The 52743-nt window shown below is 71.9% G+C and carries 47 protein-coding genes and 1 riboswitch; of the genes, 15 read left to right on the forward strand and 32 right to left on the reverse strand.

The annotated features are described in order from the left end of the window. Positions 1-155: 155 nt before the first annotated feature. Positions 156-605, reverse strand: coding sequence for a helix-turn-helix domain-containing protein (locus ABZ354_RS26360; RefSeq protein ID WP_358660798.1), 450 nt, complete (start codon positions 603-605; stop codon positions 156-158). Between the two features lie 87 nt (positions 606-692). Between ABZ354_RS26360 and ABZ354_RS26365 the strand changes: the two genes are divergently transcribed. Together ABZ354_RS26365 and ABZ354_RS26370 are read left to right on the forward strand one after the other, a co-directional pair. After that, complete coding sequence (locus tag ABZ354_RS26365) at positions 693-1547, forward strand: SDR family oxidoreductase (RefSeq protein ID WP_358660799.1); 855 nt, start codon at positions 693-695, stop codon at positions 1545-1547. A gap of 200 nt (positions 1548-1747) precedes the next feature. After that, positions 1748-4786 (forward strand): BTAD domain-containing putative transcriptional regulator, encoded by a 3039-nt coding sequence (locus ABZ354_RS26370; RefSeq protein ID WP_358660801.1) that lies wholly within the window; start codon positions 1748-1750, stop codon positions 4784-4786. Positions 4787-4853: 67 nt separating this feature from the next. On the opposite strand, the gene ABZ354_RS26375 is transcribed toward ABZ354_RS26370, so the two are convergent. Continuing rightward, complete coding sequence (locus ABZ354_RS26375) at positions 4854-5438, reverse strand: M23 family metallopeptidase (protein ID WP_358660803.1); 585 nt, start codon at positions 5436-5438, stop codon at positions 4854-4856. Between the two features lie 279 nt (positions 5439-5717). On the opposite strand from ABZ354_RS26375, the gene rarD reads away from it, so the two are divergent. Further along, entirely contained in the window at positions 5718-6719 is a 1002-nt protein-coding gene (gene rarD / locus ABZ354_RS26380) for an EamA family transporter RarD (RefSeq protein ID WP_358660805.1), read from the forward strand. Positions 6720-6909: 190 nt separating this feature from the next. On the opposite strand, the gene ABZ354_RS26385 is transcribed toward rarD, so the two are convergent. Next, positions 6910-7161 (reverse strand): hypothetical protein, encoded by a 252-nt coding sequence (locus tag ABZ354_RS26385; RefSeq protein ID WP_358660807.1) that lies wholly within the window; start codon positions 7159-7161, stop codon positions 6910-6912. Continuing rightward, a complete protein-coding gene (locus tag ABZ354_RS26390) occupies positions 7158-7286 on the reverse strand; it encodes a hypothetical protein (RefSeq protein ID WP_358660809.1) in 129 nt (42 codons plus the stop codon). The genes ABZ354_RS26385 and ABZ354_RS26390 overlap by 4 nt, the downstream gene beginning before the upstream one ends. A gap of 311 nt (positions 7287-7597) precedes the next feature. On the opposite strand from ABZ354_RS26390, the gene ABZ354_RS26395 reads away from it, so the two are divergent. Both ABZ354_RS26395 and ABZ354_RS26400 read left to right on the forward strand, forming a co-directional pair. Next, entirely contained in the window at positions 7598-7834 is a 237-nt protein-coding gene (locus tag ABZ354_RS26395) for a GntR family transcriptional regulator (protein ID WP_358660811.1), read from the forward strand. Positions 7835-8001: 167 nt separating this feature from the next. Next, complete coding sequence (locus tag ABZ354_RS26400) at positions 8002-8964, forward strand: M28 family metallopeptidase (RefSeq protein WP_358660813.1); 963 nt, start codon at positions 8002-8004, stop codon at positions 8962-8964. A 123-nt stretch (positions 8965-9087) separates the two neighbouring features. Here the strand turns inward: ABZ354_RS26400 and ABZ354_RS26405 are convergent, their stop codons facing one another. Together ABZ354_RS26405 and ABZ354_RS26410 are read right to left on the reverse strand one after the other, a co-directional pair. Then, on the reverse strand, positions 9088-9420 hold the full coding sequence (locus ABZ354_RS26405; RefSeq protein ID WP_358660815.1) for a glycosyltransferase: 333 nt from the start codon (positions 9418-9420) through the stop codon (positions 9088-9090). Positions 9421-9532: 112 nt separating this feature from the next. Further along, positions 9533-11209, reverse strand: a complete 1677-nt coding sequence (locus ABZ354_RS26410; RefSeq protein ID WP_358660817.1) for a tetratricopeptide repeat protein — start codon at positions 11207-11209, stop codon at positions 9533-9535. Positions 11210-11452: 243 nt separating this feature from the next. Between ABZ354_RS26410 and ABZ354_RS26415 the strand changes: the two genes are divergently transcribed. Continuing rightward, positions 11453-12043, forward strand: coding sequence for an NAD(P)H-dependent oxidoreductase (locus ABZ354_RS26415; protein WP_358660819.1), 591 nt, complete (start codon positions 11453-11455; stop codon positions 12041-12043). 102 nt (positions 12044-12145) lie between these two features. On the opposite strand, the gene ABZ354_RS26420 is transcribed toward ABZ354_RS26415, so the two are convergent. Then, positions 12146-13402 (reverse strand): DUF2092 domain-containing protein, encoded by a 1257-nt coding sequence (locus ABZ354_RS26420; RefSeq protein WP_358660821.1) that lies wholly within the window; start codon positions 13400-13402, stop codon positions 12146-12148. 390 nt (positions 13403-13792) lie between these two features. Beyond that, positions 13793-14803, reverse strand: a complete 1011-nt coding sequence (locus ABZ354_RS26425) for a polyprenyl synthetase family protein (RefSeq protein WP_358660823.1) — start codon at positions 14801-14803, stop codon at positions 13793-13795. Between the two features lie 633 nt (positions 14804-15436). Next, positions 15437-15600: riboswitch (cyclic di-AMP (ydaO/yuaA leader) on the forward strand. Positions 15601-15604: 4 nt separating this feature from the next. Between ABZ354_RS26425 and ABZ354_RS26430 the strand changes: the two genes are divergently transcribed. Further along, a complete protein-coding gene (locus tag ABZ354_RS26430; protein ID WP_358660824.1) occupies positions 15605-16066 on the forward strand; it encodes a transglycosylase SLT domain-containing protein in 462 nt (153 codons plus the stop codon). Between the two features lie 61 nt (positions 16067-16127). Here the strand turns inward: ABZ354_RS26430 and ABZ354_RS26435 are convergent, their stop codons facing one another. Further along, entirely contained in the window at positions 16128-17018 is an 891-nt protein-coding gene (locus tag ABZ354_RS26435; protein ID WP_358660826.1) for an HAD family hydrolase, read from the reverse strand. 655 nt (positions 17019-17673) lie between these two features. Here ABZ354_RS26435 and fahA point away from each other — a divergent pair. Together fahA and ABZ354_RS26445 are read left to right on the forward strand one after the other, a co-directional pair. Further along, entirely contained in the window at positions 17674-18918 is a 1245-nt protein-coding gene (fahA, locus tag ABZ354_RS26440) for a fumarylacetoacetase (protein WP_358660828.1), read from the forward strand. A gap of 279 nt (positions 18919-19197) precedes the next feature. Then, complete coding sequence (locus ABZ354_RS26445; protein ID WP_358660830.1) at positions 19198-20136, forward strand: M56 family metallopeptidase; 939 nt, start codon at positions 19198-19200, stop codon at positions 20134-20136. Between the two features lie 30 nt (positions 20137-20166). On the opposite strand, the gene recQ is transcribed toward ABZ354_RS26445, so the two are convergent. The 15 genes from recQ to ABZ354_RS26520 all read right to left on the reverse strand — a co-directional run bounded on the left by recQ (position 20167) and on the right by ABZ354_RS26520 (position 38427). After that, a complete protein-coding gene (recQ, locus tag ABZ354_RS26450; RefSeq protein ID WP_358660832.1) occupies positions 20167-22197 on the reverse strand; it encodes a DNA helicase RecQ in 2031 nt (676 codons plus the stop codon). 187 nt (positions 22198-22384) lie between these two features. After that, positions 22385-24034 (reverse strand): NADH-quinone oxidoreductase subunit NuoN, encoded by a 1650-nt coding sequence (nuoN, locus tag ABZ354_RS26455; protein ID WP_358660834.1) that lies wholly within the window; start codon positions 24032-24034, stop codon positions 22385-22387. Continuing rightward, the gene (locus ABZ354_RS26460; RefSeq protein WP_358660836.1) at positions 24031-25602 is read right to left on the reverse strand and encodes an NADH-quinone oxidoreductase subunit M; all 1572 of its coding nucleotides are present in this window, start codon (positions 25600-25602) and stop codon (positions 24031-24033) included. The genes nuoN and ABZ354_RS26460 overlap by 4 nt, the downstream gene beginning before the upstream one ends. Before the next feature lie 5 nt (positions 25603-25607). Continuing rightward, a complete protein-coding gene (nuoL, locus tag ABZ354_RS26465; protein ID WP_358660838.1) occupies positions 25608-27572 on the reverse strand; it encodes an NADH-quinone oxidoreductase subunit L in 1965 nt (654 codons plus the stop codon). A gap of 13 nt (positions 27573-27585) precedes the next feature. After that, the gene (gene nuoK / locus ABZ354_RS26470; protein ID WP_018568277.1) at positions 27586-27885 is read right to left on the reverse strand and encodes an NADH-quinone oxidoreductase subunit NuoK; all 300 of its coding nucleotides are present in this window, start codon (positions 27883-27885) and stop codon (positions 27586-27588) included. Continuing rightward, entirely contained in the window at positions 27882-28724 is an 843-nt protein-coding gene (locus ABZ354_RS26475) for an NADH-quinone oxidoreductase subunit J (protein ID WP_358660840.1), read from the reverse strand. The genes nuoK and ABZ354_RS26475 overlap by 4 nt, the downstream gene beginning before the upstream one ends. Beyond that, positions 28721-29362, reverse strand: a complete 642-nt coding sequence (nuoI, locus tag ABZ354_RS26480) for an NADH-quinone oxidoreductase subunit NuoI (protein ID WP_358660842.1) — start codon at positions 29360-29362, stop codon at positions 28721-28723. Before nuoI ends, ABZ354_RS26475 begins: the two co-directional genes overlap by 4 nt. After that, positions 29355-30731, reverse strand: a complete 1377-nt coding sequence (nuoH, locus tag ABZ354_RS26485) for an NADH-quinone oxidoreductase subunit NuoH (protein ID WP_358660844.1) — start codon at positions 30729-30731, stop codon at positions 29355-29357. Before nuoH ends, nuoI begins: the two co-directional genes overlap by 8 nt. Continuing rightward, positions 30728-33232, reverse strand: coding sequence for an NADH-quinone oxidoreductase subunit G (locus ABZ354_RS26490; RefSeq protein ID WP_358660846.1), 2505 nt, complete (start codon positions 33230-33232; stop codon positions 30728-30730). Before ABZ354_RS26490 ends, nuoH begins: the two co-directional genes overlap by 4 nt. Continuing rightward, the gene (gene nuoF / locus ABZ354_RS26495) at positions 33229-34578 is read right to left on the reverse strand and encodes an NADH-quinone oxidoreductase subunit NuoF (RefSeq protein ID WP_358660847.1); all 1350 of its coding nucleotides are present in this window, start codon (positions 34576-34578) and stop codon (positions 33229-33231) included. The genes ABZ354_RS26490 and nuoF overlap by 4 nt, the downstream gene beginning before the upstream one ends. Beyond that, positions 34575-35447, reverse strand: coding sequence for an NADH-quinone oxidoreductase subunit NuoE (nuoE, locus tag ABZ354_RS26500; RefSeq protein ID WP_358660849.1), 873 nt, complete (start codon positions 35445-35447; stop codon positions 34575-34577). The genes nuoF and nuoE overlap by 4 nt, the downstream gene beginning before the upstream one ends. Next, the gene (locus tag ABZ354_RS26505) at positions 35444-36766 is read right to left on the reverse strand and encodes an NADH-quinone oxidoreductase subunit D (RefSeq protein ID WP_358660851.1); all 1323 of its coding nucleotides are present in this window, start codon (positions 36764-36766) and stop codon (positions 35444-35446) included. Before ABZ354_RS26505 ends, nuoE begins: the two co-directional genes overlap by 4 nt. After that, positions 36763-37503: an NADH-quinone oxidoreductase subunit C gene (locus ABZ354_RS26510; RefSeq protein ID WP_358660853.1), complete on the reverse strand. Its 741-nt coding sequence runs from the start codon at positions 37501-37503 to the stop codon at positions 36763-36765. The genes ABZ354_RS26505 and ABZ354_RS26510 overlap by 4 nt, the downstream gene beginning before the upstream one ends. Then, entirely contained in the window at positions 37500-38054 is a 555-nt protein-coding gene (locus ABZ354_RS26515; protein ID WP_129307482.1) for an NADH-quinone oxidoreductase subunit B, read from the reverse strand. Before ABZ354_RS26515 ends, ABZ354_RS26510 begins: the two co-directional genes overlap by 4 nt. Positions 38055-38067: 13 nt before the next feature. After that, positions 38068-38427: an NADH-quinone oxidoreductase subunit A gene (locus ABZ354_RS26520; RefSeq protein WP_030379754.1), complete on the reverse strand. Its 360-nt coding sequence runs from the start codon at positions 38425-38427 to the stop codon at positions 38068-38070. 754 nt (positions 38428-39181) lie between these two features. Between ABZ354_RS26520 and ABZ354_RS26525 the strand changes: the two genes are divergently transcribed. Further along, the gene (locus tag ABZ354_RS26525) at positions 39182-39997 is read left to right on the forward strand and encodes a C40 family peptidase (RefSeq protein WP_358660856.1); all 816 of its coding nucleotides are present in this window, start codon (positions 39182-39184) and stop codon (positions 39995-39997) included. A gap of 88 nt (positions 39998-40085) precedes the next feature. On the opposite strand, the gene ABZ354_RS26530 is transcribed toward ABZ354_RS26525, so the two are convergent. After that, entirely contained in the window at positions 40086-41369 is a 1284-nt protein-coding gene (locus ABZ354_RS26530) for a geranylgeranyl reductase family protein (protein ID WP_358660858.1), read from the reverse strand. Positions 41370-41467: 98 nt separating this feature from the next. On the opposite strand from ABZ354_RS26530, the gene ABZ354_RS26535 reads away from it, so the two are divergent. Then, a complete protein-coding gene (locus tag ABZ354_RS26535; protein ID WP_358660860.1) occupies positions 41468-41974 on the forward strand; it encodes a GNAT family N-acetyltransferase in 507 nt (168 codons plus the stop codon). A 93-nt stretch (positions 41975-42067) separates the two neighbouring features. Next, positions 42068-42406 carry a PASTA domain-containing protein gene (locus ABZ354_RS26540; protein WP_358660862.1) on the forward strand — a complete coding sequence of 113 codons (339 nt, stop codon included), beginning with the start codon at positions 42068-42070 and terminating at the stop codon, positions 42404-42406. A gap of 173 nt (positions 42407-42579) precedes the next feature. Here the strand turns inward: ABZ354_RS26540 and ABZ354_RS26545 are convergent, their stop codons facing one another. The 6 genes from ABZ354_RS26545 to ABZ354_RS26570 form a co-directional block, all read right to left on the reverse strand. Next, a complete protein-coding gene (locus ABZ354_RS26545) occupies positions 42580-43275 on the reverse strand; it encodes a demethylmenaquinone methyltransferase (RefSeq protein WP_358660864.1) in 696 nt (231 codons plus the stop codon). Positions 43276-43342: 67 nt separating this feature from the next. Then, entirely contained in the window at positions 43343-43999 is a 657-nt protein-coding gene (locus ABZ354_RS26550; protein WP_358660866.1) for a hypothetical protein, read from the reverse strand. A gap of 7 nt (positions 44000-44006) precedes the next feature. After that, entirely contained in the window at positions 44007-45206 is a 1200-nt protein-coding gene (mqnC, locus tag ABZ354_RS26555; RefSeq protein WP_358660868.1) for a cyclic dehypoxanthinyl futalosine synthase, read from the reverse strand. Between the two features lie 118 nt (positions 45207-45324). Then, the gene (locus ABZ354_RS26560) at positions 45325-46284 is read right to left on the reverse strand and encodes a prepilin peptidase (RefSeq protein ID WP_358660870.1); all 960 of its coding nucleotides are present in this window, start codon (positions 46282-46284) and stop codon (positions 45325-45327) included. Positions 46285-46429: 145 nt separating this feature from the next. After that, positions 46430-48181: a serine/threonine-protein kinase gene (locus tag ABZ354_RS26565; RefSeq protein ID WP_358660879.1), complete on the reverse strand. Its 1752-nt coding sequence runs from the start codon at positions 48179-48181 to the stop codon at positions 46430-46432. A gap of 168 nt (positions 48182-48349) precedes the next feature. Beyond that, complete coding sequence (locus ABZ354_RS26570) at positions 48350-49198, reverse strand: menaquinone biosynthesis protein (RefSeq protein WP_358660872.1); 849 nt, start codon at positions 49196-49198, stop codon at positions 48350-48352. Between the two features lie 436 nt (positions 49199-49634). Here ABZ354_RS26570 and ABZ354_RS26575 point away from each other — a divergent pair, with 436 nt between their 5' ends. Next, positions 49635-49838: a cold-shock protein gene (locus ABZ354_RS26575; protein WP_004984723.1), complete on the forward strand. Its 204-nt coding sequence runs from the start codon at positions 49635-49637 to the stop codon at positions 49836-49838. A gap of 220 nt (positions 49839-50058) precedes the next feature. After that, positions 50059-50757, forward strand: a complete 699-nt coding sequence (locus ABZ354_RS26580; RefSeq protein WP_358660873.1) for a class I SAM-dependent methyltransferase — start codon at positions 50059-50061, stop codon at positions 50755-50757. A 51-nt stretch (positions 50758-50808) separates the two neighbouring features. On the opposite strand, the gene ABZ354_RS26585 is transcribed toward ABZ354_RS26580, so the two are convergent. After that, positions 50809-51339, reverse strand: a complete 531-nt coding sequence (locus ABZ354_RS26585; RefSeq protein ID WP_358660875.1) for a DUF6817 domain-containing protein — start codon at positions 51337-51339, stop codon at positions 50809-50811. A 297-nt stretch (positions 51340-51636) separates the two neighbouring features. Between ABZ354_RS26585 and ABZ354_RS26590 the strand changes: the two genes are divergently transcribed. Continuing rightward, positions 51637-52653, forward strand: coding sequence for a LysR family transcriptional regulator (locus tag ABZ354_RS26590; RefSeq protein ID WP_358660877.1), 1017 nt, complete (start codon positions 51637-51639; stop codon positions 52651-52653). Positions 52654-52743 lie beyond the last annotated feature (90 nt).

Consider the following 52743-nt stretch of genomic DNA (forward strand, 5'->3'; position numbering starts at 1 on the left):
GCTGATGGCCGACCAGCTCGACAAGGCCGTCGAGCAGCACGGCAAGGGCGACCTCCAAGCCCTCCTCACCGGCGGCGACACCTGGACCGTCGTCGGCTGAATCACCACCGCACGCACGCGGCACGCGCCCCGGCGCAGCCGCAGGCCCGGACGCCTCAGGGTGTCCGGGCCTCGTCGTATGCCCGGCGGGCCCGTTCCACGTCCGCCATGCGCCGCTCGGTCCACCCCGCCAGCGCCCGCACCTGCTCGGCGGCCTCCCGGCCGAGGCCGGTGAGGGAGTAGTCGACGCGGGGCGGGATGACGGGGTGGGCGTCGCGGTGGACCAGACCGTCGCGCTCCAGGGTCTGCAGGGTCTGCGTCAGCATCTTCTCGCTGACGCGGCCGATCGCGCGGCGCAGCTCACTGAAGCGGTGGGGGCGCTCCAGCAGCCGGATCAGGACGAGGACGCCCCAGCGACTGGTGACGTGCTCCAGCACCAGCCGGTGCGGGCACAGCTTCTCCCGCTCCTCGGCCCGTTTCCCAGTCTCGACTCGTTTCCCGGCCTCGACTGGTTTCCCGGCTCCGGCTCTTTTCGCCGGTTCGGCCCTACTCACGCTTACCGTCATGTCAGTACCTTACTTCAAAGTGGGTACTTTCTTTCAGTTAGCGCGGCTTCTAGGGTTAGTGCACACCCACCCCCGAGGAGTGCACAGATGAGCATCGTCGTCACCGGCGCCACCGGAAAGCTCGGCCGCCTGGTCGTGTCACAGCTGCTGGAGAAGGTCCCGGCCGGGCAGATCACGGCCGTCGTACGGGACCGGGCGAGGGCCGCCGGCCTCGCCGACCGCGGGGTGCGGCTCGCCGTCGCCGACTACAACGCGCCCGAGACCTTCGACGGCCTGTTCGCGCCGGGCGACAAGGTGCTGCTGATCTCCGGCAACGAGTTCGACAAGGACCGCGTCGGCCAGCACAAGGCCGTCCTCGACGCCGCGAAGGCCGCCGGCGTCGCCCTGTTCGCGTACACCAGCGCCCCCGGCAGCCTGACCGCCGCGCTGGCCGACGACCACCGGGGCACGGAGGAGGCGATCCTCGCCTCGGGCGTGCCGTACGTGCTGCTGCGCAACGGCTGGTACCACGAGAACTACACCGAGCAGCTCGCCCCCGTCCTGGAGCACGGCGTCGTGGCGGCGGCGGCCGGCGAGGGCCGCGTGTCCTCCGCCGCGCGCGCCGACTACGCGGCCGCCGCCGTCGCCGTACTGACCGGCGAGGGGCACGAGAGGCGGACGTACGAGCTGGGCGGCGACGAGGCGTGGAGCTTCGCCGAGTACGCGGCCGAGCTGAGCCGGCAGACCGGCAAGGAGATCGTCTACCGGCCCGTCTCCCCCGACGAGCTGACCGGGATCCTCACCGGCGCCGGGCTGCCGGAGCCGTTCGCGGCGGTCCTCGCGGGCGTGGACGCGTCCATCGCGAAGGGCGAGCTGGTGGTCGGCTCCGGCGACCTGTCCCGGCTGACGGGACGCCCCGCCACGCCGCTCGCGGAGTCGATCGCGGACGCGCTCGCCCGCTGACACCCGGAGCCCCGCCCCTCGCGGTGACAGGCCTGCGCGGGACTTCCCGCACGCCCACGCAACGTCCACGACGCCGTTACGGAGCGTGGCCCCGGGGTGCCGGTCCCGTACTGGATTGCTGAACTCCTGTTCGGCGACTGTGTGCGCGACTACGCTGTGCCGCAGTCACGGGCTGTCACGGGGCTGTCGGAGGCAGGCGGATGGGGGAGCCGATATTCGGCGTGCTGGGCCCGCTCCAGGTACGGGGGCGGGCCAGGGATGCGCCCGTGCCGCTGGGCGGCCCCAAGCCGCGCGCGGTACTCGCCACACTGCTGCTGCAGCCCGGGGCGTTCGTGTCGCTGGACGTGCTGACGGAGGTCCTGTGGCCGGGCGGCGCGCCACGCTCGGCGGTGGCCAACGTCCGCACCTACGTACGCGCGTTACGCCGGGCCCTGACGGCCGCGGGCGTCGCCACCGACGGGCTGCGCACCCTCCCGGCGGGCTACGCTCTGGACGTGGACCCCGGCGACCACGACATGCCGCTCTTCGAGGAGCTGCTGGACGGTGCCCGCGCGGCCCGCGACCGGGGCGACGACGACACCGCCCTGCGCGGCTACGACACGGCCCTCGCGCTGTGGCGGGGCGGCGTCCTCCAGGACCTGCCCTCCAGCGTGGTGTGGGATCCCGTACTCACCCGGATCGAGGAGCTGCGGTCCCTCGCCGTGGACGAGTGCCTCCAGGTGCGGCTGCGGCTGGGCGACTACCCGCCACTCATCGCCGACCTGCGGAAACGGCTCACCGAGGACCCGCTGCGCGAGGACCTGTGGCAGATGCTGGTGCGCGCGCTGCACGGCGCGGGGCGCGTCACGGAGGCGCGGGCCGCCTACGCGGAGGCAGAGCGGGTCCTCGCCGCCGAACTCGGCGTGGCACCCGGCGCCCCGCTGCGCGCCACCGGGGAGGAGATCAACGGGCACGGGCACGTGGCGCGGCGCCGCACGGTCCCCCCGGCGCCGGTGTGCCAACTGCCCATGGACGTGCCGGACTTCACGGGCCGCGACGCGGAGGTCGCCGCTCTGGAGGAGCTGCTGTCCGGTGCCGGGCGGCGGCCGGTCGTCGCCGTCGTGTCGGGGCAGCCGGGGTCGGGGAAGTCCACGCTGGTCGTCCATGTGGCGCACCGGGTGCGCCACATGTTCCCGGACGGGCAGCTCTTCGTGGATCTGGGCGGCATGTCCGACCGGCCCCGGGAGGCGGCCGACGTGCTCGCCGAGATGCTGCGCGGCCTCGGCGTCATCGACAACGCCATGCCGGCCGAGCCCGGCGAGCGGGCCGCGCTGCTGCGCTCCCGGCTGGCCCAGCGGCGCGTCCTGATCGTCCTGGACGACGCGGCGACCGGCGCCCAGGTACGCCCCCTGCTGCCGGGCACCGGGGGCTCCGCCGTGCTGGTGAGCTCGCGCCGCAGGATGCCGTCCCTGCCCGCGCAGCAGTGCCCGCTCGGTGTGATGCGGCGTGACGAGGCCCGCGCGCTGCTCGGCCGGATCGTGGGCGAGGACCGGCTGAGCGTGGCCGGTGCGGACGCCGACCGGGTGCTCACCGGCTGCGGCTCGCTGCCGCTGGCCGTCCGGATCGCCGGTGCCCGGCTGGCCAACCGGCCCGGCTGGACCGTCGGCGCGCTGGCCGACTTCCTGCACGACGAGCGGGGCCGGCTGGACCAGTTGCAGACGGGCGAGCTGGAGGTGCGGGCGAGCGCCGAGCTGAGCTACCGGCATCTGCCCGCGCAGGCGGCCACGGCCTTCCGCGCGTTCGGCCGTCTGCCGGACGAGGCGGTACCGGGCTGGCTCGTGACGGTCGCGATGGGCCGTCCGAAGGAGCCGGCTGCGGTGCCGGGTCATCCGGGCCGGTCGCACCATCCGGCCCGGATGACCCGCGCGACCCGGCCGGGCCAGTCGGACCGCTCCGACCAGCCCGACCAGCGCAACCGGCCGAACCACCTGAGCCGGCCGGACCATCCGGACCGGGTGCTGGAGACCCTCGTCGACGAGCACCTGGTGGAGGTGGTGGGCACCGATCCGCTCGGCCTCCAGCGCTACCGCATGCACGACCTGCTCCGCATCTACGCGCGGGAACTGGCCGAGGGGGACGCGCCGGACGTGTGGCGCGAGCGGGGCCTGGCGACCGTGGACGCGCTGATCGCGCTGGCCCGCTGCGCGAACGCGGCGATGCCCACGCGTTTCCTCGGGGTGCTCGGCGAGGCGGTGCCGCTGCCGGGCCCGGCAGCCGCCCTGGCCCGCGCCGTACGGGCGAAGCCCATCGAGTGGTTCGAGAGCGAACGCCGCGTCCTCGTCACCACGGTGGAGTCCGCGCTGCGCCTCGGCGAGCACGCACGCGCCGCCGACCTGGCCGTCGAACTGGCCGGTTTCTTCGACATGCGCGGCTACTACGGCGACTGGCTGCGCACCCACCGCCTCGTCCTCGACGCCGTACCCGCCCCCGCCGACGCGCGTTCCGCCGCCCTGCTGCGCAACCTCGGCCAACTGCACCTCTACCAGGACCGGTACGCCGACGCGCTCGCCGCGTTCACCCGGTCGCGGGAGGTGTTCGCCGCCCTCGGCCACCGCTCGGGCGAGGCCGTCGCAGGTCTCGGCACGGGCTCGGTGCACCGGGTGACGGGCGACCTCGACGCCGCCCTGCAGTCCTTCACCGAGGCCCTGCACGCCTCCCGCGCCGCGGGCGACCGGCACTGGGAGGCCGTCGCGGACAACGCGATCGCCTCGGTGTGGCTGGAGCGGGGCGCCCCCGACTCCGCCGCGCCCTGGCTCACGCACGCGCTCGCCCTGTCCCGCGACGTCGGCGACCGGCACCGCGAGGCGCAGGTCCGCCGCCGTATCGCCGTACTGCACGAGCTGCGCGGGGAACCGCAGGTGGCGCGGGCCGAGCTGGAGCGGGCGCTGGGCATCTTCGACGAGCTGACCGACACGCACTGCGCGGCGTACGTGCAGCAGAGCATCGGGGAGCTGTGCCTCCGGCAGGGCGACGCGGGCCAGGCGTCGGCCCTGCTGGTGGGCGCGCTGGCGGTGCAGCAGCAGCTCGGCGACCGGCGCGCGGAGGCGCGGGTGGCGTGCCTGCTGGGGGAACTGCACCACGCGACGGGCCGCAAACAGACCGCCCGCCGCTACTTCCACCGGTCCCTGTCGGCCTGGCGCCGCCTCGATGTACGCGACCAGGCGGAACTGGTGGACGCGAAGCTGCGGTCGCTGCGCTGACAGGTGTGCGCCGAACGGGCGGAGGAGGGGGGTCGCGGCGGGGCCGCCGCCTCCCCCGCCGCGGGGATCAGCAGTTGTTGCTGGTCTGGTACCGCGTGGTGTAGTCGGGGTACGAGACGCCCTGGACGACGGCGGTGACGACGCTGCCGTTGAGGATCTGCTCGTAGTGCAGGTGCGGCGAGAGGGTGTAGAGCGCGGAGGTCGCGCCGACGGTGCCGATGGTCTGGCCGCGCGAGACGCTGGCGCCGACACCCACGTCGCGGGTCTTCAGGTGCGCGTACCGGGTGCGCCAGCCGTCGCCGTGCCCGATGACGATGGTGTTGCCGTAGCCGGTGTTCGTCGCGTAGTACGACTCCAGGACGGTGCCGCCGGCGCTGGCGAGGACGCGACGGCCCAGGTCGTCCGGGGTGCCGTTGGCGTCGTAGTGGTTCCAGTCGATGGAGTGGGCGGGGTCGTGGCCCGACCAGTTGGCGCCGCGCCAGGTCTGGTTGCAGACGAAGGGCATGCGGAACGCCGGGCGGGCAGCCACGAGCTCGGTCCCGGCGGACGCCGGCTCCGACGCGGCGGTGGCGGCGGGGGCCGCGGCCACCAGCGCGGTCAGGCCGAACAGGGCCGCGAGTATGCGACGGCCGTGCCTCATACGTCTCTGCATGGTTCCTCCGTAGATCGCCGAGGGGACTGGTGGCGATTGAAGGAGGCCGGCATACAAAGCGGATACAAGCCGGTGCGCCGGGGGGAGCGGGCGGAGCCGCGCCCCCCGGCGGGGGCGGGTGCCGCGACCGCACGAGACCGTCATGACCGTATGCCGATACGGACATGACACACGAGGCGGGGCGGCGTTACCTTCGGGGGAATTGCACGCGTGTGCGGGCCGGGCGGCGAGGCGGGCGGGGAGCCGGACGACGGGCCAGGCGGGAAGAGGGAGGTGCCCGTGACCGGGAAGCCGAGGAGCGAGCGGCACACAGGACTGCTGAACGGCATCGCGGCCTACGGGATGTGGGGCCTCGTGCCCCTGTTCTGGCCCCTGCTGAAGCCGGCCGGCGCGGCGGAGATCCTCGCGCACCGCATGGTGTGGTCCCTGCTCGTCGTGGCCGTCGCGCTGCTGGTACTGCGCCGCCGCTGGTCGTGGGCCGGGGAGCTGGTGCGCCAACCGCGCCGCCTGGCCCTGATCACGCTCGCGGCGGCGGTCATCACGGTCAACTGGGGCCTGTACATCTGGTCGGTGAACACGGGCCACGTCGTGGAGGCCTCGCTGGGCTACTTCATCAACCCGCTGGTCACGATCGCGATGGGCGTGCTGCTGCTGAAGGAACGCCTGCGCCCCGCCCAGTGGGCGGCGGTCGGCATCGCCCTCGCCGCCGTCGCCGTCCTCACCGTCGGCTACGGCAGACCGCCGTGGATCTCCCTCGCGCTGGCCTCCTCGTTCGCGACGTACGGCCTGGTGAAGAAGAAGGTCAACCTCGGCGGCATCGAGTCCCTGACCGCCGAGACGGCCGTCCAGTTCCTGCCCGCGCTGGCCTACCTGCTCTGGCTGGGCGGGCGCGACGACCTGACCTTCGGCTCGGAGGGCCCGGGCAACGCGGCACTGCTCGCCGCGACGGGCCTCGTCACCGCCCTCCCCCTGATCTGCTTCGGCGCGGCGGCGATCCGCGTACCGCTGTCCACGCTGGGTCTCCTCCAGTACCTGGCCCCGGTGTTCCAGTTCCTGCTCGGCATCCTGTACTTCCACGAGGAGATGCCGCCGGAGCGCTGGGCGGGCTTCGCCCTGGTGTGGCTGGCCCTGTCCCTCCTGACGTACGACGCGCTGCGCACGGCGCGGAGGGGGGCGCGGGCGCGGGCGGCGCTGCGGCTGCAGCAGGCCGTGTCGTCGGCGACGAGTGCCCCGCCGGTGACGGCGAAGGCGGAGGCGGGTACGGAGGCGGTGGAGGCGTAGGGCGGGCGCACGGGCCCGCCGGGCGGCCTGGCCCGGCCGAGTGTGCCCGCGCACATGCGGAGGCGGTAGCCCCCACCGGGGCCGCGGGTCGTCCCCAGGACACCGGACCCTCCCGCCTCCCGCGGTGGGCCGGCCCACCGCGGGAGGCAGCGGCCGCGATCCGCGCGACAGACGCTGTCTGCGCGACCTCCTACAACAGCCGTCCGGCCACGTCCACGACCGCTTCCAGCGCATCCGCCAACTGCGGCACGAAAGCCGCCAGCTCCTCGTCCGTGGCGGGCTCTTCGGAGTCGAGTACGGCGCGGACGACGGCGCTCAGCGCGTGGGCGCTCAGCACGTCGCTCTTGTCCGCCACGGCTTCCAGCATCCCGCCCGGGGCCGTGCTGACGTACACGCTCTTGCCGCAGTCGTCAGGGCCCACGTACCGGAAGTCCCCGTTCACGCCGACATCTCCGCCTCGTAGTCATGGCCCAGCGTCGCCGGCACGGCCGCCCATTGCCGTTCCCGCTGCAACCGCCGCTCCAGCTCCCGCTCCCACTCGATCAGGTACGGACGCACCAGCACCACGGCGTGACCGTCCAACGGGTCCGGGCACCGCGGCTCCGTACGACGCCGTACGGACCGAGATACGGGCGCTGCCCGGCTCGGCTTGGGTGCGGCGCGGTGCGTGCCTGCACCGGGCCACAGCAGACCGCACAGCCATCGCAGGAACAGCGCGACTAAAGTTCGCATCAGGTCGACTCCCAACCAGTCGGCTAGGCCCGGTTCGGAGAGTTCGCCGCTCTCCGGGTCGGGCCGATTTCATTCACCACTCTAACCTACTGCGGTAACGCGGTTCTGCGGTAGCAGATTCACGCGATCTCACACACGCTGATCACATGAAGTTCGACAGATCCAAGCCGTTGTGGCCACAACTCGCCGACCGGCTGCGCGCCCGGCTCGACGCCGGGGAGTGGAAGCCGGGGCAACAGGTCACGGGCACCGTGGCCATCGCCGCGGAGTACGGCGTCAGTCAGGCGACAGCGGCCAAGGCGGTGGCCGCGCTGCGACGAGAGGGCCGCGTCCACACGGTCCTCGGGAGCGGGACGTTCGTCGGCCCCGACCCGGAAGGCTGACCCCGCCAAGCACACCGGCGCATCCGCGGGCGAACCTCCGCTATGCGGACAGCGGGTCCCCCTGTCCGGATACCACCCCTTGACGTGTACACGGTCGTACCTCGACCATCCAGGGCACCTGTTCACTCGGAATCCCCAGGATTCCCCATGAATTCGGAGCCCCCCACATGAAGCTCCCCGTTTCCGGACGCGCCATGGCGGCAGCCGTCGTCGCGGCCACCACCCTGCTGGCCGGCGGCACCATCGCCGACGCGGCGACCGTGCCCCAGGGCGCCTCCGCGCCCCGGGTGGCCGCGGCGCCGGACATATCCCTCGCCAACGTCAAGGCGCACCTGACGCAGCTGCAGTCCATAGCCTCCGCCAACGGCGGCAACCGCGCGCACGGCCGCCCCGGCTACAAGGCGTCCGTCGACTACATGAAGGCCAAGCTGGACGCGGCCGGATTCACCACGACCGTCCAGCAGTTCACGTACTCCGGTGTCACCGGCTACAACCTCATCGCCGACTGGCCCGGCGGCGACGCCAACCAGGTGATCATGGCCGGATCACACCTCGACAGTGTCACCGCGGGCCCCGGCATCAACGACAACGGCTCCGGCTCGGCGGCCGTCCTTGAGACCGCGCTGGCGGTGTCACGGGCCCAGTACAGGCCCACCAAGCACCTGCGGTTCGCCTGGTGGGGCGCCGAGGAGCTGGGCATGGTCGGCTCCCGCAACTACGTCAACAGCCTTTCCACCGGCAGCCGTCAGACGATCAAGGGCTACCTCAACTTCGACATGATCGGTTCGCCCAACCCCGGCTACTTCGTCTACGACGACGACCCCACCATCGAGCAGACGTTCAAGGACTACTTCGCCGGCCTGGGCGTGCCCACGGAGATCGAGACCGAGGGCGACGGCCGTTCCGACCACGCGGCGTTCAAGAACGCGGGCATTCCGGTGGGCGGGCTGTTCACGGGCGCGGAGACCCGGAAGACGTCCGCGCAGGCCCAGAAGTGGGGCGGTACGGCGGGCGTGGCCTTCGACCGCTGCTACCACTCCTCCTGCGACACCACGTCCAACATCAACGACACCGCCCTCGACCGGAACAGCGACGCCCTCGCCCACGCCGTGTGGACCCTGTCGTCCTGAGCCGTCCCGAGGCGTCCTGAGCCGTTCCGGTCCATCCTGATGGCGCGATGCCGCTGCCGCCGCCGAACCTCCGTCGGCGGCGGCAGCCGGCCCTTCAGCCGTCCCTCGTCCCCCGCCCGTCCGTCAGACGCGGACGAGCGCGTCGTACCGCATCCAGCCCTCGCCGTCGGCCGCCGCGGCGGTACTGACACGCGCGTACGTGATGTTGTGCGTCGCGTCGACCCACGAGGCGTACTCGCAGCCGGGGCCGGGCGAGCCGACTATGTCCCCGGCCTGCTTGATCTTCACGATCGCGCTGTCCGGACGCGGGCTCTCGTACACGCCGGCCGTGGGCCACAAGACCTTGTAGTCGCAGCTGGACTGCGTCGTCGCGACGGCGCTCTGCGCGGTCACGAGCACACCGGCGGCGGACAGTGCGGTGGCAAGGGCCGTGGCGGTGAGGAGTCTTGAACGCATGGGTGCTTGTTCTCCCGAGTTGATGGTCAGTCAGGGCGCACAGAATGACAGGTCGTCCGGTGGCCCCGCTCACCGGCCTGCCCGATCCCGCCGGCCCCGGCGGAACCCGCGCCTAACCCCGCTCGGACCGGGCCGCCCGTTCTGCCCGGTCCGCCAGACGGATCATGCGTGAGCGGACGGGCTCCAGCTGGTCGATCTCCTCGGCCGCCGGACCGCCCCCCGCCGCGAGACCGGTCCACAGGTCGATCAGCTCGCGGCCCAGCTCCAGGCCCTGCGCCGGGTCGCGTACGGCACGCCAGGCGGTCGCCGCGCTCTGCACATTGCCGTACGCGGCCTCCGCGTCGCCCCGGCGGCGGTGCACGCCCGCCAGGTCGAGGGACAGGCGCAGGGCCCGGTACGGCTCCCCGGCCAAGTACGCGATGTACGCCGTGAGTTCCTGCAGCCGCAGCACCTCGGGGTGTTCCCCGCCCAGCGTCCTGGACGCCTCGGCGACCGTCTCCTCGGCCAGCCGCGCCGCCTCCTCCGTACGACCGCCCCGTACGGCGTCGTTGATCCGTCCCATCGGCCCGGCGAGCAGCGCGGGCACGGTGTCGTCGCCCGGCGCGGTAAGCGGCTCGTCCCCGAGCACCGCCTCCGCCACCGCGTCGAAACCCCGGGGTGGGGTGGGCTGGGGACCGGGGCCGATGCGCGCCGCCAGCGCCAGGTCGGGGGTGGGGACGGGGCGGAAGACGGGCGCCGTGGGCGCGGGCCGCGTCGGCGCCGGCGGCCCCTGGGCCGCCTGGGCATGTTCCGGCGTACGGGTGGGGTCGGGCGTACGGATGGAGTCCCGCGTACGGGTGGGGTCGGGCGTGCGGGCGGGGTCCGGCGTACCGATGGGACCCGGCGTACGAGTGGGGTCCGGCGTACCGATGGGACCCGGCGTACGAGTGGGGTCCGGCGTACCGATGGGACCCGGCGTGCGGGTGGGGTCCGGTACGGGGTCCATCCGGGGCGGCGGGCCGAACACTCCCGTCGGGGCGGCGACCGTCCCCGGCGGCGTGCCTGTGGAGGCGTACACGTCCTGGTCCTGCCCGGCGGCGTCCGCCCGCTGATCGGCGGCCCACCGCGGCAGGGGCCGGAGGCGGAAGGTGGGGGCCGGATCCTGGTGGGGGCGGGGCGTCTCGGACTCCGGTTCGGCGGGTGAGCGGGCCGGGGGCGGCGGCGCGGCCGGCTGCCGGTGCCCCTCAGCCGACTCCGTCCCCGGCTCCGGCACCGCCCGCATCGGAAAGGTCGGCGCCGGCTCCCTCACCGCCTCCCCGACGGACCGCAGCGCGTGGGTGCGCCGGTCAGGAGCCGGGACGGGCGGCACCCCCGGCGCGTCACCCGGCACAGCCGACGGCGGCGCCGACGGCGGCGCCGACGGCGGCGCGGGCTGCGGCGCGGGCTGCGGCGCGGACGACTCCCCGGGCCGCGTCGGCGCCGGGTCCCCCGTCAGGTGGCTCGAACCGTCCAGATCGACGCGCAGCGGGATCACGTACCCCATGCGGTCGTCGTGGATCGTGGCGAGGACCGGGTGGCCGGAGGTCACGGCCATGACGTGGAGGTAATTCAGGACGGCCTGCTGAATCTCCTGGCCCTCGGCCGGAACGACCGGCATGCCGCCCACCGACGCACCGGGCGTGGTCTCACCCGCGAGCCCGCCCCCCGCCCGCACGGGAACCGGTACGCGTACGTCGATCGGGGTCCGGGGAGCCGCGGAGTCCGCGTCACGCTGGTGGTCCCGCTGCTTCTCACGGCTGAGTCGAGACATCGTCCCCTCATTCTGGTGCGCCGGGGAGTCGCCGGTCGTCCGTACACCTGTCCCCGAGTCTCTCCGCTCGCGCGCGCTTCCCGCGTCACCGAGGTGTCACAGGCTCGTCCCAAGCCCCGCCCCGCCGCACCCCGCCACGCCGGGCCGCCGGCACACCGGGGGCCGGCCCGGCCCGCCCGGGCCATTCGATGCGTGTGCATATAATGCATACGCATCTTGATTTCCGTTCCCCTGGGGGCTCCCATGACCCGCCGCTTCCTCTTCGTGCTGGGCAGCAGTCGCAGTGACGGCAACACCGAGCTGCTCGCGCGCGCCGCCGCCGAACAGCTGCCGGACGACGTCGAGCAGGAATGGATCGACCTCGGCGAGCATCCGCTGCCCGACTTCGAGGACCTGCGGCACGACAGCGACCACGTCCGGCCCACCGAGGGCAGTACCGCCCTGCTGCTCGACGCCACGCTCGCGGCGACGGACCTCGTCATCGTCTCGCCGCTGTACTGGTACGCCGTGTCCGCGCCCACCAAGCGCTACCTCGATCACTGGTCGGGCTGGCTGCGCACGCCGGGCGTCGCATTCAAGGCGACCATGACGGGCCGCACCCTGTGGGGCGTCACCGCGCAGGCGCACACGCAGCACGAGGTCGCCGGGCCGCTGATCGGCACCCTGAACAACTCGGCGGCGTACCTGGGCATGCGCTTCGGCGGTGTCCTGCTCGGCAACGGCAGCAAGCCGGGCGACGTCCTGCACGACACGGAGGCACTGGCGCGCGCGAAGACGTTCTTCGCGCAGGACCCGCCCTTCGCCCGCTTCCCCTACGAGAGCCCGCGGCAGTAGAACGGAGAAAACGGAAGGCGCCGCCCGCCGGGACGGTCGGTACGAGACCGTCCACGGCGGGCGGCGCCCGCGGGATTCCAGTCCGCGGAATTCCCGCGGGGCTCAGTGCTCCGAGTTCGCCGCCTTCACGAGCGCGTCCTTCGTGACCGTACCCACGTAGGCCTTGCCGTCGTCGGTGATCAGGGCGTTGACCAGGCGGGTCCTGAAGACCGTGCCCGAGCCGAACTCGCCCTTCACCTTGTCGCCGAGCGAGTCGAGGAAGCCGCCGAACGCGCCCCGCTCACCGGCGCCACCCGCCTCGGAACCGGTGGGCATGCCCTTGCCGCCGGTGTCGAGGACGACGACCGAGTTCCAGCCCTTGCCGATGACCTCCGGGCCGCCTTCATGCCCGTCACGCCCGCCGCGTTCCTTGTCTGACTGCCTGCCCGGCGCCCCGTGGCGCTTCGGCGCGTCCTTGGCGTCGTCCTCGGTGACCTTGGCACCCTTGGGAGGCGTGAAGTCGAAGGCGGACGCGGCCGGCCGGGCGAAGTCGACCTTGGTGAAGCCCGCGTCCACGACCGCAGCGCCGCCGGACGACGGGGTGAGGGTGAACTTCAGCGGCATGCCGGTCTTCGCGTCCACCGCGATGCTGATGGCACCGACCGTGGAACCGGACTGCTTCGGCTCGATCAGCAGCTTGTACGTGTCCCGCCCGGCGACCTGGGCGGTGCCGTCGACGGTCACGGACGTGGTGTCCCCGGCGGCCTTCAGGGCCTGCTCGGCGAACTCCTTCGGCGTGGCCGGGAACTCCCCCCGCCCCTCGTCCTTCCGCTCGCCGCGGTCGGTCTCCTCGGCGGTGGAGTGATAGGCCTCGCGGGACGCGCTGTCGTAGGCCCAGACGTCCTTGCCGTTGTGGATGACGCTGTACTCGGCGCCGTTCTCCCTGAGGGACACCTTGTGGCGGTCCGGGCCGTCGGCGGCGACGCGCAGTGTGTGCGTGCCGCTCGCCAGCTCGGTGAGCCGCGCGGTGGGGTCGGCGGACGAGCCGCTCTCGCCGCCCTGCCGGCCGGCGTCCCGCAGCAGGCTGGTCTCCAGCCCGCCGAGGTCGGGCAGGCCCAGGTCCGTGCTGATCTTCACGGTGCCGGACACCTGCTGCACGTCCGACTCGGCGATCTTCTCCACGAGCTGCTGCGCGGTGATCTTCGGAAGGTCGGGGTCACCGGAGTCGGCGAGCGCGGGCACGAGCCCGATGGTCGCGGCAGCCAGCCCCATCACCGCGACCGGGACGACGTACCGCGTGGCCTTGCGGCGGTCCGTGCCCCGGTCGTCGGCCTCGTCGGCCCCCGCGGCGTTGATGTCGTCGGATGCGTACGGTGCCATGTGTGCCTTACCTCCGTCGTCGGCGGCGGCTGTCCGTCTCGTGTCCGCGCGTTTCACGTACGCGTCGAGCACGTGTCGTGCGATCGACGGTACTCGCGTCGGTCCCATCCCGGGCCGCCATTCTCACCCGGTCGGTGAGTCGTGGTGTTGTCCGTGACTCCATCTGACCAAATCCACCGCCGAGTTGCGTCAGCCCAGGGACCCAACTCCGCGTACGCCTGGGGTATGACACGACGGGCCCGGGGCTCCCCCGACCAGTAGGGGTACGGGTCGGGGTCGGGGTCCTCGGCGGCGCGGACGGTGATTGGTCCACGGGCGACGGGTCCACAGGGCTGGGGCCGACGGGCTCGGTGGGTCGGCCCGCCCTGTGCGGGGCCGGGGCGGCGGCGGTCAGCCCGCCCGGTGCACCACCGCGTCGCACAGCTGCATCAGCGCCGTCTTCGCGTCGCACTCCCGCAGCGGGGCCAGCGCCGCGCGCGCCTCCTCCGTGTACCGGACGGTGTCGCGCCGGGCCTGCTCCAGCGCCGGGTGCGTACGCAACGCCCGCAGGGCCCGCTGGTGGCGCGTGTCGTCGCTCAGGTCGGAGGCCAGCAGCTCGCACAGCTCCAGGTCCTCGGCCAGGCCCAGCCGCTCCGCGCGCTCCCGCAGCCGGAGCACCGGAAGCGTCGCGATGCCCTCGCGCAGATCGGTGCCCGGGGTCTTGCCGGAGTCGGTCGACTCGGACGCGATGTCGAGCACGTCGTCGGCGAGCTGGAAGGCGACGCCGAGCCGCTCTCCGTACTGCGTGAGGACGTCCACGACCCGCTCGTCGGCGCCGGACATCATCGCGCCGAACCGGCACGAGACGGCCACCAGGGAGCCCGTCTTGCCTCCGAGCACGTCCAAGTAGTGCTCGACCGGGTCTCGACCGTCCTGCGGGCCGGCGGTCTCCAGGATCTGCCCGGTGACCAGCCGCTCGAACGCGAGGGCCTGCACGCGGACCGCCTCGGGCCCGAGGTCGGCGAGGATCTGTGAGGCGCGGGCGAACAGGAAGTCGCCGGTCAGGACGGCCACCGAGTTGCCCCAGCGGGTGTTCGCGCTGGGCACGCCGCGCCGCACGTCGGCCTCGTCCATGACGTCGTCGTGGTACAGCGTGGCGAGATGGGTCAGCTCGACGACGACGGCCGACGGCACGATGCCCGGCGCGTACGGGTCCCCGAACTGCGAAGACAGCATCACGAGCAGCGGACGGAAACGCTTGCCGCCCGCCCGCACCAGGTGCTGGGCGGCCTCGGTGATGAAGGGCACCTCACTCTTGGTTGCCTCGAGCAACCCTTCTTCGACAGCCGTCAAACCGGCCTGGACATCGGCTTCCAGAGCCTGGTCCCGCACGCTCAGCCCGAACGGCCCCACGACGGTCACGAAGGTCTCCTGTCTGCTGGTGCCTACTGGCGATTGCCTGTTTGTCGATAGGTCGGCGCCCTCACCCGCGTCAGCGTATCCGGTCACGTTTCGATCACGGCCAGCGCCCACCCGTCCAGGCCACCCGGCATCGGACCGCAGCTCGCTGATTTTCGATCATTCGACCGGCGACGACATGACCGACATGTGCGACTCAGAGTGAATCGGAAAAAACGCCATCAAGTAATGCGTATCAGTTCACATCGAACATCAGGGTCGCCAATGGGGCATACGACCAGCCGCCCCGGCGCGGATCGCCCCCCACCCGACCCCTCGGCACGACCTCCCGAACCCATGCCCGATTTGCCTTACTTGACATCGCAATTCCCCTTAGCTCCAAATGCCCCTCGCGCTGAACGACCGTGAGTTGAGTCACGCATCCCCCGCATGCGGCACCTCACTCCCCGAACCCCCACGTCCCGCCCCGCGCACCCGAGTTGAGCCTGGGCGGATACAAAGGATCAAGTGCCTCATACGCACCACACCAAGGTCAAACAGGACGTTATGTGATCCCGTCACTTGTTCCCGACATGTGCCCTCGCATACGTTCCGGGCCAGTCGGGCGGACGCCGAATCCTGCCACCGCCCGCACCCACCAACGACGAGCCACTCGCACGGCAGGAGCGGGGGACCCAGGTAAGTCGCCGGGCCGGTCACCAGACCGGAACGGCTCGGGGTGAAGCCGTGCCCGCCAGGGCCCGGCCGGGCACCTCCCGCCCGAACCCGACAGCTCACCCCGCAGGCGTAGGAGAGGAATTCGTCATGCCTGCATTCACCCTCGCCCGCAAGCTCGCCGTCGCCGGCACCGGTGCCGCCGTGCTCGCGTTCCCGCTGATCGGCGCGGGCACCGCGTCCGCAGCCACGCCCGCCGCCCCGCCCTCGGCGGCCAGCTCGGCGTCGTACCCGGACAACCTCGACGGCTGGATCCGCGAGTCCCTCGCCGTCATGGCGGAGAACGGCATCCCCGGCTCCTACGACGGCATCCAGCGCAACATCATGCGGGAGTCCTCCGGCAACCCGGACGCCATCAACAACTGGGACTCCAACGCCGCCGCCGGCACGCCCTCCAAGGGCCTGCTCCAGGTCATCGACCCGACCTTCCAGGAGTACCACGTGCCCGGCACGTCGTCCGATCCGTACGACCCGGTCGCGAACATCACCGCCGCCTGCAACTACGCCGCCCAGCGGTACGGGTCGATCGACAACGTCTTCGGCGCGTACTGAGGCCCGTCCGGCGCGGCCCGAGGCCCGTCCGGCGCGCACTGAGGCCCGTTCTCCGGGTGGCTCAGCGGGCCGGCCGGGGTCTCGGTACCCACCGCGGTTCCCACGCCGGCCGGGGCCCCGGTACCGCTCCGGCCGGCCCCGGGACCGCGGGGAACAGCCGCTCGAGGACGGCGGCCACGCCGTCGTCCTCGTTCGACAGGGTGACCTCGTCCGCGACCGCCCTCAGTTCGGGGTGCGCGTTGGCCATGGCGACGCCGTGCGCGGCCCAGTCGAACATCGGGATGTCGTTGGGCATGTCCCCGAAGGCGATCGTCCGCTCGGGACGCAGGCCCAGGTACTCGGCGGCCAGCGCCAGACCGGTCGCCTTGGTGATGCCGCACGGCTGGAGCTCCACGGTTCCCGGACCCGACACGGTCACTGTCGCCAGGGAGCCGATCACTCCGCGCGCCGCCGCCGCCAACTCGTCGTCGGACAGGCCCGGATGGCGCAGCAGCACCTTGCTGATCGGCGCCCCCCACAGGTCGGCGCGCCGCCGCACCCGCACCGCCGGCAGGGTCGGGTGCGGCATCAGGTAACCCGGCTCGATCAGCGTGAGCCCGTCCACGCCGTCCTGGTCGACGGCCACGAACACCTCGCCCACCTCGGCCTCGACCTTGCCGAGCGCCGTCACGGCCAGTTCCCGGTCCAGGGTGACCGACCACAGCAGGCGGTCCTCGGCGGCGTCGTAGACCTGCGCGCCCTGCCCGCACACCGCGAGCCCCGTACCGCCGAGGTCGACCAGCAGCGGCCGCACCCGGGGTGCCGGACGTCCGGTCACGACGAGGTGCCGGGCGCCGGCCTCCGCCGCCCGCGCGAGCGCGGCGTGGGAGCGGTCGGAGAGGGTGTCGTCACCACGCAGAAGCGTTCCGTCCAGGTCTGTGGCGATGAGTGAGTACGCGAGGGGTGCGGGCATGACCCGAGAATACGGACCCGGACGCCGTGGCCCCACCACGGATTCCCACCCGCCGTTTCCGGTCCTGTTTCTGACCCCGTTGTGACCCCGGCCAGCCGTTTCTGAGCGCCGCCGGTCACCGCGCCGCCCGTTTCGCGACGTGACCGGCCCGAATCGAGACCAGACCGCCCGGACCGGACCGCCCAGTTCCGACTGCCTGGCCCCGACCGCCCGGTGCCGACTGCCCGGTGTCGACCTCCCTGTGCCGACTGCCCGGTTGCGGGTGCCCGGCCCCGACCGCCCGGCCCCGACTACCCGGTTGGGGCTGCCCGGTTCTCACCTCTCACCATCCGGACTGACCGCCCGATACCGGGCTGACCGGTTCGGCGCGACCGGCTCGGGCCGACCGGCTCGGGCCGACCGGTTCTGGCCGACCGGTTCTGGCCGACCGGCTCGGGCTGACCGGTTCTGGGCGGGGACGGACCAGGCCGTGGCGGTCAAGGCCGTGGCGGGGAAGGCCGTGGCGGGGAAGGCCGTGGCGGGGTAGCCGGTGGCGCTGTCCACGCCGCCCCGTGGACCGGGGCCTCTGCCCCAGTGCGACAGACCGGCCGTAACGTGTGGCGCGGTCCCACGACACGTGGAGCACCTGGCGCACACGAAAGCGAGGCAGCACCCCATGCCCCCGTTCGATGTACCCGAGGGCGACCCCTTCGGCCCGCACAATCTTCCGTACGGCGTCTTCTCACTCTCCGGCTCCGGCTCCGGCTCCGAGGAGCGGACCGTGGGAGTCCGGCTCGGCGACCACGTCCTCGACGTGGGCGCGGCGGCGCGGGCGCTCGGTTCGCCGTACGCCTCCCTGCTCGCGCGGCCGACCCTGAACCCGCTGATGGCCGCCGGCCGCACCGCCTGGTCGGACGTACGGCGCGCGGTGACGGCGTGGGTGACGGTCCCCTCGTACCGTCAGGCCCTGGAGCCGCTGTTCCACCCGCTGTCCGACGTCACCCTGCACCTGCCTTTCGAGGTCGCGGACTACGTCGACTTCTACGCCTCCGAGAACCACGCCCGCAACGTCGGCCGGATCTTCCGCCCCGACGCCGAGGACTCCCTCACCCCGAACTGGAAGCACCTGCCCATCGGCTACCACGGCCGCTCCGGCACGGTCGTCGTGTCGGGCACGGACGTCGTACGGCCCTCGGGGCAGCGCAAGGCGCCCACCGATCCGGCGCCGGTCTTCGGGCCGTCCGTGCGCCTGGACATCGAGGCGGAGGTCGGCTTCGTGGTCGGCGTGCCGACCGAGCTGGGCAGCCCCGTCGCGCTCGGCGGCTTCCGCGACCACGTCTTCGGGCTGTGCCTGCTGAACGACTGGTCCGCGCGCGACCTCCAGGCCTGGGAGTACGTCCCGCTCGGCCCGTTCCTCGGCAAGTCCTTCGCCACCTCCGTCTCCGCGTGGATCACCCCGCTGGACGCCCTGGACGCGGCCCGTGTGGCGCCCCCGCCGCGCACCCACGAGCTGCTGCCCTACCTGGACGACGCCGACGACGAACCCGGCGGCTACGACCTGCGCATCTCCGTCGCGGTCAACGGTCACACCGTCTCCGAGCCGCCCTTCTCCACCATGTACTGGACGGCCGCGCAGCAGTTGGCCCACATGACCGTCAACGGCGCGTCCCTGCGCACCGGCGACCTGTACGGCTCGGGCACCGTCAGCGGCCCGGAGGCCGGTCAGCGCGGCTCGCTGCTGGAGCTGACGTGGAACGGCCGCGAGGCGCTGGAACTCCCCGACGGGAAGCGGACGTTCCTGGAGGACGGGGACGTCGTGACCATGACGGCGTGGGCGCCGGGACCGGACGGCGTCCGGGTCGGACTGGGCGAGGTCACCGGGCGTATCGCCGGGGGCGTCACGGGGCGCGACGTGCCGTAGTGAACAATCCGGGGCCCTTCCCGCGCGGATCGCCCCCGATACCTGTCTCGCACCGCCCGGCGCCGTCATACTGGCGTCGGGCGGTGCGCACGGGACGGACGGGACGCGACCCGAGGCCGCACCCTCGAAGGCGCACGTTCAGGGTCCGCGTACGAAGGGCGCACGGGCGACAGGCGCAGAGCCGAAGTCGCCCGTTCCGTTCGTACGTTCCGGCCCGCACGGTCCCGAGCCGCACGTCCCGAGCCGCACTTCTTCCGCACAGGAACCGGAGCCCGTGGCATGACCGTCTGCCTGCTCCTGCTGAGCGTCGTCGCCCTGACCGCCGCCGTGCCGGTCCCGCGCCTGCTGACCCGGGCCGCCTGGCCCGAGCGGGAGCCCGTGGTCGGGCTGTGGGTGTGGCAATGCCTGGTCGCCACCCTCCTGCTGTGCTGTCTGACGGCCCTGGCACTCGGCGCCGCCGCCGTCTTCGAAACCGTCCGGACCCAGCTCTTCGCCCCTGCCCCGCCCGCGGTGACCGCCGCGTACAGCCTGTCCGCCGCGCCGCCCTGGACCGTCGCCCTCGTCCTGCTGCTGGCGAGCGGTGCCGCGTGGACGACCGCGATGCTCGCCCGCGAACTGGCAGAGGCCCGCCGCTGCCGCGCGCAGGCCCGGGCGCGGCTGCGCGAGCGCGCCCCCGAGCTGCCCGCCGGGCTGCCCCCGGCCCGCGGCCCCGTGCTGGTCCTGGAGGACGAGTACCCCGACGCCTGGTGGATGCCGGGCAGCCGCCCCCAGCTGGTCGTCACGACCGGTGCCCTGCACCGGCTCACCGACCACCAGCTCGACGCCGTCCTGACACACGAACGCGGCCACGCCCGCGCCCGGCACGACTGGCTCCTGCACCTGTCGAGCGCGCTCGCCACCGGCTTCCCGCGCGTGCCGCTGTTCGCCCACTTCTGCGACCAGACCCACCGCCTCGTCGAACTGGCCGCCGACGACACCGCCTCCCGCCGCTGCGGCCACCTGACCACGGCCCTGGCCCTGATCGAGCTGAACCAGCACCGGGGCGTCCTGTCCTGCGCCTCCAGCAACCGCCTGCTCGGCGAGCGCGTCGACCGGCTGCTGGCACCCCCGCCCCGCCTGCACCGCCGTCACCGCGCCCTGACCACCGCCCTGGCGGCGCTCGTCCCGCTCGTCCCCCTCCTGATCACGTTCGCCCCCGGCCTGACGGCACTGTCGTAGCCGGCCCGGCCCCGGGTGCCTCCACGGCGCCTACGTCCAGTCGGGCTCGGGCTCCTCGTCGGGCCAGTGGTCGAAGTCCGCGTCGTCCGACGGTCCGCCCGCCGCCGCGGACGCACCCTCCGGGGAGACGCCGGAGCCCGCTCCCGATGCCGCCCCGGGCACGGACGTGGGCGTCGGCGCCTCCAGCTCCGCCAGCACCCCGATCACGCCCTCCCCGTACGTCGTCAGCTTCTTCTCACCGATGCCGCTGATGCCGCCGAGCTCCGCGACCGACGTCGGCCACAGCGTGGCGATCTCCCGGAGCGTGGCGTCGTGGAAGACGACGTACGCCGGGACGCCCTGCTCCCTGGCCTGTTCGGCGCGCCAGGCACGCAGCGCCTCGAACGCCGGGAGCAGCCCCTCGGGCAGTTCGGCGGCCGCCGCCTTGGGCTTGCGGTCGCCGCGGGACGTCGCACCGCGCGAACCGGCCGGCTTCTTCGGCTCCTTGCGCAGCGGCACCTCCCGCTCGCGCCGCAGGACGGCACCGCTGGCCTCGGTCAGCACCAGCGTGCCGTACTCCCCCTCGACCGCCAGCAGCCCCTGGGCGAGCAACTGCCGTACGACGCCCCGCCAGTCGGCCTCTGCCAGCTCCTCGCCGATGCCGAACACGGACAGCTGGTCGTGGTCGAACTGGATCACCTTGGCGGTGCGCCGCCCCAGCAGGATGTCGACGATCTGCGTGGCGCCGAACTTCTGCCCGCGCTCCCGCTTGAGCCGCACCACCGCCGACAGCACCTTCTGCGCGGCCACCGTGCCGTCCCATGTCTCGGGCGGCGTGAGGCAGGTGTCGCAGTTGCCGCAGCGCGGCGCGCCGGGGTCCTGGCCGAAGTAGGCGAGGAGCTGGCTGCGGCGGCACTGGACCGTCTCGCACAGCCCGAGCATCGCGTCCAGATGCTGCGCGGCCCGTCGGCGGAACGCCTCGTCGCCCTCGGAGGACTGGATCATCTTGCGCTGCTGGATGACGTCGTTGAGCCCGTACGCCATCCACGCCGTGGACGGCAGTCCGTCGCGGCCGGCGCGGCCCGTCTCCTGGTAGTAGCCCTCGACCGACTTGGGCAGGTCGAGGTGGGCGACGAAGCGCACGTCCGGCTTGTCGATGCCCATGCCGAAGGCGATGGTCGCCACCACCACGAGCCCGTCCTCCCGCAGGAAGCGCGACTGGTGCGCGGCGCGGGTGCGCGCGTCGAGCCCCGCGTGGTACGGCACCGCCTCGACGCCGTTGTGGGTGAGGAACTCGGCGGTCTTCTCCACCGAGTTGCGCGAGAGGCAGTAGACGATGCCCGCGTCGCCGGGGTGCTCCTCGCGCAGGAAGGCCAGCAGCTGCTTCTTGGGGTCGGCCTTGGGGACGATCCGGTACTGGATGTTGGGCCGGTCGAAGCTCGCCACGAAGTGGCGGGCCCGCGGCATTCCCAGCCGCTGGGTGATCTCCTCGTGCGTGGCGTGCGTGGCCGTCGCCGTCAGGGCGATGCGCGGCACGTCCGGCCAGCGCTCGCCGAGCAGCGACAGCGACAGGTAGTCGGGGCGGAAGTCGTGGCCCCACTGGGAGACGCAGTGCGCCTCGTCGATCGCGAAGACCGAGATCTTGCCCCGCGACAGCAGCTCCAGTGTCGCGTCGAGCCGTAGCCGCTCCGGCGCCAGGTAGATCACGTCGAGCTCGCCGGCGAGGAACTCGGCCTCCACCGTGCGGCGTTCGTCGAAGTCCTGCGTGGAGTTCATGAACCCGGCGCGCACGCCCAGCGCCCGCAGCGCGTCCACCTGGTCCTGCATCAGCGCGATGAGCGGGGAGACGACGACTCCGGTACCCGGTCTGACCAGGGCCGGAATCTGGTAGCACAGGGACTTGCCGCCGCCGGTCGGCATGAGCACGACGGCGTCGCCGCCCGCCACGACGTGCTCGATCACGGCCTCCTGCTCGCCGCGGAAGGCCTCGTACCCGAAGACCCGGTGCAGCGTGGCCAGCGCCTCGCTCGCGTCGTACATCCTCGACGTGTCCACGTCGGTCGTCACAACCGTCCCGCCCATTCCTTGCATCGCCCGTCCCCCGTACGTGGTCCCTCGACCACTGCCTCCACGATAGGGGCCGGCGCCGACAGCCCCCGAAGTTGTCCACAGGCCACACCCGGAAGGTGACCGTCCCCCGCCCCGCACGACGCGGACGGCCCGGCACCCCCCGAGGGGGTGCCGGGCCGTCCGTGCGGCGAGCGTCGTGTCAGCGCACGAACACTCCCGCCTGTCCCGCGAGATCCAGGAAGTACTGCGGAGCCACGCCCAGGACCAGCGTGACGGCCACGCCGACGCCGATCGCGGTCATCGTCAGCGGGGACGGCACCGCGACCGTCGGGCCCTCCGGCGACGGCTCGCTGAAGAACATCAGGACGATCACACGGATGTAGAAGAACGCCGCGACGGCCGACGAGATCACACCGACCACGACCAGCGGGGCCGCTCCGCCCTCCGCCGCCGCCTTGAACACGGCGAACTTGCCGGCGAATCCGGACGTCAGCGGGATACCGGCGAAGGCCAGCAGGAACACCGCGAACACGGCCGCCACCAGCGGAGACCGCCGCCCGAGCCCGGCCCACTTCGACAGGTGTGTGGCCTCGCCGCCCGCGTCCCGCACCAGCGTGACCACGGCGAACGCGCCGATCGTCACGAAGGAGTAGGCCGCCAGGTAGAAGAGGACCGAGGACACCCCGTCGGGCGTCGTCGCGATGACACCCGCGAGGATGAAGCCCGCGTGCGCGATCGACGAGTACGCCAGCAGGCGCTTGATGTCGGTCTGGGTGATCGCGACGATCGCGCCGCCCAGCATCGTGACGATCGCCACGCCCCACATCACCGGCCGCCAGTCCCAGCGCAGGCCCGGCAGCACCACGTACAGCACCCGCAGCAGGGCACCGAACGCCGCGACCTTGGTCGCCGCCGCCATGAAGCCCGTCACCGGGGTCGGCGCGCCCTGGTACACGTCCGGCGTCCACATGTGGAACGGCACGGCGCCCACCTTGAACAGCAGACCCATCACCAGCAGCGCCCCGCCGATCAGCAGCAGCGCGTCGTTGCCCATGGTGTCGGCGAGCGCCGGCGTGATCGCCTGCACGGAACCGTCCACGACCTGCGAGATCGTCGCGTACGACATCGAGCCCGCGTAGCCGTACAGCAACGCGATGCCGAACAGCGTGAACGCCGAGGCGAACGCGCCGAGCAGGAAGTACTTGACCGCGGCCTCCTGCGACATGAGCCGCTTGCGGCGGGCCAGCGCGCACATCAGGTACAGCGGCAGGGAGAACACTTCCAGCGCGATGAACAGCGTCAGCAGGTCGTTCGCCGCGGGGAAGACCAGCATGCCGGCGACGGCGAACAGCAGCAGCGGGAAGACCTCGGTCGTGGTGAACCCGGCCTTGACCGCCTCCTTCTCACTGTCGCTGCCCGGCACGGAGGAGGCCTGCGCGGCGAACGAGTCGACGCGGTTGCCGTGCGCCACCGGGTCGAGCCGCCGCTCGGCGAAGGTGAACAGGCCGACCAGCGCGGTCAGCAGGATGGTGCCCTGCAGGAACAGCGCCGGACCGTCGACGGCGATCGCGCCCATCGCCGCGATCCGCGCCTTCGTCGTGCCGTACCCGTCGGCCGCCAGCGCGACGACCGCGGCGAACGCGGCGACGAGCGCCACGACCGACACGAACACCTGCACGTGGTAGCGGGCCTTGCGCGGTACGAACGCCTCGACGAGCACGCCCACGACCGACGCTCCCACGACGATCAGGGTCGGTGCGAGTTGTCCGTACTCGATGTCCGGCGCGTCGATCTTCGAGATCGGATCGGCCGCTGTTGTCCACAGGCTGTGGACGGCTGATGCGCTCACTTGGCCGCCTCCACCTCGGGCTGGGGGTCCTTCTTATGTACGTCCGACATGGTCTGCTCGACCGCCGGGTTCACGATGTCCGTCAGGGGCTTCGGATAGACGCCCAGGAAGATCAGCAGCACGACCAGCGGCGCGACCACCACGAGCTCCCGCACCCTGAGGTCCGGCATCGCGGCCACCTCGGGCTTCACCGGCCCCGTCATCGTCCGCTGGTACAGGACGAGCGTGTAGAGCGCGGCGAGCACGATGCCCAGGGTCGCGATGATGCCGATCACCGGGTAGCGCGAGAAGGTGCCGACCAGGACCAGGAACTCGCTGATGAACGGCGCCAGTCCCGGCAGCGACAGCGTCGCCAGGCCGCCGATCAGGAACGTGCCCGCGAGCACCGGGGCGACCTTCTGCACACCGCCGTAGTCGGCGATGAGCCGCGAGCCGCGCCGCGAGATCAGGAAGCCCGCCACCAGCATCAGCGCGGCCGTCGAGATGCCGTGGTTGACCATGTACAGCGTCGCGCCCGACTGGCCCTGGCTGGTCATCGCGAAGATGCCCATGACGATGAAGCCGAAGTGCGAGATCGACGCGTACGCCACCAGGCGCTTGATGTCGCGCTGGCCGACCGCGAGCAGCGCCCCGTAGATGATGCTGATCAGGGCGAGCACGAGGATCACGGGCGTCGCCCACTTGCTGGCCTCCGGGAACAGCTGGAGGCAGAAGCGCAGCATCGCGAAGGTGCCGACCTTGTCGACGACCGCCGTGATGAGCACGGCGACCGGGGCGGTGGACTCCTGCATGGCGTTGGGCAGCCAGGTGTGCAGCGGCCACAGCGGCGCCTTCACCGCGAAGGCGAAGAAGAAGCCGAGGAACAGCCAGCGCTCGGTGCTCGTCGCCATGTCGAGCGAGCCGCTGGCCCGCGCCTCGGCGATCTCCGTGAGCGAGAAGTTCCCCGCGACCACGTACAGGCCGATGACCGCGGCCAGCATGATCAGGCCGCCGGCCAGGTTGTAGAGCAGGAACTTCACGGCCGCGTACGACCGCTGCGTCGAGGCCGCCTGCTCGCCGTGCTCGTGGGCACGGTCCCCGAAGCCGCCGATGAGGAAGTACATCGGGATGAGCATGGCTTCGAAGAAGATGTAGAAGAGGAAGACGTCGGTGGCCTCGAAGGAGATGATCACCATCGCCTCGACGGCCAGGATCAGGGCGAAGAAGCCCTGCGTCGGCCGCCACCGCTTGTTTCCGGTCTCCAGCGGGTCGGCGTCGTGCCAGCCCGCCAGGACGATGAACGGGATCAGCAGGGCGGTCAGCGCGATGAGCGCCACCGCGATGCCGTCCACGCCCAGTTCGTACCGGACGCCGAATTCCTTGATCCAGTAGTGGGACTCCGTGAGCTGGTAGCGGTCGCCGTCCGGGTCGAAACGGACCAGGACGACGATCGCCAGGACGAGCGTGGCGAGCGAGACGAGCAGCGCCAGCCACTTCGCCGCGGTGCGTTTCGCGGCCGGTACGGCGGCCGTGGCGATGGCCCCGACGGCCGGGAGCACCGCCGTCGCTGTCAGCAGGGGAAAGGACATCGGTATCAGACCGCCCTCATCAGCAGGGTCGCGGCGACGAGGACCGCCGCACCGCCGAACATCGAGACCGCGTAGGAGCGCACGAATCCGTTCTGCATCCTGCGCATCCGCCCGGACAGGCCGCCGACCGATGCCGCCGTGCCGTTGACGACCCCGTCGACCAGTGTGTGGTCGACGTACACCAGGGAGCGCGTGAGGTGCTCCCCGCCGCGGACCAGGACGACGTGGTTGAAGTCGTCCTGGAGCAGGTCGCGCCGGGCCGCCCGGGTGAGCGCCGACCCGCGCGGGGCGACGGCCGGGACGGGACGGCGCCCGTACTGCAGCCAGGCGACGAGCACGCCGAGGACCATTACGGCGACCGTCGCCGCGGTGACGGTGAGCGCCTCGACCGGCGGGTGCCCGTGGGCGTGCCCGGTGACGGGCTCCAGCCAGTTCAGGAAGCGGTCGCCGACACCGAAGAACGCGCCCGCGAACACGGACCCGAAGGCGAGGACGATCATCGGGATCGTCATGACCTTCGGCGACTCGTGCGGGTGCGGCGGCTCGTACGCGCCGGCCGTCTCGGCCGCCGGCTCCACGCCCGGCTCCGCCGGGGACGGCGTCGGCGCGTCGCGCCAGCGCTCCTCGCCGAAGAACGTCATCAGCATCACGCGCGTCATGTAGTACGCGGTGATGGCCGCGCCGAGCAGGGCCACGCCGCCGAGGATCCAGCCCTCGGTGCCGCCCTTCGCGAACGCCGCCTCGATGATCTTGTCCTTGGAGAAGAAGCCGGACAGACCCGGGAAGCCGATGATGGCGAGGTAGCCGAGGCCGAAGGTGATGAAGGTGACCGGCATGTACTTGCGCAGACCGCCGTAGCGGCGCATGTCGACCTCGTCGTTCATCCCGTGCATGACGGAACCCGCGCCGAGGAACAGGCCGGCCTTGAAGAAGCCGTGCGTCACCAGGTGCATGATCGCGAAGACGTAGCCGATGGGGCCGAGGCCCGCGGCGAGCACCATGTAGCCGATCTGCGACATGGTCGAACCGGCCAGCGCCTTCTTGATGTCGTCCTTCGCGCAACCGACGATCGCACCGAACAGCAGCGTGACCGCGCCGACGATGGTGACGACGAGCTGCGCGTCCGGGGCGCCGTCGAAGACGGCCGCGGAACGGACGATCAGGTAGACGCCCGCGGTCACCATGGTGGCGGCGTGGATGAGGGCCGAGACCGGGGTCGGGCCCTCCATCGCGTCGCCGAGCCAGGACTGCAGCGGCACCTGGGCGGACTTTCCGCAGGCCGCGAGGAGCAGCATCAGCGCGATGGCCGTCAGCTGCCCCTCGGTGGCGTCCCCGGCCAGACCCGGCTCCTCGTGCGAGCCGAGCACCGGACCGAAGGCGAACGTCCCGAACGTCGTGAACATCAGCATGATCGCGATGGACAGGCCGACGTCACCGACACGGTTGACGAGGAAGGCCTTCTTGGCGGCCGTGGCGGCACTGGGCTTGTGCTGCCAGAAGCCGATCAGCAGGTAGGAGGCGAGACCGACGCCCTCCCAGCCGACGTACAACAGCAGGTAGTTGTCGGCGAGGACGAGCAGCAGCATCGCCGCGAGGAACAGGTTCAGGTAGCCGAAGAAGCGGCGGCGCCGCTCGTCGTGCTCCATGTAACCGATGGAATAAAGGTGGATCAGCGAGCCGACGCCCGTGATCAGCAGGACGAACGTCATCGACAGCTGGTCGAGGCGGAAGGCCACGTCGGCCTGGAATCCCTCCACCGGGACCCAGCTGAACACGTGCTGCGTCAGTGTGCGGTGTGCGGCGTCCTCACCGAGCAGGTCGGCGAACAGCACCAGGCCGAGGCCGAAGGACAGGGCCGCGAGCAGCGTCCCGATCCAGTGACCGACGGCGTCCAGCCGGCGTCCGCCGCACAGCAGGACCGCCGCTCCGAGCAGGGGCGCCGCCACCAGCAGCGCAATCAGGTTCTCCACTTTCAGCGACCCCTCACAGCTTCATCAGGCTGGCGTCGTCGACCGAGGCCGAGTGGCGGGAACGGAACAAGGACACGATGATCGCGAGCCCGACCACGACCTCCGCGGCGGCGACGACCATCGTGAAGAACGCGATGATCTGGCCGTCGAGGTTGCCGTGCATACGGGAGAACACCACGAACGCGAGGTTGCAGGCGTTGAGCATGAGCTCCACGCACATGAACACCACGATCGCGTTGCGCCTGATCAATACGCCCGTGGCACCGATCGTGAACAAAAGGGCCGCGAGATAGAGGTAGTTGACGGGATTCACTTCGACGCCTCCTCGGCCCGGTTGACCTTCGCCGGATCGATCCCGCGGCGCTCCAGGCGCTCCTCGGAACGCTGCTCCAGCGCCCGCAGGTCGTTGAGCGCCTGCATCGACACGTCCCGGATCTGCCCGCGCTCACGCAGCGTCTTGCTGACGGTGAGCTCGGACGGGGTGCCGTCGGGGAGCAGGCCGGCGATGTCCACCGCGTTGTGCCGGGCGTACACGCCGGGCGCGGGCAGCGGCGGAAGGTGCTTGCCCTCGCGGATGCGCGCCTCGGCGAGCTCGCGCTGCGTCTTGGCCCGCTCGGTGCGCTCCCGGTGGGTGAGCAGCATGGCCCCGATGGTGGCCGTGATCAGCAGGACGCCGGTGATCTCGAAGGCGAAGACGTACTTCGTGAACAGGAGGGTCGCCAGACCCTCCACGTTGCCGCCCGCGTTGGCCTGGCCGGTGCCGGTGAACTCCGTCAGGGAGGCGTGGGCGATGCCGGAGACCAGCAGGATGCCGAAGCCGAGACCGCTCACCAGGGCCAGCCAGCGCTGGCCCTTGATGGTCTCCTTCAGGGAGTCCGCCGAGGTCACACCGACGAGCATCACGACGAACAGGAACAGCATCATGATCGCGCCGGTGTAGACGACGATCTGCACGACGCCCAGGAAGTAGGCGCCGTTGGCCAGGTAGAACACCGCCAGGACGATCATGGTGCCCGCGAGGCAGAGCGCGCTGTGCACGGCCTTCTTCATGAAGACGGTGCACAGGGCCCCGACCACGGCGACCGTGGCGAGCACCCAGAACTGGAACGCCTCCCCGGTGGAGGTGGTGTAGGCGGCGAGCTGCGCGCTCATCGGCCGATCACCTCCCCGGACGCCGGTTCGCTCTCGCCGAAGGTCGAGTCGGCTTCCTGGACCACTTCGCCCTTGGAGTGGGCGGCCTGCTGCGCCGTGCCCGGCGCGGCCTCGGTCACCAGACCGCGGTAGTAGTCCTGTTCGTCCGTCCCCGGGTACATCGCGTGCGGGGAGTCGACCATGCCGTCCTCGAGACCGGCGAGCAGCTGCTCCTTGGTGTAGATGAGGTTGGCGCGGCTGGAGTCGGCCAGCTCGAACTCGTTCGTCATCGTCAGCGCGCGCGTGGGGCACGCCTCGATGCACAGGCCGCACAGGATGCAGCGGGCGTAGTTGATCTGGTACACCCGCCCGTACCGCTCGCCCGGCGAGTAGCGCTCCTCCTCGGTGTTGTCCGCGCCCTCCACGTAGATCGCGTCGGCGGGACACGCCCAGGCGCACAGCTCGCAGCCGACGCACTTCTCCAGGCCGTCCGGATGGCGGTTGAGCTGGTGCCGTCCGTGGAAGCGGGGAGCCGTGGTCTTGGGCTGCTCCGGGTACTGCTCCGTGAGCCGCTTCTTGAACATGGCCTTGAAGGTCACGCCGAAGCCGGCCACGGGATTCTGGAAACCGGGCTTGGTCTCCTTGGGCTCCTCAGCCATCGGACGCCTCCTTTCCCTCCGTAGATCCGACCGGAGATCCATCACTCTGAGTATCGGGACCACCACTGACAACGAGCTCCCGCTCCCGGTGCGAGCGGCGCCGCGGCACGGGCGGCAACTCCTGACCGGGCAGTGGCGGCACGGGGAATCCGCCGGCCATCGGGTCGAACGCGGCCGGCTCCTCGTCGGCCTTCTCGTCCGGCTTCGACCGCTCGCGGAACATGTCCACGACGAAGGACAGCACCAGCAGGACGAGCACTCCGCCGCCGATGTAGAGGGCGATGTCCGCGAAGTCGTAGTTCTCGTTCCGCAGGGCCCGCACGGTCGCCACGAGCATCAGCCACACCACGGAGACCGGGATGAGGACCTTCCAGCCGAGCTTCATCAGCTGGTCGTAGCGCACGCGCGGGAGCGTGCCGCGCAGCCAGACGAACATGAACAGCAGCAGGACGACCTTGAGGGTGAACCACAGCATCGGCCACCAGCCGTGGTTGGCGCCCTCCCAGTACGTGCTGATGGGCCACGGGGCCCGCCAGCCGCCCAGGAACAGCGTGGTCGCGACCGCCGACACCGTCACCATGTTCACGTACTCGGCGAGCATGAACATCGCGAACTTGATCGACGAGTACTCGGTGTTGAAGCCGCCGACCAGGTCGCCCTCGGACTCCGGCATGTCGAACGGCGCGCGGTTGGTCTCACCGACCATCGTCACGATGTACAGCACGAACGAGACCGGCAGCAGCAGGATGTACCAGCGGTCCGTCTGCTGGTTCACGATCGTCGACGTCGACATCGACCCGGAGTACAGGAACACCGAGGCGAACGCGGCGCCCATCGCGATCTCGTACGAGATCATCTGCGCGCAGGACCGCAGGCCGCCGAGCAGCGGGTACGTGGAGCCGGAGCTCCAGCCCGCCAGGACGATGCCGTAGATGCCGACCGACGCGACGGCGAGCACGTACAGCATCGCGATCGGCAGGTCGGTGAGCTGCATCGTGGTGCGGTGGCCGAAGATCGAGATCTCGTTGCCGGCCGGACCGAAGGGGATCACGGCGATCGCCATGAACGCCGGGATGGCCGCGATGATCGGCGCGAGGACGTAGACGACCTTGTCCGCGCGCTTGACGACGACGTCTTCCTTGAGCATCAGCTTGATGCCGTCGGCGAGCGACTGGAGCATGCCCCAGGGGCCGTGCCGGTTGGGACCGACGCGCAGCTGCATCCAGGCGACGACCTTGCGCTCCATGACGATGGAGATCAGCACGGTCCCCATCAGGAAGACGAAGCAGAACACCGCCTTGATGCCGACCAGCCACCACGGGTCGCGGCCGAACATCGAGAGGTCTTCTGCGGCGAGGTACGGGCTCATGCCTCCACCTCCTTGGGGGCCTCGCCGGCGAGCGTCGCCGGTCCGATACGGACGAGGGAGCCGGGCCGGGCGCCGGTGTCGGCGGCGACACCCGAGCCCGTCGAGTTCAGCGGGAGCCAGACCACCCGGTCGGGCATCTCGGTGACGAGCAGGGGCAGTTCGGTCGCCCCGTCGGGCCCGGTGACGGCCAGCAGGTCGCCGTCCTTGACGCCCGCCTCGGCGGCCGTGGCGGCCGACACGCGCGCGTGCGCGGCGTGCCGTGTCCCGGCGAGCGCCTCGTCACCCTGCTGGAGCAGACCCTGGTCGAGCAGCAGCCGGTGCCCGGCGAGCACGGCCTCCCCGGCGGCGGGCCGGGGCAGTGCGCCCCCGCTCTCCAGGGGCTCGGCGGCCTGCGGTCCGTCCCAGGCGCCGAGCCGGTCCAGCTCCGCGCGCGTGGTCGGCAGGTCCGGCAGGCCCAGGTGGACGTCCATGGCGTCGGCCAGCATCTGCAGCACCCGCCCGTCGGTGGGAGCCACGCGGCGGGTCATCTGGTCGGGCTTGAGCGCGGCCTCGAAGAGGCGGGCCCGGCCCTCCCAGTTGAGGAAGGTGCCCGCCTTCTCGGCGACCGCCGCGACCGGCAGGACGACGTCGGCGAGGCGCGTGACCTCGCTGGGCCGCAGCTCCAGGGAGACCACGAAGCCGACCTCGGCGAGCGCGGCACGCGCGCGTGCCGGATCGGGCAGGTCGGCGACCTCCACGCCCGCGACGAGCAGTGCCTGCAGTTCGCCGGACGCCGCCGCCTCCACGATCCGGCCGGTGTCGCGGCCGTAGCGGTGCGGGAGTTCGGCGACGCCCCAGATGCCCGCGACCTCCTCACGCGCACGCGGGTCGGTGGCCGGGCGCCCGCCCGGCAGCAGCGACGGCAGCGCGCCCGCCTCGATCGCGCCCCGCTCGCCGGCCCGGCGCGGAATCCACGCCAGCCGGGCGCCGGTCGCGGTGGCGGCCCGCACGGCGGCGGTGAGCCCGCCGGCGACGGCGGCCAGCCGCTCGCCGACCACGATGACCGCGCCCTCGGCGCGCAGCGCCTCGGAGGCGGTGGCGCCGTCGCCCTCCAGGCCGACGCCGCTGGCGAGCGCGTCGAGCCACTCGGTCTCGGTGCCGGGGGCGGCCGGCAGCAGTGTGCCGCCCGCCTTCGTCAGGCCCCGGGTGGCGTGCGTGGCGAGCGCGAAGGTGCGCTGTCCGTGCTTGCGCCAGGCCTTGCGCAGCCTCAGGAAGACGCCGGGCGCCTCCTCCTCGGCCTCGAACCCGACCAGCAGGACCGCGGGCGCCTTCTCCAGGGCGGTGTACGTGACGCCCGTACCGTCCAGGTCACGGCCTCGGCCCGCGACGCGTGCGGCGAGGAAGTCGGCCTCCTCGCCGCTGTGCACGCGTGCGCGGAAGTCGATGTCGTTGGTGTCGAGGGCCACGCGCGCGAACTTGCTGTACGCGTACGCGTCCTCGACGGTGAGCCGGCCGCCGGTCAGCACACCGGTGCGGCCCCGCGAGGCGAGCAGTCCCTGCGCGGCGATCTGCAGGGCCTCCGGCCAGGACGCCGGTTCCAGCTCGCCCTCGGCGTTGCGCACCAGGGGCGTGTCGAGCCGGTCGCGCTGCTGCGCGTACCGGAACCCGAAGCGGCCCTTGTCGCAGATCCACTCCTCGTTGACCTCGGGGTCCTCGGCCGCGAGGCGGCGCATGACCTTGCCGCGCCGGTGGTCGGTGCGGGTGGCGCAGCCGCCGGAGCAGTGCTCGCACACCGACGGGGAGGACACCAGGTCGAAGGGGCGGGAGCGGAACCGGTAGGCGGCCGAGGTGAGCGCGCCGACCGGGCAGATCTGGATGGTGTTGCCGGAGAAGTACGACTCGAAGGGGTCGCCCTCGCCGGTGCCCACCTGCTGGAGCGCGCCACGCTCCAGCAGCTCGATCATGGGGTCGCCCGCGACCTGGTTGGAGAACCGGGTGCAGCGGGCGCACAGCACGCACCGCTCACGGTCGAGCAGCACCTGCGTGGAGATCGGTACCGGCTTCTCGAAGGTGCGCTTCTTGCCCTCGAAACGGGAGTCGGCGCTGCCGTGGGACATCGCCTGGTTCTGCAGCGGGCACTCGCCGCCCTTGTCGCAGACGGGGCAGTCCAGCGGGTGGTTGATGAGCAGGAGCTCCATCACACCCTTCTGCGCCTTCTCCGCGACCGGCGAGGTGAGGTGGGTCTTGACCACCATCCCGTCGGTGCAGGTGATGGTGCAGGAAGCCATCGGCTTGCGCTGTCCCTCGACGTCGACGATGCACTGGCGGCAGGCGCCGGCCGGGTCGAGAAGAGGGTGGTCGCAGAACCGGGGGATGTCGATGCCGAGCTGTTCGGCGGCGCGGATCACCAGCGTGCCCTTGGGCACGCTGATCTCGGCGCCGTCGATCGTCAGCGTGACGAGGTCCTCCGGCGGGACCGCCGCCTCTCCCCCGCCTGAGGGAGCGTTGGTGGTCACGGTCATGCGTTCACCTCCGTGCGGTCGGCCCAGGCCGTCGACTTGGCCGGGTCGAAGGGGCAGCCGCGGCCCGTGATGTGCTGCTCGTACTCCTCGCGGAAGTACTTCAGCGAGGAAATGATCGGTGCGGCGGCGCCGTCACCGAGGGCGCAGAAGGACTTGCCGTCGATGTTGTCGGCGATGTCGTTCAGCTTGTCGAGGTCGCTCATCACGCCCTTGCCGGCTTCGATGTCGCGCATCAGCTGCACGAGCCAGTACGTCCCTTCGCGGCAGGGTGTGCACTTGCCGCAGGACTCGTGGGCGTAGAACTCCGTCCAGCGCGTGACGGCGCGGACGACACAGGTCGTCTCGTCGAAGCACTGGAGGGCTTTGGTGCCGAGCAGGGAACCCGCGGCGCCCACCGCTTCGTAGTCGAGCGGGACGTCGAGGTGCTCGTCGGTGAGCATCGGGGACGAGGAACCGCCGGGGGTCCAGAACTTGAGGCGGTGCCCGGGCCGCATCCCGCCGCTCATGTCGAGGAGCTGGCGCAGGGTGAGGCCCATCGGGCCCTCGAACTGCCCGGGGTTGGCGACGTGGCCGCTGAGGGAGTACAGCGTGAAGCCGGGAGACTTCTCGCTGCCCATCGAGCGGAACCATTCCTTGCCGCGGTTCATGATGGCGGGAACCGACGCGATCGACTCGACGTTGTTCACCACAGTGGGGCAGGCGTAGAGGCCCGCCACGGCGGGGAAGGGGGGACGCAGTCGCGGTTGACCACGGCGGCCTTCGAGGGAGTCCAGCAGCGCGGTCTCCTCACCACAGATGTACGCGCCGGCTCCGGCGTGCACGGTGATGTCGAGGTCCTTGCCTGCGCCCAGGGCGTCCTTGCCGAGGTAGCCCGCCGCGTAGGCCTCGCGCACGGCCTCGTGCAGCCGCCGCAGTACGGGGACGACTTCACCCCGCAGATAGATGAAGGCGTGCGACGACCTGATCGCGTGGCACGCGATGATCATGCCCTCGATGAGGCTGTGCGGGTTCGCGAAGAGGAGCGGGATGTCCTTGCAGGTCCCGGGCTCCGACTCGTCGGCGTTGACCACCAGGTAGTGCGGCTTGCCGTCGCCCTGCGGGATGAACTGCCACTTCATGCCCGTCGGGAATCCCGCGCCGCCGCGGCCGCGCAGTCCGGACTCCTTGACGTACGCGATGACGTCGTCCGGCGGCATGGCGAGCGCCTTGCGCAGGCCCTCGTAGCCCTCGTGACGCCGGTAGACGTCCAGGGTCCAGGCCTGGTCCTCGTCCCAGAAGGCCGACAGCACGGGTGCGAGCAGGTTCTCCGGGCTGGTGTCCTTGAGTTCGGGTGCCAAGGTCATCACTCCCCCTCCTCGGCGACGGGCCCGGCCGGGTGGTCCGGGTCGGAGGCCGACGTGTCCTGTGGCGCGTCGTGCGAGCTGAGGTGCCGCGCGGGCGACGACGTGTCCTGCCCGGCGGCGGCCCGCCCGCCCTGGGGTCCGCCGTCGCGCGGGTGGACCACGCGCGCGGGCGCGGTCTCCCCCTTGGCCAGGCGGAGGCCGACCAGGGAGGCCGGTCCGGCACTGCCGCTCTCCTCGACGGCGTCGGGCCGCTCGTCGGGGAAGCCGGCCAGCATCCGGGCGGTCTCCTTGAAGGTGCACAGCCGGGCGCCGCGGGTGGGCGCGACGTCGCGTCCCGCGCGCAGGTCGTCGACGAGACGGCGGGCGCTGTCGGGGGTCTGGTTGTCGAAGAACTCCCAGTTGACCATCACGACGGGCGCGAAGTCGCAGGCCGCGTTGCACTCGATGTGCTCGAGGGTGACCTTGCCGTCGTCGGTGGTCTCGCCGTTGCCGACCCCGAGGTGCTCCTGGAGCTCCTCGAAGATCGCGTCGCCGCCCATCACCGCGCACAGTGTGTTGGTGCAGACCCCGACCTGGTAGTCGCCGGAGGGCCTGCGCCGGTACATGGTGTAGAAGGTGGCGACGGCGGTCACCTCGGCCGTGGTCAGGCCGAGCACGTCCGCGCAGAACTGCATGCCGGTGCGCGTCACGTGGCCCTCCTCCGACTGCACGAGGTGCAGCAGCGGAAGGAGTGCGGACCGGGAGTCCGGGTAGCGGGCGATGATCTCGCGCGCGTCGGTCTCCAGCCGGGCCCGGACGTCGTCCGGGTAGGCGGGCGCGGGCAGTTGGGGCATGCCCAGGCTGACGCCCTGCTCCGAAGAACTGGTGGTCACCGGTCGACGCCTCCCATCACGGGGTCGATGGACGCGACAGCGACGATGACGTCGGCGACCTGGCCGCCCTCGCACATCGCCGCCATGGCCTGAAGGTTGGTGAAGGACGGGTCCCGGAAGTGGACCCGGTAGGGGCGGGTGCCGCCGTCGGAGACGACGTGCACCCCGAGCTCGCCCTTGGGCGACTCGACGGCCGCGTACGCCTGTCCCGGCGGGACGCGGAAACCCTCGGTGACCAGCTTGAAGTGGTGGATCAGCGCCTCCATGGAGGTGCCCATGATCTTCTTGATGTGGTCGAGGGAGTTGCCCAGTCCGTCCGGGCCCAGGGCGAGCTGGGCGGGCCAGGCGATCTTCTTGTCGGCGACCATGACCGGGCCGGGCTCCAGCCGGTCCAGGCACTGCTCGACGATCCGCAGCGACTGGCGCATCTCCTCCAGCCGGACCAGGAAGCGCCCGTAGGCGTCGCAGGTGTCCGCGGTGGGGACGTCGAAGTCGTACGTCTCGTAACCGCAGTACGGCTGGGCCTTGCGCAGGTCGTGGGGCAGGCCGGCGGAGCGCAGGATCGGGCCCGTCGCGCCGAGGGCCATGCAGCCGGTCAGGTCGAGGTGACCGATGTCCTGCATGCGGGCCTTGAAGATGGGGTTCCCGGTGGCGAGCTTGTCGTACTCCGGGAGGTTCTTCTTCATCTTCTTCACGAACTCGCGGATCTGGTCCACCGCGCCGGGCGGCAGGTCCTGGGCGAGTCCGCCGGGGCGGATGAACGCGTGGTTCATGCGCAGGCCGGTGATCAGCTCGTAGATGTCGAGAATGAGTTCACGGTCACGGAATCCGTAGATCATGATCGTGGTGGCGCCCAGCTCCATGCCGCCGGTGGCGATGCACACCAGGTGCGAGGAGAGCCGGTTCAGCTCCATCAGGAGCACGCGGATGATCGAGGCGCGGTCGGGGATCTCGTCCTCGATGCCGAGGAGCTTCTCGACCCCGAGGCAGTACGCCGTCTCGTTGAAGAACGACGTCAGGTAGTCCATGCGCGTCACGAACGTGGTGCCCTGCGTCCAGGTCCGGTACTCGAGGTTCTTCTCGATACCGGTGTGGAGGTAGCCGATGCCGCAGCGGGCCTCGGTGACGGTCTCGCCGTCGATCTCCAGGATCAGCCGGAGCACACCGTGCGTGGAGGGGTGCTGCGGTCCCATGTTGACGACGATGCGTTCGTCGTCGGCGCGGGCCGCGGACTGGACGACCTCGTCCCAGTCACCGCCGGTGACGGTGTAGACGGTGCCCTCGGTGGTCTCGCGAGGGGATGCGTGCGAGGTACTCACGAGTACGACCTCCGCTGGTCCGGAGCCGGGATCTGGGCGCCCTTGTACTCGACGGGGATGCCGCCGAGGGGGTAGTCCTTGCGCTGCGGGAAGCCCTGCCAGTCGTCCGGCATCATGATCCGCGTCAGGGCCGGGTGACCGTCGAAGACGATCCCGTAGAAGTCGTAGGTCTCGCGCTCGTGCCAGTCGTTGGTCGGGTACACGGAGACCAGGGACGGGATGTGCCGGTCACTGTCGGGGCAGCTGACCTCGAGGCGGATCACCCGGTTGTGGGTGATCGAGCGCAGGTGGTAGACGGCGTGCAGCTCGCGGCCCTTGTCGTTCGGGTAGTGGACGCCGCTGACCCCGGTGCACAGTTCGAAGCGCAGGGCCGGGTCGTCGCGCAGGGTGCGGGCGACGCGGACGAGGTGCTCGCGCTCGATGTGGAAGGTCAGCTCGTCGCGGTCGACGACCGTCTTCTCGATGGCGCCGGCGGGCAGGAGGTTCTGCTCCTCAAGGGCGCCCTCGAGCTCGTCGGCGACCTCGTCGAACCAGCCCCCGTAGGGCCGGGCGGCCGGTCCGGGGAGCCGGACCGAGCGCACCAGCCCGCCGTAGCCGGAGGTGTCGCCGCCGTTGTTGGCGCCGAACATGCCGCGCTGGACGCGGATCTCCTCACCGCCCTGGCCGCGCCGGCCCGGGAGGTTGGAGGCCGCGAGGTCCTTCTCGGGGTTCGGGGCGTCGTTGTTCGCGTCGCTCATCGCAGCAGCCCCTTCATCTCGATCGTGGGCAGCGCCTTCAGGGCCGCCTCCTCCGCCTCGCGGGCCGCCTCCGCGGCGTTCACGCCGAGCTTGGAGCTCTGGATCTTCTGGTGCAGCTTGAGAATGGCGTCCATCAGCATTTCGGGCCGCGGCGGGCAGCCGGGCAGGTAGATGTCGACCGGGACGATGTGGTCGACGCCCTGGACGATCGCGTAGTTGTTGAACATGCCGCCCGACGAGGCGCAGACCCCCATGGAGATCACCCACTTGGGGTTCGGCATCTGGTCGTAGACCTGCCGCAGCACGGGGGCCATCTTCTGGCTCACCCGCCCCGCGACGATCATCAGGTCCGCCTGCCGCGGCGAGCCGCGGAAGACCTCCATGCCGAAGCGCGCCAGGTCGTAGCGGCCGGCACCGGTGGTCATCATCTCGATGGCACAACAGGCCAGCCCGAACGTGGCGGGGAAGACCGATGCCTTGCGCACCCAGCCCGCGGCCTGCTCGACGGTGGTCAGCAGGAATCCGCTCGGCAGCTTTTCTTCGAGTCCCATGTCTAAAGGCCCCTCAGTCCCATTCCAGGCCGCCGCGCCGCCATACGTACGCGTACGCGACGAAGACGGTGAGCACGAAGAGCAGCATCTCCACGAGCCCGAAAATCCCCAGGGAGTCGAACGTGACGGCCCAGGGATAAAGGAAGACGATCTCAATGTCGAAGACGATGAAGAGCATCGCCGTCAGGTAGTACTTGATGGGGAAGCGCCCGCCGCCGGCCGGCGTGGGGGTCGGCTCGATTCCACACTCGTACGCCTCGAGCTTGGCGCGGTTGTACCGCTTCGGACCGATCAGCGTGGCCATGACCACGGAGAAGATCGCAAAGCCTGCCCCGAGGGCTCCCAGTACGAGGATGGGCGCATACGCGTTCACCGCTCCTCGCTCCTCTCAGTCGGCACTGACTGCTGGCGGTTGACTTAAGGCTCCCTTCCGCTCCCCGGCCCCCGCATCCCGCCTGCTCCGGCGAAGATCGAGAACATGTGAAGCAGGTCACAAGCCCAACGCTCCGCATCTTATGCCCGCAGGTCTGTGATCTGCGACACGGGGTATTACACAACCTTTGTGATCTCCACCACCTGACGAAGGATCATGAAGTCGTATGAGCGTTGATCTTCGTGCGCGAAGCGTCCAGTCGATCACCAGACGTGACATTTTCGCTCGTCAGTGCAGGTGAGAGCGGTGCATCTCCATATCAAGAGGCTTCCCGCGCATGCAAATTGGTACCGGAACGGGGTGATTGATAGAGGGGGCGTTCACATCCGGAGGCGTCCGGCGGACGGTGTGGACGTGTGCACGCGTTCACGAGCGGACCCGGCTCCGGCTCGCGCGAAACGCACGCGAGGACGCGCACGCGGAGCCGCACGCGGAGCCGCACCCGCTACGCACCCGCCCCGGTAATCGTTCCGTGACCTCCGCCACATTCCGGAAGGCCCGCAAGAACCGGGCTTGGCCATCCGTCCCAACCGATGGTAGGCGGGGGGCAATTCGGGCGTAATAATGAAAGGCCGTGATCACGAGCCGCTCGCCATGCGCCCGCAATGTCCCTTACGGCGTCAATAAAGAGCCGCACGCCCCGGATTCGGGCCTTCATTGAACAACTGTGGCGCAGCACACGTTTCTTGAAGGTATGGAGGAGCCCCTGGTACCCGTTGTTCTCATGTCCCACTCCGCTCACATACGCAGCCACCGGAAACCCCGCCGCAGCGCGTCGACGATCGCGATGCGGGCCGGAGTTGCCGGTGGCGTCCTCAGCACCCTGGCCGTGGCCGGTGCGTCGGGGCCGGCGAACGCCGCCGAGCCCGCGACGCAGACCCCCGAGCTGCCGACCCTGACGGCCGACCTGGCCGCCGAGGTCGCCGAGTCCGCGGACGTCACGGAGCTGGCCGCCGCGCACTACCAGCTGCGGGCCGAGCGTGACGCAGCCGCCGCCGAGGCGGCCAAGGAGGCCAAGGCCGACCTGGTCGAGGCCAAGAAGAAGGCGGAGGCCAAGAAGAAGGCCGCCGAGGCCGCCCGCAAGGCCGCTGCCGAGCGCGCCTCCCGCAGCACCGAGCGCGCCACGCTGAGCGCGTCCGTGTCGACGCCGGCCGTCGGCAGCGTCGCCACCGTGCTCTCGTTCCTCCAGTCCCAGCTGGGCGACGCCTACGTGATGGGCGCCTCCGGCCCCAACGCCTGGGACTGCTCCAGCCTCGTGCAGGCCGCGTTCCGCCAGGTCGGTGTGGACCTGCCGCGCGTCTCGCAGGACCAGTCGATGGCCGGCACCGACGTGTCGCTGTCCAACCTCCAGCCCGGCGACATCCTGTACTGGGGCGGCAAGGGCTCCGCGTATCACGTGGGCGTCTACATCGGCGCCGGCCAGTACCTGGACGCGGCCAACCCGTCCAAGGGCGTCGTCATCCAGAACCTCTCCGGCTACCCGGCGTCGGGCGCGGTGCGCGTTCTCTGATACATCCGGACACATACGGACATGAAAGGGCCGCTGCCTCGGGGGCAGCGGCCCTTCCGTGTCGCCGGGGCCGGCGTCGGTGGGGGTGTCAGGCCTTGGGGGCCACCTTGCTCAGGCCGTTGATGATGCGGTCCATCGCGTCGCCGCCCGTCGGGTCGGTGAGGTTGGCGAGCAGCTTCAGGGTGAACCGCATCAGCATCGGGTGCGTCAGGCCGCGCTGTGCGGCGATCTGCATGACCTTCGGGTTGCCGATGAGCTTCACGAAGGCCCGGCCGAGCGTGTAGTAGCCGCCGTAGGTGTCCTTCAGGATGCGCGGGTAGCGCCGCAGCGCCGTCTCCCGCTGGGCGGGCGTCGAGCGGGAGTGCGCCTGGACGACGACCTCGGCGGCGATCTGGCCGGACTCCATGGCGTAGGCGATGCCCTCGCCGTTGAAGGGGTTCACCATGCCGCCCGCGTCGCCGACGAGGAGCAGCCCGCGCGTGTAGTGCGGCTGGCGGTTGAAGGCCATGGGGAGGGCGGCGCCGCGGATCGGGCCGGTCATGTTGTCCGGCGTGTAGCCCCACTCCTCCGGCATGGAACCGCACCAGGCCTTCAGGACCTCGCGCCAGTCCAGCTCCTTGAAGGACGAGGAGGTGTTGAGGACGCCGAGACCGACGTTCGAGGTGCCGTCGCCCATGCCGAAGATCCAGCCGTAGCCGGGCAGCAGGCGGTCCTGGGCACCTCGGCGGTCCCACAGTTCCAGCCAGGACTCCAGGTAGTCGTCCTCGTGACGCGGCGAGGTGAAGTACGTACGGACGGCGACGCCCATGGGCCGGTCCTCGCGGCGGTGCAGGCCCATCGCCAGGGACAGCCGGGTGGAGTTGCCGTCGGCGGCGACGACGAGCGGCGCGCGGAAGGTGACCTCGCGCTTCTCCACGCCGAGCTTGGCGGTGACGCCGGTGATGCGGCCGGTGCGGTCGTCGACGACCGGACCGGTGACGTTGCAGCGCTCGTGGAGCCGGGCGCCCGCCTTCTGCGCCTGGCGGGCGAGTTGCTCGTCGAAGTCGTCGCGCCTGCGGACGAGGCCGTAGTCCGGGAAGGAGGCGAGATCCGGCCAGTCGAGCTGGAGCCGCACCCCGCCGCCGATGATCCGCAGGCCCTTGTTGCGCAGCCAGCCCGCCTCCTCGGAGATGTCGACGCCCATCGACACGAGCTGCTTGACGGCGCGCGGGGTCAGTCCGTCACCGCACACCTTCTCCCTCGGGAATTCGGTCTTCTCCAGCAGGAGGACGTCGAGCCCTGCCCTGGCCAGGTGGTACGCGGTGGTGGAGCCGGCTGGCCCCGCGCCCACGACGATCACATCGGCGGAGTTGTCGGAGAGGGGCTCGGTCACGGCGGGATCTCCCCAGGGTTAGAAATCTGAGTGCCGACCGGCACTGGACACGGGCAGTCTATTCAGCGGAATCGATCAACCCACTGAAGGGCTGCCCCGTGAACCGAGCTCTCCCCGCAGTACGGTTGCGCGTCCCCACCGACGAGGACGCGGTCGCCTGGCACCGGGCTTTCGACGACCCGGACGTGATGGAGTTCCACGGCGGCAGGTCCGCCGAGTTGTCGGTCTACGAGGAGCTCACCGCCCGCCAGCGGCGGCACGACGCGGAGCTGGGCCTGTGCCTGTGGACGATGCTCGACGAGGCGGGAGCCGTCATCGGCTTCACCGGCGCCCAGCCGTGGCCGCACTCGTGGGGCCCGGCGGGCGAGCTGGAGATCGGCTGGCGGCTCGGCCGCGGGCACTGGGGCAAGGGGTACGTCACGGCGGCGGCGCGGGAGACCCTGGAGCGGGTGAGCGCGGCGGGCGTCAAGAGCGTGGTGGCGATGGTCGACTCCCGCAACGAACGGTCCATCGCGGTGACCCGGCGCCTCGGCATGGAACTCGCCGAGACGTTCAGGACACCCGCCTCGGAGCGCGAGGGCCACTGCTACCGCCTGATCCTGTGACACACGGTAATCGTCGGCTACGGAAAGGTACATGACGCTTCCGGGCGGCGGAGGGCCGGAGTTACCCTGCCTGTACCGCTGGGGGTGACGTCCGTGCGCCTGACACCCAAGAGTCCGGAAGTGGTCGTGCCGCGCCTCGTCGGCCTGATGGCCGTGGACGCGCGGGAGACGGCCGAGGCGGGCGGGGTGCTGCTCGCCGCGCCCGACCGGCCCGACTTCCTCCGCGTCGTCGTCGACCACGTCGTACGACAGTTCCCGCTGCCCGGGGCCGCCGTGCCGCGGGGCGCCGTCGTCACCGTCTGGTTCGACTTCGGCGACGGGGAGGGCGGCGGGGGCGTCAGGGAGCCCAGGAGGGGCGTTCCGCCGCCGGGCGGCCTGCGGCACGAACTGGGCGAGCCGGAGGGGCCGTACGCGGCCCTCGGCCACCCCTGAGGTCCCGGAGGTCCCGGAGGTCCCGGACGGGGGCGGGGGGCGTCCGCCGCGGGCACACGGCGCATGCGGGGCGGCGACGGCCCACCCGCTCGTGCCTTCTCGCATCCGCCCGTCGTCTCCGGCCCCCGTGGGTCCGACCGTCGGCTCAGGCCGCGTTGGGTCCGACCGTCGGCTCAGGCAGCCTTGTATCCCCGGTGCAGGGCGACGATGCCGCCCGAGAGGTTGCGCCACGCCACCTTCGACCAGCCGGCCCCGCGCAGTTGCCCGGCGAGGGCGGCCTGGTCGGGCCAGGCGCGGATGGACTCGGCGAGGTAGACGTACGCGTCGGGGTTGGAGGACACGGCGCGGGCGACCGGGGGCAGGGCGCGCATCAGGTACTCGGTGTACACGGTCCGGAACGGCGCCCACGTCGGCTGGGAGAACTCGCAGATCACGACCCGTCCACCGGGCCGTGTCACGCGGTACATCTCGCGCAGCGCCGCGCCGTGGTCCTGGACGTTGCGCAGCCCGAAGGAGATGGTGACGGCGTCGAACACGTCGTCCCGGAACGGCAGCCGGGTCGCGTCGCCGGCCGTGAACGGCAGCCAGCCGTGGCGCCCCTTGCCCACCTGGAGCATGCCGAGGGAGAAGTCGCAGGGGACGACGCGGGCGCCGGTGCGGGCGAACGGCAGCGAGGAGGTGCCCGTACCGGCGGCGAGGTCGAGGACCCTCTGCGCGGGCCGGGCGTCCACCGCCTTCGCGACCTCCCTGCGCCACAGCCGCGCCTGCCCGAGGGACAGCACGTCGTTGGTCAGGTCGTACCGGTCCGCCACGTCGTCGAACATCGAGGCGACTTCGTGCGGCTGCTTGTCCAGGGATGCGCGGGTCACCCGCCCATTGTGGCAGCAGGGACCCGGCGCGTACGGCACAGGGCCGGGGGCCGCCGGGGACGGCGCATCAGCGGCGCCGGTGCACGAGGCGTCCCGCGAGGACCGTCGCCACGCAGGTCCCGGCTCCGCGGGCGCTGAGCGCGGCCTCGTCGGGGACGTCGAAGACGGCGAAGGTGGCCTCCCGAGCGGCGACCGCTCCGGCGGGCGGCAGCGGCAGCAGGACCACCTCGCTCAGGCTCCGCCCGCCGGCCAGCGGGTCGAGGGCGGGCGGGCCCGTCGGCTGCGCGGCGCGCGGCCCGGCGGTGAGGCCCGCGCGGCGCACGGCGTCCCGTACGGCGGGCCGCCTCAGGTCGCCCGCGACGGCGACGGTGCCGTGCGCCAGCATCCGCTGCACACCGCGCCGCGCGCTCGCGCCCCAGCGGGCGTCGGTCATGGGCAGGGCGGCGAGGGCGTCCCCGGTGAGCGGTTCGGTGCCGAGCGCGTCGGCCTCGCGCGGGTCGGGGTGGTAGGCCCGCTCCAGCAGTTCGGGCCCGTACGGGTTCAGCAGTGCGGGGGTGAGAACCCCCGGCCACCGGCGGACACGGGCGGCCGGATGCGCGGCGGCCAGCTCCTCGTACGGGCCGATCGCGGCGACGGCGCGGCCGTCGACCAGCACGGCGCCGCCGGGCAGGGGTGGCCCGCCGTCCCCCGGGAGCAGGAGGTCTGCGGCGTGGAGTGTGGGCACGGCGGGGTCAGTTGGACGCGAGCAGCTTCAGCTCGGGGTGGGCCGTGCCGCCCTCGATCGCGGTGGACGAGATGTGCGAGGCCACGCGGTCGTCGACGGGGTCGTTCGCCGGGTCGTCGTGCACGACGAGGTGCTCGTACGTCGTCGCGCGCTGTGCCGGCACCCGGCCGGCCCGGCGGATCAGGTCGATGATCTCCAGCCGGTTGGAGCGGTGCCTGGCGCCGGCGGAGGAGACGACGTTCTCCTCCAGCATGATCGAGCCGAGGTCGTCGGCGCCGTAGTGCAGGGACAGCTGGCCGACCTCCTTGCCCGTCGTCAGCCAGGAGCCCTGGATGTGCGCCACGTTGTCCAGGAACAGCCGGGCGATGGCGATCATCCGCAGGTACTCGAAGATCGTGGCCTGCGTGCGGCCCTTCAGGTGGTTGTTCTCGGGCTGGTAGGTGTACGGGATGAAGGCGCGGAAGCCGCCCGTGCGGTCCTGTACGTCGCGGATCATCCGCAGGTGCTCGATGCGCTCGGCGTTGGTCTCGCCGGTGCCCATCAGCATGGTGGACGTGGACTCGACACCGAGGTCGTGCGCGATCTCCATGATCTCCAGCCAGCGCTCCCCGGACTCCTTCAGCGGCGCGATGGCCTTGCGCGGGCGCTCGGGCAGCAGCTCGGCACCGGCGCCGGCGAAGGAGTCGAGCCCGGCGGCGTGGATGCGCCGGACGGCCTCCTCGACCGGCACCCCGGAGATACGGGCCATGTGCTCGACCTCGGACGCGCCCAGCGAGTGGATGACCAGCTGGGGGAAGGCCTTCTTGATGGCCGAGAAGTGCTTCTCGTAGTACTCGACGCCGTAGTCCGGGTGGTGGCCGCCCTGGAACATGATCTGCGTGCCGCCCAGCTCGACCGTCTCGGCGCAGCGGCGCAGGATGTCGTCGAGGTCGCGCGTCCAGCCCTTGGCGGTGTCCTTCGGGGCGGCGTAGAAGGCGCAGAACTTGCACGCCGTGACGCACACGTTGGTGTAGTTGATGTTCCGCTCGATGATGTACGTCGCGATGTGCTCGGTGCCCGCGTACTTCCGCCTGCGTACGGCGTCGGCGGCGGCGCCGAGCGCGTGGAGCGGGGCGTCGCGGTAGAGGTCGAGGGCCTCTTCGGGGGTGATCCGCCCACCGGCGGCTGCACGGTCGAGGATGGGCTGAAGGTCGGCCTTCTCGGTCACCGGCGTCCCTTTCGTAAGGGTTGTGGACGGACGTCCTCAGCGTACGCCAGCCGGTCTTCGCAACCGACGTCGGCCGGTCCGCACGCCGGGCGTTGCGCGGGGGCTACGTCGTCGCGTCTCAGGCGCCGTACGCGCCCGCGAGGAGCCCCAGGTACGCGCCGCCGATCAGGAACGGCCCGAACGGGATCGCGGTCCTGCGGCCCGCCCTCCGGGCGACGACGAGCGCACCGCCGTAGAGCGCGCCCAGCAGGAACCCGGCGAAGGTGCCGAGCACGACCGTCGGCCAGCCGTACCAGCCGAGGACGGCGCCCGCGCCCAGGGCCAGCTTCACGTCGCCGAAGCCCATGCTGCCGGGGCTGATGAGGAACAGCACGAAGTAGCCGGCGCCGAGCGCGAGGGCGCCGAGCAGGGCGGTCGTCCACTGTCCCGCGTGCTCGGGCGCGAGGGCGGCGAGGCCGAGGAGCGCGAGTGCTGCGCCCGCGAGCGGCAGGGTGAGCGGGTCGGGCAGCCGCTTCACCCGGAGGTCGACGACGGCCAGCAGCACGCCGACCGGCGCGAGCAGCAGCCAGACGGCGAGTTCGGGCCGGGTGCCCGTGGCCGCGCCGAGCACGGCGCACACCAGGCCGGTGACGACGGCGAGGACACCCCCACCGGGCCCGTAGGCCCCACCCGGGTCCGGGGTCCGGCCCGGGTCCGGGGCCCGGCCCGACCCCGAGGTCCCGCCCGGGGCCGAGGTCCCGCCCGACCCCGAGGTCCCGCCCGGGGCCGAGGTCACCCCAGGGCCCTGGGCACCGCCCGGCCCCTGGGCACCGCCGGGCCCGTGGGCACCGGCCCGGCTGGGCGGTTCCGGTACCTGGGCTGCTCCCGACCCGTGGGCCCCGGGCGCCGCCCGTTCCCCGCACTGCCCGCACCGCGCCCGCCCGAGCCATCCGCGCAGCGGGTGCCCGCCGGGGCACAGGGTCCGCCACGCCTCACCGGAGGGTACGGAGAACCGGTAGACGGCGCGTGGCAGCAGAACACCGGCCGCCGCGCCCCACAGGGCGGCGACGGCGACGACGACGACCGACGGATCCGGCACGCTGCCCGCCTTTCCACTCGACGTTCGGTCACTGACGTTCGGTCACTCGACGTTGACCGTTCGACGTCGACGGCCGCATTCCCGACGACTCGGTCTTCGGCCACTCGACCCTCGGCCACTCGACTTTCGGCTGCTCGATCCTCGCCTACCCGACCTTCGACATGCGCGCCTCCGGGTTGCCCGACCTCTCGCTGTCCGACTCGTACTTCAGGTCGTCGCCGACCGGGACGAGGCGCACGGTCGCCCGGGCCTGATTGCAGTGGCCCGCGTTCTTCTCCTCGCCCACCGAGCTCGCCACCAGCTGCTTCTTCGTGACCTGCTTCAGGGTCAGGACGTCGGTGCAGGTGAGGCCGAGCGTGTCCGTCTGGGTGATGCGGCCCAGCTCCTCCCCCACGCGGGCGCGCCGGACCGTGACGCGGAAGGTCCCGGCCGGCAGGGTGCCGTCGAGCACCGTGCCCTGCCCCTGCCAGGTGCCGAGGTAGCGGGCCGGCACCTCGGACGCCGTACCGTCACCGGGGGTCGGGGCCGCCGGCCGGGCGCCGTGGTCCCTGCCCGCGTCGTTGCCCCCGCCGCCGCCCGGCAGCACGTCGAACAGGAACACCGAGCCGACCGTCACCGCCGCCATCGCGCCCGCGACGGCCAGGGCGACTGTGCAGCTCAGCCGCCGGCCGCGGCCACCGGCGCCGGGGGCGGACGCGGCGGCCACGGAGACGGAGAGCCTGCCGGGGTGGTGGGCGGGGCCCCCGTCGGGGGTGGCGGGGCCGGCGGACGGCCGGGGCGGAAGGCCCCCGCCGTCCCCGGACGACGGCCACGCACCACCCCCCGTGCCCGCTGTCGTGCCCGCTCCCGTCATGACCGGCGGCGGTCCGAACTCCCCCACCGTCGGCGCCCCGTGGACCTCCCCGCCCGCCGTTCCCGCCGTGTCCGGTGGCCGTACGGCGGGGTTGCTGAAGTCCACCGGCCCGGACTCGGCACCGGCGCCGTCGGTGCCGGCCCCGCCCGCCGCCTCCAGGTTCAGCAGCTGTACGGCGCTGCGGCTGACCCGCTCCACCAGCGCGCCCGGCAGCCAACCGCCCGCGACGAGGCGGGACGCGCCGCCGGGGGCGAGGCGGCGGGCCAGTTCGGCGGGGGTGGGGCGGGCGGCCGGGTCCTTGGCGAGGCAGGCCGCCGCCGGCTCCCGGACCTCCCCGTCCAGACCGCCGAGTACGGGCTCCTCGTGGACGACCTTGTAGAGCAGCGCGGCCGACGAGTCCCCCCGGAAGGGAGGTTCGCCGGTCGCCGCGAAGGTGAGGACCGCGCCCAGCGAGAAGACGTCGGACGCGCCCGTGACGCCCTTGCCGAGGATCTGCTCGGGTGCCATGTAACCGGGCGAACCGATGGACACGCCCGTCGAGGTGAGGGAGGCCGTGCCGTCCGTGGCGCGGGCGATGCCGAAGTCGATCAGCAGCGGCCCGTCGAGGGTGAGGAGGACGTTGGAGGGCTTCACGTCCCGGTGCACGAGACCCAGCTCGTGCACCGCCGCCAGCGCCTCGGCCAGGCCCGCCCCCAGCGCCCGTACCGTGTGCAGCGGCAGCGGGCCGACGTCCGCGACGGCCGCCGTGAGGGAAGGACCCGCCGCGTAGGCCGTCGCGACCCATGGCACGCGCGCGTCCGGGTCGGCGTCCAGGACGGGCGCGGTCCACGCGCCGCCGACCCGCCGCGCCGCCTCCACCTCGCGGCGGAACCGGGCCCGGAACTCCTCGTCGAGCGCGAAGTGCGGGTGCACGATCTTGACGGCGACCGTCCGGCCGCCCGCGCTGCGCCCCAGGTAGACCCGGCCCATGCCCCCGGAACCGAGCCGGCCGAGCAGCCGGTAGGGCCCCACCACGGTCGGTTCGTCGACGTCGAGCGGCTGCATGGTCATTCCTCCCCCGAGTCCCGGGCGTCCGCCCGGATCCCCCGCACGGACCCGTACGACCCCGTACGCCTGTCCGGCAGCGTAGTGCCGCGGCCCGCGGCGGCCCATGGCCCGGCGGGCGCCGCGAGCCCGTGAGCCCGGCAGGAAGCCCCCTCGCTCCGCCGTCCGTCACGGCTCCAGCAGGTCGACCTTCACCTCGGCCGGGAAGCCGGTGGTCGGGCCGACGCGGCGCGCGAACTCGGCGACCGCCGCCAGCTGCGGTGCGCCGAAGCGGAAGTCGAGGGTGGTGAAGTACCGCTGCAGGACCTGCTCGTCGAAGTCCTCCCAGCGGGCCGCCTGCTCGGCGACCTTGCCGACCTCCTGGAGGGAGAGGTCGCGGGAGGCGAGGAAGGCCTCGTGCACCTGGCGGGTGATCGCCGGCTCGCGCTCCAGGTAGTCGCGCCGCGCCGCCCACACCGCGAAGACGAACGGCAGTCCCGTCCACTCCTTCCACAGCGCGCCCAGGTCGTGCACCTGGAGCCCGAAGCGCGGCCCGTCGTGCAGGTTGGCGCGCAGCGCGGCGTCGCCGATCAGTACGGCGGCCTCGGCCTCCCGCATCATCAGGCTGAGGTCGGGCGGGCAGGTGTAGTAGTCCGGCCGTACGCAGAAACGCTCCGCCAGCAGCAGCTGCGCGAGCCGCACGGAGGTGCGCGAGGTCGAGCCGAGTGCGACCCGGGCGCCGTCGAGGCGTTCCAGCGGGACCTGCGAGACGATCACGCACGACATCACCGGGCCGTCGCAGCCGACGGCGATGTCGGGGAAGGCGACCAGGTCGTCCGCGTTCTTGAGGAACTCGACGAGGGTGATCGGACCGATGTCGAGGTCGCCCTGCACCAGCTTCTCGCTGAGCTTCTCCGGGGTGTCCTTCGTGAGCGCGAAGTCGAGGAGCGTGCCCGTCCTCGCGAGCCCCCAGTACAGGGGCAGGCAGTTCAGGAACTGGATGTGGCCGACACGCGGCCGGGTGCGAGAATTGTCCACATCGTGAGGCTAGCCCTCGGGGATCGGTGCCGGGCCGCCACCCCGCCGGCCGGCCCGCCCGTCCCCGTCGCCCCTCCCTGGCGCTCCCTGGTCACCGCCCTCGGCACGCCCCTCCGCCGTCCGCCCCTACCGCCGTCCGCGCCGCCTCCGTTCCGGTTGTCGGAACCCCCTCGGCGGGCTTCTCGCGAGTGCGGCTATAGGCCCGAGGAAGAGATCTTCAAACATTCGGGTGAAGTGATCTTGGCCTCTATTGCATCAGGACCTCTGCGTGCTAGGCTCGCCGCAAGTTGCAGTTTGGTTTCCCTTGCAGTACAGAGCCTGCGGAGCATGTGACCGCGGGCTCTCGTCATTCTCAGGCATAGGCAGTTGTGCAGAATTCTCTTCTCACACTTGCTGGTTCTGGAGCAGGGCAACCCTTTGGGCCCAAGGAGGGCTTATGGCTACCGGAACCGTGAAGTGGTTCAACGCCGAAAAGGGCTTTGGATTCATCGCCCAAGAAGGCGGCGGCCCCGACGTCTTCGTCCACTACTCCGCAATCAACGCGACCGGTTTCCGTTCGCTTGAGGAGAACCAGCAGGTGTCTTTCGACGTCACTCAGGGCCCGAAGGGCCCGCAGGCGGAGAACGTCACCCCTGTCTGACAAGTAATACCCAAGGAGCCCCGCGCCGTCAGGCGACGGGGCTCCTGCCCTTTTCCGCGCCTCCGCCGCCCCCGTTTTTCACATGCACGGGCCCATTCACTTCCCCGCACCCCCTTCGCCGCCCACCGGCGGTGAACTTCCGGTGAACCGCCGCCGTCCTCGTCGGAGAACCCGTGTGACCGGAGCGGCACTGTCAGTGGCCCCCGCTATGGTCCCGCCCATGACGCCCGAGCAGGACACCCCGGAAACAGTCCGGACACCGGCGGCCCCGGAGTCAGGGGTCGCCCCCGCCCCCTTCCTCACCACCACGCGGATCTTCTACGACGCCATTGCCGAGGACTACCACGGCCTCTTCCGGAACGAGCCCAGTGCGCCGATGGACCGGGCGGTGCTGGCGGCGTTCGCGGAACTGGTCGGGGCGGGCGGCCGGGTGGCCGACCTGGGGTGCGGTCCCGGCCGGGTCACCGCCCATCTCGCCTCGCTCGGGCTGTCCGTCCACGGCCTCGACCTGTCGGCGTCGATGCTGGCCATCGCCCGGCGCGAACATCCGGGGCTGCGGTTCGAGCAGGGCTCGATGCTGGACCTGGACCTGCCCGACGGGGCCCTCGCGGGTGTCGTGTCCTGGTACTCGACCATCCACACGCCCGACGACCGGCTCCCCGACGTCTTCGCGGAGTTCGCACGCGTGCTGGCGCCCGGCGGGTACCTGCTGACCGGTTTTCAGGTCGGCGACGTGCCGCGTACCCACGACCGGCCTTTCGGCCACCCCGTCTCCCTGGACTTCGTACGCCGCCGGCCGGAGCACATCACGCCCCTGCTGGCGGCGGCGGGCCTGACCCTGCACAGCCAGACCGTCCGTGCGCCGGACGCCGACAAGGGCGAGTCGACTCCGCAGGCGGTCCTGATCGCCCGCAAGTAGGCGGCCTCCGTGAGGCGGCCCCGCCGAGGCAGGCCCTCCTCCGCGGGGGCCTCACGCCGGCCGTTCGTCCCGGACGCCGAGAACGGTCGCGCAGTCGCTCCACGCCACGCCGCTCAACAGGGGCCGCAGGCGGGTGAACAGCTCCAGCAGTTCGGGGCCCCACCGCTTGCGGAAGGCGGGGTCCTGCCGGGCGAGGTCGAGTTCGTCGGCGGCGATCAGTACGGCCAGGTCCCGCCGCAGGCCCGGTTCCAGGGCGCGGGTGCTGCCGGTGAAGCGGTCGTGGAGCGGGGCGCCCGGCTCGGCGAGCCCGGGATACGTGGCCTCCCGGTCGCAGCTGCCGTAGGCGTACACGATCGCCTCGGCCTCCGTTCCGATCACGGCCGCCAGGTCGCCGCGGCGGCCCAACGGGAGCAGGGCGGCGGGGAAACCGTCGGTGCCGTAGGCGGCGTGACAGAGGCCGGCGAGCCGGAGGGCCGGGCGTGCCTCCCAGGCGATGAGCTGCGCCCGCACCCGGTCGAGGTGGGCGAGCAGGGTGCCGCCGGGGTGCGAGAGCGCGTCGGCACCCGACCGGAGCAGCAGCACCCGGGCCCCTTCGGCAGCGGCGGAAGCGGAAGCCGGGACGGGAGCGGAGCCAACGGCCGGGACGGAGGCGGAGGAAGCGGAGTCGGCGGCCGGGCGGGAGGCGGAGGAAGGCACGGTCGGTGTCCTTTCCGGGAGCGGGTCGTGGTGGGTCGGCACCCGCTCCACCCCGCCCCGGTCCGGATCTGGCGGGGCGCGGAGCGGGTTGCCGCCCGGGCCCTGCGACGATCGTCGTACAGCCCCGGGAGCCCAGTCAATCCTTGCCTTTTGTCTCCAACCCCAAGTGTTAGCTTGGATGTTGTGACGTTGGACGACCTTCGCGTGTTCGTGGCGGTGTGCCGGGCCGGCAGCCTCAGCGCGGTGGCCCGCGAACTGGGCTGTACACAGTCGGCGGTGAGTCAGCACGTGAAGCGGCTGGAACGGGAGACCGGCGTCGGCCTGCTGGAACGGCAGCCGCGCGGCGTCGTACCCACGCAGGCGGGCCGGGTTCTGGAGGCGGCCGCGGCGCAGGGCATCGCCGGCCTCGACCTGGCACTGCGGCGGCTGCGCGAGCTGGTGGAGGGTGAGCGGGGCTCGGTGCGCGTCGCCACGGGTGCCACGACCGTGCGGCACTTCATGTCGGACGCGGTGGTCGCCTTCCGGCAGCGGCACCCGGACATCAGCCTGGAGTTCCGTACGGAGAGTTCGAGCCGGGGCTGCTTCGACGCGCTGGCCGACAGTGACCTGGACCTGGCGTGGATCACGCTGGGGCCCCCGGTGCGCGGCATCGAGCAGCGCCCCGTCATGGACCTCCCGTGGGTCCTGGCCGTACGGTCCGGAGACCCGCTGGCGGACCGCCCGCAGGTGACCGCGGCCGACCTGGAGGGCCTGCGCCTCATCCGTCTGCCGCCGAACTCCGCGTCCGCCGCGCACCTGGACGCCGCCTGCGCGCGGCTGGGGGTGCGCTTCGCCTACGACACGAGCGTCGCCGACTGGGACACGGCACTCCTGCTGGCCGAACTGGGCCTGGGACGGGCGGTGGTGCCCGCGCTGCCCGGCCTGGACGTGCCCGGCAAGGGCGGCGGCCTCCGCCTCGTTCCCCTCCCGGCCGTGCCGCCGCTCACGGTCGGGTGGGCGGTCCGCCGCTGGGACGCCCTGAGCCCGGCGGCCCGCGCCTTCGCGGACACGGTCCTGGACAGCTGCCGCCGCAACGCGGGCCCGCTCGCCTCCCTGTCCGAACCGCCCGACCCGCCCGACCCCACCGACCCGCCCGGGACATCCGAAACGGCCCCCGGGCCGCGCCCCCGCGTCCGCACCGTCCCCGGACAGCGCACCTAGGTGTACTCGGCCATGAGGTTGGTAACTCGCGTCGCTAGTTGATCAGGAAGAGACCTCCGGGCGTAGTGGAGATGCCTGTCTTCACCACAA

Source organism: Streptomyces sp. NPDC005925, from assembly GCF_040638805.1.
In the GTDB taxonomy this organism is placed as follows: Bacteria; Actinomycetota; Actinomycetes; order Streptomycetales; family Streptomycetaceae; genus Streptomyces.

What these genes read in the sequence shown, in the direction of transcription:
- ABZ354_RS26360 (WP_358660798.1), bottom strand. Translation starts at nt 605, where the DNA reads ATGACGGTAAGCGTGAGTAGGGCCGAACCGGCGAAAAGAGCCGGAGCC.
- ABZ354_RS26365 (WP_358660799.1), top strand. Translation starts at nt 693, where the DNA reads ATGAGCATCGTCGTCACCGGCGCCACCGGAAAGCTCGGCCGCCTGGTC.
- ABZ354_RS26370 (WP_358660801.1), top strand. Translation starts at nt 1,748, where the DNA reads ATGGGGGAGCCGATATTCGGCGTGCTGGGCCCGCTCCAGGTACGGGGG.
- ABZ354_RS26375 (WP_358660803.1), bottom strand. Translation starts at nt 5,438, where the DNA reads ATGCAGAGACGTATGAGGCACGGCCGTCGCATACTCGCGGCCCTGTTC.
- ABZ354_RS26395 (WP_358660811.1), top strand. Translation starts at nt 7,598, where the DNA reads ATGAAGTTCGACAGATCCAAGCCGTTGTGGCCACAACTCGCCGACCGG.
- ABZ354_RS26400 (WP_358660813.1), top strand. Translation starts at nt 8,002, where the DNA reads ATGAAGCTCCCCGTTTCCGGACGCGCCATGGCGGCAGCCGTCGTCGCG.
- ABZ354_RS26405 (WP_358660815.1), bottom strand. Translation starts at nt 9,420, where the DNA reads ATGCGTTCAAGACTCCTCACCGCCACGGCCCTTGCCACCGCACTGTCC.
- ABZ354_RS26410 (WP_358660817.1), bottom strand. Translation starts at nt 11,209, where the DNA reads ATGTCTCGACTCAGCCGTGAGAAGCAGCGGGACCACCAGCGTGACGCG.
- ABZ354_RS26415 (WP_358660819.1), top strand. Translation starts at nt 11,453, where the DNA reads ATGACCCGCCGCTTCCTCTTCGTGCTGGGCAGCAGTCGCAGTGACGGC.
- ABZ354_RS26420 (WP_358660821.1), bottom strand. Translation starts at nt 13,402, where the DNA reads ATGGCACCGTACGCATCCGACGACATCAACGCCGCGGGGGCCGACGAG.
- ABZ354_RS26430 (WP_358660824.1), top strand. Translation starts at nt 15,605, where the DNA reads ATGCCTGCATTCACCCTCGCCCGCAAGCTCGCCGTCGCCGGCACCGGT.
- ABZ354_RS26435 (WP_358660826.1), bottom strand. Translation starts at nt 17,018, where the DNA reads ATGCCCGCACCCCTCGCGTACTCACTCATCGCCACAGACCTGGACGGA.
- fahA (WP_358660828.1), top strand. Translation starts at nt 17,674, where the DNA reads ATGCCCCCGTTCGATGTACCCGAGGGCGACCCCTTCGGCCCGCACAAT.
- ABZ354_RS26445 (WP_358660830.1), top strand. Translation starts at nt 19,198, where the DNA reads ATGACCGTCTGCCTGCTCCTGCTGAGCGTCGTCGCCCTGACCGCCGCC.
- recQ (WP_358660832.1), bottom strand. Translation starts at nt 22,197, where the DNA reads ATGGGCGGGACGGTTGTGACGACCGACGTGGACACGTCGAGGATGTAC.
- ABZ354_RS26460 (WP_358660836.1), bottom strand. Translation starts at nt 25,602, where the DNA reads ATGTCCTTTCCCCTGCTGACAGCGACGGCGGTGCTCCCGGCCGTCGGG.
- ABZ354_RS26475 (WP_358660840.1), bottom strand. Translation starts at nt 28,724, where the DNA reads ATGAGCGCGCAGCTCGCCGCCTACACCACCTCCACCGGGGAGGCGTTC.
- nuoI (WP_358660842.1), bottom strand. Translation starts at nt 29,362, where the DNA reads ATGGCTGAGGAGCCCAAGGAGACCAAGCCCGGTTTCCAGAATCCCGTG.
- nuoH (WP_358660844.1), bottom strand. Translation starts at nt 30,731, where the DNA reads ATGAGCCCGTACCTCGCCGCAGAAGACCTCTCGATGTTCGGCCGCGAC.
- ABZ354_RS26490 (WP_358660846.1), bottom strand. Translation starts at nt 33,232, where the DNA reads ATGACCGTGACCACCAACGCTCCCTCAGGCGGGGGAGAGGCGGCGGTC.
- ABZ354_RS26510 (WP_358660853.1), bottom strand. Translation starts at nt 37,503, where the DNA reads ATGAGCGACGCGAACAACGACGCCCCGAACCCCGAGAAGGACCTCGCG.
- ABZ354_RS26515 (WP_129307482.1), bottom strand. Translation starts at nt 38,054, where the DNA reads ATGGGACTCGAAGAAAAGCTGCCGAGCGGATTCCTGCTGACCACCGTC.
- ABZ354_RS26525 (WP_358660856.1), top strand. Translation starts at nt 39,182, where the DNA reads ATGGAGGAGCCCCTGGTACCCGTTGTTCTCATGTCCCACTCCGCTCAC.
- ABZ354_RS26565 (WP_358660879.1), bottom strand. Translation starts at nt 48,181, where the DNA reads ATGCAGCCGCTCGACGTCGACGAACCGACCGTGGTGGGGCCCTACCGG.
- ABZ354_RS26575 (WP_004984723.1), top strand. Translation starts at nt 49,635, where the DNA reads ATGGCTACCGGAACCGTGAAGTGGTTCAACGCCGAAAAGGGCTTTGGA.
- ABZ354_RS26580 (WP_358660873.1), top strand. Translation starts at nt 50,059, where the DNA reads ATGACGCCCGAGCAGGACACCCCGGAAACAGTCCGGACACCGGCGGCC.